At 37.3% G+C, this 57,671-nt stretch carries 48 protein-coding genes and 1 pseudogene (1 of these 49 cut by a window edge); 4 read left to right on the forward strand and 45 right to left on the reverse strand.

What is annotated here, in order from left to right; all coding sequences use genetic code 11:
* Positions 1-280: 280 nt before the first annotated feature.
* Positions 281-757, reverse strand: coding sequence for a DUF721 domain-containing protein (locus C2M33_RS17050; RefSeq protein WP_105174983.1), 477 nt, complete (start codon positions 755-757; stop codon positions 281-283).
* 528 nt (positions 758-1,285) lie between these two features.
* Here C2M33_RS17050 and C2M33_RS17055 point away from each other — a divergent pair.
* The 4 genes from C2M33_RS17055 to C2M33_RS17070 all read left to right on the forward strand — a co-directional run bounded on the left by C2M33_RS17055 (position 1,286) and on the right by C2M33_RS17070 (position 5,438).
* A complete protein-coding gene (locus C2M33_RS17055; protein WP_105174984.1) occupies positions 1,286-2,173 on the forward strand; it encodes an NTP transferase domain-containing protein in 888 nt (295 codons plus the stop codon).
* A 41-nt stretch (positions 2,174-2,214) separates the two neighbouring features.
* Positions 2,215-3,294, forward strand: coding sequence for a phosphotransferase enzyme family protein (locus C2M33_RS17060; protein WP_105174985.1), 1,080 nt, complete (start codon positions 2,215-2,217; stop codon positions 3,292-3,294).
* 366 nt (positions 3,295-3,660) lie between these two features.
* Entirely contained in the window at positions 3,661-5,064 is a 1,404-nt protein-coding gene (locus C2M33_RS17065; protein ID WP_105174986.1) for an MBL fold metallo-hydrolase RNA specificity domain-containing protein, read from the forward strand.
* A gap of 26 nt (positions 5,065-5,090) precedes the next feature.
* Entirely contained in the window at positions 5,091-5,438 is a 348-nt protein-coding gene (locus C2M33_RS17070) for a four helix bundle protein (RefSeq protein WP_105174987.1), read from the forward strand.
* Positions 5,439-5,523: 85 nt separating this feature from the next.
* Here C2M33_RS17070 and C2M33_RS17075 read toward each other — a convergent pair whose 3' ends face one another.
* The 44 genes and pseudogenes from C2M33_RS17075 to C2M33_RS17295 form a co-directional block, all read right to left on the reverse strand.
* Positions 5,524-7,662, reverse strand: a complete 2,139-nt coding sequence (locus C2M33_RS17075; RefSeq protein WP_105174988.1) for a YjbH domain-containing protein — start codon at positions 7,660-7,662, stop codon at positions 5,524-5,526.
* 313 nt (positions 7,663-7,975) lie between these two features.
* A complete protein-coding gene (gene galU, locus C2M33_RS17080; RefSeq protein WP_105174989.1) occupies positions 7,976-8,884 on the reverse strand; it encodes a UTP--glucose-1-phosphate uridylyltransferase GalU in 909 nt (302 codons plus the stop codon).
* A 202-nt stretch (positions 8,885-9,086) separates the two neighbouring features.
* On the reverse strand, positions 9,087-10,043 hold the full coding sequence (locus C2M33_RS17085) for a DHHA1 domain-containing protein (protein WP_105174990.1): 957 nt from the start codon (positions 10,041-10,043) through the stop codon (positions 9,087-9,089).
* Between the two features lie 106 nt (positions 10,044-10,149).
* Positions 10,150-10,749: an adenylyl-sulfate kinase gene (gene cysC / locus C2M33_RS17090; RefSeq protein WP_063701671.1), complete on the reverse strand. Its 600-nt coding sequence runs from the start codon at positions 10,747-10,749 to the stop codon at positions 10,150-10,152.
* Positions 10,750-10,836: 87 nt separating this feature from the next.
* Positions 10,837-11,226, reverse strand: a complete 390-nt coding sequence (locus C2M33_RS17095) for a four helix bundle protein (protein WP_062566029.1) — start codon at positions 11,224-11,226, stop codon at positions 10,837-10,839.
* Positions 11,227-11,604: 378 nt separating this feature from the next.
* A complete protein-coding gene (locus C2M33_RS17100) occupies positions 11,605-13,332 on the reverse strand; it encodes an SLC13 family permease (RefSeq protein WP_105174992.1) in 1,728 nt (575 codons plus the stop codon).
* Between the two features lie 91 nt (positions 13,333-13,423).
* Entirely contained in the window at positions 13,424-14,815 is a 1,392-nt protein-coding gene (locus C2M33_RS17105; RefSeq protein ID WP_105174993.1) for an undecaprenyl-phosphate glucose phosphotransferase, read from the reverse strand.
* Between the two features lie 178 nt (positions 14,816-14,993).
* Positions 14,994-16,412, reverse strand: a complete 1,419-nt coding sequence (locus tag C2M33_RS17110) for a phosphomannomutase (protein ID WP_105174994.1) — start codon at positions 16,410-16,412, stop codon at positions 14,994-14,996.
* Positions 16,413-16,514: 102 nt separating this feature from the next.
* Entirely contained in the window at positions 16,515-17,921 is a 1,407-nt protein-coding gene (locus C2M33_RS17115; RefSeq protein ID WP_105174995.1) for a mannose-1-phosphate guanylyltransferase/mannose-6-phosphate isomerase, read from the reverse strand.
* 15 nt (positions 17,922-17,936) lie between these two features.
* Positions 17,937-18,403 (reverse strand): annotated as a pseudogene (locus C2M33_RS17120) (GDP-mannose mannosyl hydrolase).
* Position 18,404: 1 nt separating this feature from the next.
* Positions 18,405-19,370 carry a GDP-L-fucose synthase gene (gene fcl / locus C2M33_RS17125; RefSeq protein ID WP_105174996.1) on the reverse strand — a complete coding sequence of 322 codons (966 nt, stop codon included), beginning with the start codon at positions 19,368-19,370 and terminating at the stop codon, positions 18,405-18,407.
* Between the two features lie 64 nt (positions 19,371-19,434).
* Complete coding sequence (gene gmd / locus C2M33_RS17130) at positions 19,435-20,553, reverse strand: GDP-mannose 4,6-dehydratase (RefSeq protein ID WP_105174997.1); 1,119 nt, start codon at positions 20,551-20,553, stop codon at positions 19,435-19,437.
* Positions 20,546-21,793 carry a WcaI family glycosyltransferase gene (locus C2M33_RS17135; RefSeq protein ID WP_105174998.1) on the reverse strand — a complete coding sequence of 416 codons (1,248 nt, stop codon included), beginning with the start codon at positions 21,791-21,793 and terminating at the stop codon, positions 20,546-20,548. The genes gmd and C2M33_RS17135 overlap by 8 nt, the downstream gene beginning before the upstream one ends.
* A gap of 1 nt (position 21,794) precedes the next feature.
* Positions 21,795-22,679 (reverse strand): sulfotransferase family protein, encoded by an 885-nt coding sequence (locus C2M33_RS17140; RefSeq protein ID WP_105174999.1) that lies wholly within the window; start codon positions 22,677-22,679, stop codon positions 21,795-21,797.
* Positions 22,676-23,761 carry a glycosyltransferase family 4 protein gene (locus C2M33_RS17145; RefSeq protein WP_105175000.1) on the reverse strand — a complete coding sequence of 362 codons (1,086 nt, stop codon included), beginning with the start codon at positions 23,759-23,761 and terminating at the stop codon, positions 22,676-22,678. The genes C2M33_RS17140 and C2M33_RS17145 overlap by 4 nt, the downstream gene beginning before the upstream one ends.
* Positions 23,745-24,968, reverse strand: a complete 1,224-nt coding sequence (locus tag C2M33_RS17150; protein WP_105175001.1) for a hypothetical protein — start codon at positions 24,966-24,968, stop codon at positions 23,745-23,747. The genes C2M33_RS17145 and C2M33_RS17150 overlap by 17 nt, the downstream gene beginning before the upstream one ends.
* Positions 24,961-26,028, reverse strand: a complete 1,068-nt coding sequence (locus C2M33_RS17155) for a polysaccharide pyruvyl transferase family protein (RefSeq protein ID WP_105175002.1) — start codon at positions 26,026-26,028, stop codon at positions 24,961-24,963. The genes C2M33_RS17150 and C2M33_RS17155 overlap by 8 nt, the downstream gene beginning before the upstream one ends.
* A complete protein-coding gene (locus C2M33_RS17160; protein ID WP_158685602.1) occupies positions 26,028-27,308 on the reverse strand; it encodes an oligosaccharide repeat unit polymerase in 1,281 nt (426 codons plus the stop codon). Before C2M33_RS17160 ends, C2M33_RS17155 begins: the two co-directional genes overlap by 1 nt.
* A 1-nt stretch (position 27,309) precedes the next feature.
* Positions 27,310-28,740 (reverse strand): sulfate adenylyltransferase subunit CysN, encoded by a 1,431-nt coding sequence (cysN, locus tag C2M33_RS17165; protein WP_105175004.1) that lies wholly within the window; start codon positions 28,738-28,740, stop codon positions 27,310-27,312.
* A 61-nt stretch (positions 28,741-28,801) separates the two neighbouring features.
* The gene (gene cysD, locus C2M33_RS17170; protein WP_105175005.1) at positions 28,802-29,716 is read right to left on the reverse strand and encodes a sulfate adenylyltransferase subunit CysD; all 915 of its coding nucleotides are present in this window, start codon (positions 29,714-29,716) and stop codon (positions 28,802-28,804) included.
* A 325-nt stretch (positions 29,717-30,041) separates the two neighbouring features.
* Complete coding sequence (locus C2M33_RS17175; RefSeq protein ID WP_105175006.1) at positions 30,042-32,282, reverse strand: polysaccharide biosynthesis tyrosine autokinase; 2,241 nt, start codon at positions 32,280-32,282, stop codon at positions 30,042-30,044.
* A 14-nt stretch (positions 32,283-32,296) separates the two neighbouring features.
* Positions 32,297-32,731 (reverse strand): low molecular weight protein-tyrosine-phosphatase, encoded by a 435-nt coding sequence (locus tag C2M33_RS17180; protein WP_105175007.1) that lies wholly within the window; start codon positions 32,729-32,731, stop codon positions 32,297-32,299.
* 12 nt (positions 32,732-32,743) lie between these two features.
* Positions 32,744-33,862 carry a polysaccharide export protein gene (locus C2M33_RS17185; RefSeq protein ID WP_105175008.1) on the reverse strand — a complete coding sequence of 373 codons (1,119 nt, stop codon included), beginning with the start codon at positions 33,860-33,862 and terminating at the stop codon, positions 32,744-32,746.
* A 925-nt stretch (positions 33,863-34,787) separates the two neighbouring features.
* Positions 34,788-35,273 carry a transcription/translation regulatory transformer protein RfaH gene (rfaH, locus tag C2M33_RS17195; RefSeq protein WP_105175010.1) on the reverse strand — a complete coding sequence of 162 codons (486 nt, stop codon included), beginning with the start codon at positions 35,271-35,273 and terminating at the stop codon, positions 34,788-34,790.
* Positions 35,274-35,398: 125 nt separating this feature from the next.
* Positions 35,399-36,565 (reverse strand): nucleotide sugar dehydrogenase, encoded by a 1,167-nt coding sequence (locus tag C2M33_RS17200; RefSeq protein ID WP_105175011.1) that lies wholly within the window; start codon positions 36,563-36,565, stop codon positions 35,399-35,401.
* 27 nt (positions 36,566-36,592) lie between these two features.
* The gene (locus tag C2M33_RS17205) at positions 36,593-38,521 is read right to left on the reverse strand and encodes a polysaccharide biosynthesis protein (RefSeq protein WP_105175012.1); all 1,929 of its coding nucleotides are present in this window, start codon (positions 38,519-38,521) and stop codon (positions 36,593-36,595) included.
* A gap of 149 nt (positions 38,522-38,670) precedes the next feature.
* Positions 38,671-39,219: a sugar transferase gene (locus C2M33_RS17210; protein ID WP_105175013.1), complete on the reverse strand. Its 549-nt coding sequence runs from the start codon at positions 39,217-39,219 to the stop codon at positions 38,671-38,673.
* A 14-nt stretch (positions 39,220-39,233) separates the two neighbouring features.
* Positions 39,234-40,157 (reverse strand): UDP-glucose 4-epimerase family protein, encoded by a 924-nt coding sequence (locus C2M33_RS17215; protein WP_105175014.1) that lies wholly within the window; start codon positions 40,155-40,157, stop codon positions 39,234-39,236.
* Positions 40,150-41,325: a glycosyltransferase family 4 protein gene (locus C2M33_RS17220; protein WP_233999238.1), complete on the reverse strand. Its 1,176-nt coding sequence runs from the start codon at positions 41,323-41,325 to the stop codon at positions 40,150-40,152. Before C2M33_RS17220 ends, C2M33_RS17215 begins: the two co-directional genes overlap by 8 nt.
* A complete protein-coding gene (locus C2M33_RS17225) occupies positions 41,325-42,965 on the reverse strand; it encodes a heparinase II/III family protein (RefSeq protein ID WP_105175015.1) in 1,641 nt (546 codons plus the stop codon). The genes C2M33_RS17220 and C2M33_RS17225 overlap by 1 nt, the downstream gene beginning before the upstream one ends.
* Positions 42,962-45,100 carry a bi-domain-containing oxidoreductase gene (locus tag C2M33_RS17230; RefSeq protein WP_105175016.1) on the reverse strand — a complete coding sequence of 713 codons (2,139 nt, stop codon included), beginning with the start codon at positions 45,098-45,100 and terminating at the stop codon, positions 42,962-42,964. The genes C2M33_RS17225 and C2M33_RS17230 overlap by 4 nt, the downstream gene beginning before the upstream one ends.
* On the reverse strand, positions 45,097-46,068 hold the full coding sequence (locus tag C2M33_RS17235; RefSeq protein ID WP_105175017.1) for a hypothetical protein: 972 nt from the start codon (positions 46,066-46,068) through the stop codon (positions 45,097-45,099). Before C2M33_RS17235 ends, C2M33_RS17230 begins: the two co-directional genes overlap by 4 nt.
* Before the next feature lie 16 nt (positions 46,069-46,084).
* A complete protein-coding gene (locus tag C2M33_RS17240) occupies positions 46,085-47,221 on the reverse strand; it encodes an EpsG family protein (RefSeq protein WP_105175018.1) in 1,137 nt (378 codons plus the stop codon).
* Between the two features lie 43 nt (positions 47,222-47,264).
* A complete protein-coding gene (locus tag C2M33_RS17245; protein WP_105175019.1) occupies positions 47,265-48,335 on the reverse strand; it encodes a glycosyltransferase family 4 protein in 1,071 nt (356 codons plus the stop codon).
* Between the two features lie 136 nt (positions 48,336-48,471).
* A complete protein-coding gene (locus tag C2M33_RS17250; RefSeq protein WP_105175020.1) occupies positions 48,472-49,743 on the reverse strand; it encodes a glycosyltransferase in 1,272 nt (423 codons plus the stop codon).
* Positions 49,727-50,401 carry a hypothetical protein gene (locus tag C2M33_RS17255; protein ID WP_105175021.1) on the reverse strand — a complete coding sequence of 225 codons (675 nt, stop codon included), beginning with the start codon at positions 50,399-50,401 and terminating at the stop codon, positions 49,727-49,729. Before C2M33_RS17255 ends, C2M33_RS17250 begins: the two co-directional genes overlap by 17 nt.
* A 71-nt stretch (positions 50,402-50,472) precedes the next feature.
* A complete protein-coding gene (locus C2M33_RS17260) occupies positions 50,473-50,808 on the reverse strand; it encodes a hypothetical protein (protein WP_105175022.1) in 336 nt (111 codons plus the stop codon).
* 141 nt (positions 50,809-50,949) lie between these two features.
* Positions 50,950-52,083 carry a dTDP-4-amino-4,6-dideoxygalactose transaminase gene (rffA, locus tag C2M33_RS17265; protein ID WP_105175023.1) on the reverse strand — a complete coding sequence of 378 codons (1,134 nt, stop codon included), beginning with the start codon at positions 52,081-52,083 and terminating at the stop codon, positions 50,950-50,952.
* 2 nt (positions 52,084-52,085) lie between these two features.
* Positions 52,086-52,784: a GNAT family N-acetyltransferase gene (locus C2M33_RS17270; protein ID WP_105175024.1), complete on the reverse strand. Its 699-nt coding sequence runs from the start codon at positions 52,782-52,784 to the stop codon at positions 52,086-52,088.
* A gap of 2 nt (positions 52,785-52,786) precedes the next feature.
* A complete protein-coding gene (rfbA, locus tag C2M33_RS17275; protein WP_105175025.1) occupies positions 52,787-53,659 on the reverse strand; it encodes a glucose-1-phosphate thymidylyltransferase RfbA in 873 nt (290 codons plus the stop codon).
* A 1-nt stretch (position 53,660) separates the two neighbouring features.
* Complete coding sequence (gene rfbB / locus C2M33_RS17280) at positions 53,661-54,779, reverse strand: dTDP-glucose 4,6-dehydratase (RefSeq protein WP_105175026.1); 1,119 nt, start codon at positions 54,777-54,779, stop codon at positions 53,661-53,663.
* Positions 54,776-56,041 (reverse strand): UDP-N-acetyl-D-mannosamine dehydrogenase, encoded by a 1,266-nt coding sequence (gene wecC, locus C2M33_RS17285; RefSeq protein WP_105175027.1) that lies wholly within the window; start codon positions 56,039-56,041, stop codon positions 54,776-54,778. The genes rfbB and wecC overlap by 4 nt, the downstream gene beginning before the upstream one ends.
* A 138-nt stretch (positions 56,042-56,179) precedes the next feature.
* Positions 56,180-57,307: a non-hydrolyzing UDP-N-acetylglucosamine 2-epimerase gene (gene wecB / locus C2M33_RS17290; protein WP_442793151.1), complete on the reverse strand. Its 1,128-nt coding sequence runs from the start codon at positions 57,305-57,307 to the stop codon at positions 56,180-56,182.
* Between the two features lie 41 nt (positions 57,308-57,348).
* Positions 57,349-57,671, reverse strand: partial view of a Wzz/FepE/Etk N-terminal domain-containing protein gene (locus C2M33_RS17295; protein WP_105175029.1) — the final stretch only. 622 nt of this gene lie beyond the right edge of the window; 323 of the gene's 945 nt are visible here — the last part of the coding sequence; its start codon lies off the right edge, out of view; its stop codon occupies positions 57,349-57,351.

Consider the following 57,671-nt stretch of genomic DNA (forward strand, 5'->3'; position numbering starts at 1 on the left):
TTTTACATCGCGCAATAAAAAGATAACGCGCGAAATAAATTTCACGCCTACACCAAAACGTAGGAACGGCTTTAGCCGTGAAAAAATAAAGATGTTCGGCGTTAAAACGCCTCCTACAGAGTTTTATTGCTGAGGGAAATTCAACACCATACACCCCCACAGTTCGGCTGACGTCTGAAAGCTGACGGCTCCTTAAATTTCGGCACTAAAGTACCTTCTACGGGGTAGGCTCACAAACTACACCGCTCGGCTAAAAACTGACAGCTGAAAGCTGACGACTTTATTTTTTTTTCCGTCCATGTTGTGCTAAACGCTCTAACTTGGCTTTTAACGATGGGGGGGCATCTGCGGCGATGGCGCTGAGGTAGTCAGCTGTTTGTTCGCTCATTTGGCGCTTCGAAACAGGCTTTTGCTCTGGATTATTTGTTGCCGATAAGCGCTGAGTTGCATGTGGGTTTGCGGTAATTTTAATTTGCCCAAGCTCTACCATGCCAGCGGCACGGAAATGCGAAAGCATATCCATTTTTAAGTAATTTAAACGCAGCGCAATCGGTGCAGAAATAGCTTCAATCATCAAAGTACCATCACGGTAATTACTTACCCGGCATTTTTTTGAAAGCGTCTCACCTAAAAAATCATCAAGAATGGTTTGTTGAGAAGACAAACCTTGGGTTTTACCAGCATAAGATGCCAAGCGACCACTCAAGCCCGCCATAATATCGCCAAGTGCTTTTGGCGCGTATCTATCTTTTGCCATTAATCGTCTACCTAAAAGGGTTAATCACCACACAGAGAATATACCATCTAGGTAAATATGAAGCTAATAGGTTCGAAAACAGTGGTTAGTGGTTAGTGGTTAGTGGTTAGTGGTTAGTGGTTAGTGGTTAGTGGTTAGTGGTTAGTGGTTAGTGGTTAGTGGTTAGTGGTTAGTACAAAGTAAAATACATTTCATGTGTAGCAAGTTCTTTGTTTAATTACACAAAAAATAAAACCACCCTTTCGATCAACTGATATCTAACTTCTGAATTCTAACTACTAAAAATCCGACTTCTAAAATCTAACCCCTATTATAAAACCACCGCGCGAAATAAATTTCACGCCTACGTGGGAACGGCTTTAGCCGTGAATTGCTCTAAACACTTCGGCACTAAAGTACCTCCTACGGGGTAGGCCCACAAACAACACCGCTCTGCTCAAAACTTACAGCTTAAAGCTTTAAGCTTCTCTTCCTCCCCCGTGAGTGTTTCTGGTACAATTTTCCTTTGTTTTTCATTTAATTTGCGCGATGACTCAACACTCTCTTACTTTAATCGTATTGGCTGGCGGGCTGGGTAGCCGCTTTGGCGGAAACAAACAAATTGCCGAAATCCCGGGGCTAGGCTGTACCATCATGGAACTGAGTATTCATGATGCGGTTAAAGCAGGTGTGAGCCAGGCGGTGATCATCATTAATAAAAACATTCGTGCTGAATTTGAAGCGACGATTTTACCGCGCCTGCCTAAGTCGCTCGAAGTAATCTTAGTTGAGCAAGAAGTTAGCGCTGTGCCACATGGTTATGAACACTCAGCTGCTGAACGCCAAAAGCCATGGGGCACAGGTCATGCGTTACTTTGCGCAAAACCTTATGTGAATAACCCTGCTATTGTCATTACAGCCGATGATTATTACGGTGAGTCTTCTTTTGCCATTATTAGCGAACACTTCAAACAGCATAGCAATTGGGCGATGGTAGGCTACCCGATTAAAGATACACTCTCCGAAGAAGGTGGTGTAAATCGAGGTGTATGCTCTGTTGATAGCCACCAGTATTTAACTGATGTGGTCGAGTATCTAGATATCAAACTCGAAAATAATGTTTTAAAAGGCAACAATCCACATGGTGAAAGATTCCAAATTGCCGATAATGCCCTAGGCTCAATGAGCTTTTGGGGAATAACACCCTGTTTATTTAATGACTTAGAAACAGGCTTTATTGAGTTTTTAGAAAATACTGACAACGGTGTCACGAAAGAGTATTATTTACCAAATGAGATACAACTCGCGATTCAAGATAACCGCCAAGCTGTAACCGTTTATACTGCACAAGAGCCATGGTATGGCGTGACCTACAAAGCTGAACTGGATGCAATAGCACACACTTTATGTCAGTTACGTCGTAAGCTAAACGATTAGACCCTCGCCTCTTCTTGCAAAAAATAAGTAATGGAAAATTAATGAAGTCGAACCCTGTTGCAACTTATCTTTCTGAGCACTTTGGCTTAAGCACAGATAACGTAACGCTAAAGCCAATTGGCAATGGCCACATCAACACAACCATGTTACTTAAATCAGAAGAAAACGCTTTGGTTGTGCAAAAGTTAAATACCGATGTGTTTCCTAATCCTGAGCACCTAGTTGAAAATGCACGACTAATTGAGCAGCACCTGAGTGAAAAACACGACAATGGTGAATACAGCCTCGAAATTATTCGTCATGTTCCAACTATCGAAAATGACTTTTTAGTTGAATGCGATCAAGGTGTTTGGCGTGCACTCGAATTTATTGGCGGCAGTTATAGTGAAGATGTTGTAGCAACAATCTCGCAAGCACAAACTGCAGCCAATGCATTTGGCCAATTCGCGCTGGCATTACAAGATTTTCAGGCAGATCAGCTGCATCATGTGATCCCAGATTTTCACAACTTAGCGATGCGCTTTGATGCTTTCAAAAAAGTTCTCGAAAAAGACCCTGTTAACCGTGTGGCGCTTTGCCAAGACGACATCGATTTTTGTTTAGCTCAGCAATCTTTAGTTGATGAATTAAAACAGCTTGAAGGTAAAATTCCTTTAAGACCTTGTCATAACGACACAAAAATCAACAACATGCTTTTTTGTAAACAATCAGATGATGCAAAAGCCGTCATCGACCTTGATACCTGTATGCCTGGTTATTGGTTATTTGATTTTGGCGATATGGTGCGAACCTTCTGCTCTCCTGAGCAAGAAGATTCAACCAACCTAAGTAATGTACGTGTTCGTGAAGAAATCTTCGCCGCCATCGTTAAAGGTTATGTTGAACCACTACAAGATGTGATCACCGATGCCGAAAAAGAAAGCTTCTGGCTAGGCACCAAGGTCATGACTTTTATGATTGGCCTGCGCTTTTTAACAGACTTTATTGATGGCGATAACTACTTTGCCACCAAACATGCAAACCACAACCTAGAACGCGCCCGCAACCAGTTTGCTTTATATCGCGATATTCTTGAAAAAGAACATACGTTAAAAGCGATATTAGAGATAAATAAAGGTTAGAGTTGCGAGTTGCGAGTTGCGAGTTGCGAGTTGCGAGTTGCGAGTTGCGAGTTGCGAGTTGCGAGTTGCGAGTTGCGAGATATTGTAGGCGCGATTTTACATCGCGCAATAAAAACACCGCGCGAAATAAATTTCACGCCTACACCACCGTAGGCGTCACGCTTGCTTGGCGCGTCTGACATTCAGCACCCAGCCCACATTTAAATGCATAACCAAAATTGATCTTCAAACTGACAGCTCCTTAAATTTCACTCCTACATCAAAACGTAGGAACGGCTTTAGCCGTGAATAGTTGAACGCTCACCCATTGCTCTATAAGTCAATAACTTCTATTCTAAAACCTCGCTTAAAAATCAGGAGATTATTATGCATATTAAACACCACGGAGCGGTGAAAGGCGTAACAGGGTCTTGCCACCAGCTATTTATTGATGACACAAATTCTGTACTCATTGATTGTGGTCTATTTCAAGGGGAAGACAGTAAACAAGACCTAGCTATTGAGTTTGATATATCAGCCGTAAAAGCGCTGATTGTCACACATTGTCATATCGACCATGTTGGTCGCATACCCTACTTACTTGCCGGAGGTTTTAAAGGGCCTATTTTTACCTCTATTGCCACCGCCAAGTTGTTACCTATGGTGATTGAAGATGCCTTAAAAGTAGGTGTAACTCGCGATGAAGCAATGATCCGCACCTGCTTAAAGTTACTAAAACAGCAAATTGTCTCTCTCGATTTCAATACATGGTACTCCATTCCCGTAGGAGTGTGCTTTAGCCCCGAAAAAGTAGCCTCAAGCAAGCAAAATTCATTATATAAAATCCGCCTGCAACGTGCCGGGCACATTTTAGGCTCTGCCTATGTTGAAATTGAGCTAGGTAAAAAACCAAACACGCATAGAGTGGTATTTTCTGGTGATTTGGGAGCACCTTACACGCCATTATTACCAACGCCAAAACCGCCTTACCGCGCCGATACATTAGTTATTGAGTCGACCTATGGTGATAAAAACCATCAAGGTCGTAAAGAGCGCGTAGCCGTACTTAAAAAGGTTATAGAACGTGCCGTAAGTGATAATGGCGTGGTACTCATACCGGCTTTTAGTATAGGCCGAACTCAAGAGCTACTCTATGAGTTTGAACAGCTTATTCACTGTGCAAGCAAACGTTCTATGTGGCATAAACTGCAAATAATCGTAGATTCGCCAATGGCAGCCAATTTCACAAATGAATATTTACATTTTAAAGCACTGTGGGATAACGAAGCAAAAAAACGCGTAAAACAAGGCCGCCACCCGCTCGACTTTAAGCAGCTACACACTATTGATAGCCACCAAGAGCACCTTGCCCTAATTAACTTTTTAACCTCAAAACAGCAACCCGCAATAATTATTGCTGCCAGCGGTATGTGTAATGGCGGCAGAATAGTTAATTACCTAGAACGGTTTTTGCCAGTCAAAACAACCGATGTCATTTTTGTTGGCTACCAAGGGCAAGGAACCTTAGGCCGAGAGATTCAAAAATACGGTCCACGCGGCGGCTATGTATTTATCGATAATCAAAAAGTCATGATTAAAGCGCAAGTTCATACCATTAGCGGCTACAGCGCCCATGCAGATCAAAAAGGACTTATCAGATTTGTCACCGGCATGCGCAAAAAGCCAAGTTTAATCAAAATCGTCCACGGTGATGAGCAAGCCAAACAAGCACTAGCAGAAAAGCTTAAAGCAGAGTTAAGCGAAAAAGTAGAAATAGTGGTTAGTGGTTAGTGGTTAGTCAATACAAGGAGTTAGTTATGAACTTTGAAAATCTAGATGTATGGAAACGGTCTGCACGATTAAGTGCTGAAATTTACAAATCAACAAATGAATTAAAAGACGTCGGTTTTAGAGATCAGTTAACCCGCTCAGGCTTATCAGTGCCTAGCAACATTGCTGAGGGAGTAAGCCGTGAAAGTTACAAAGAGAAAAGTCGGTTTATAGATATCGCGAGATCTTCGCTTGCAGAAACAAGAACACAAATCTATATAGGTCTGGAGATAGGCTACTTAGAACGTGAAAAAGCATTGTATTGGATATCAGAAACCAAAGAGTTAGGGGCCATGTTAACGGGTCTAAAACAACAGTTTGATAATAGAAGTTAGTGGCTCTAACCACTAACCTCTAATATCTGACTTCTTATGTTTGACTCGTATCTCGTTTCTCGTCTCTCGCTACTGCGAGTCGCTATTATTTATAACTCTCATACGCTTCTTTCATTCGCGCTAGGTTGCTATAAATATAGCTCGAAGTTAATCGACCACGTTTAAACATTGTATTGTCTAAAGTCACTTGTGATGAAGGTGCATAAGCTTGGTTAAATACTAGTGTATTAAATTCTCCAATTTTAGTACCTAGGCCTATACGCCAATACTCCCGTCCTTTCAACTGGCCAAACGGTGTTACTTTCATGTCTTTACGTGGTGTTAACGGAATATTCAATGCTACCCCAGCTTTTTGCGAGTCAGTATTTTCATAAAACACAGCTATGTAACTATCACCAAACCAAAAACGGCTCTCTAACTGATAACCACTATCGCCATAAAAATAGCTACCAGCAGTAGCATGCAAGGTAATATCTTGCTCAACCCAGTTGTATTGGTATGTGAGTGTTTCGTACTCACGTGAGGCACGGTAATCTGCATAATCAAAATAAGCTATTTTAGCACTTATTTTATGGCGACCCTCAGGGCTTAACCAGGCTGTTTCGTTAATAATGGCTTTGTAATCAAAATAGTCTTTAAAAAAGCCAATTTGCGTTTGGTTATAAAAGCCATACGGCAGTTCAAAGGTTTGGTGCAGCATTGCATTTACAATACCTTCATCAAGGCTGTAATTATTAAACACACCGTTATCTTCAAAATCACTGGTTTCATCTAAAATCGTTTGCCCTGTTACTTTTATACCACCACCTTGCCATAACGGTACGTCAAGTTCAGCACGTAAACCAATAGAGTAGTCAAATACACCAAATTCCGTGGCATAAGTGTTCGATGTAGCTGGGCTAAGTGTTAAGCGCGGTTTAAAGTAAGGGCTTGCCTCTGCTTTACCGGCCCATACAACACCTTCAGGAATATTTGCTTTGCCTTGCTGTACATTTAAATCTGGGCTTACACCTTTTTCGATAAATAAGCGGTAGTTATCAACCTTGCCCTGAATCGCAATTAAAGGGATATCTGTTTTAGAAAGTTGTACGTTAAAGTGAGTGCTTTCATTAGTCACATTTTCGGCAATACGGCCAAGGACTACACCAATTGCATCAATGTCGTTACGGTTAAATACCGAGTTTTCAAAGTTTACGAATACGGTATTCAGGTTATAACCAACCACTACGTTCTCGAAACCATCGTTAATCAGTGCTTGTTTTAATTCAATCACTTGGCTATTTAAACTTGAAGTGGCTAGTTTTTGCGCATTGGCTGTTGGTGCTTGTTTTATGCTTGCTACTGTAACCGCCTTTGCTTGTTCAGCTAATTCTGGCGCCATGGCTGTTTGTATAAAACCAATGCCATGGTCATCGATTTTAGCTGTTGGCTTTGTAGCAACCGGTGCTACATAAGGGGCTGCTTCAACTTTTTTATAATTTTGTTTATCTTCACTCGAAAGCGGCATACTAAAGTTAACACCCCAATAGGTGTCTTGTTCTGAGTAATCTGTATTACTGTAAAAACGGCTGGTAAAGGTTAGCTCGCCGATATCATACAGCCACTTTTTAGGGATAGTCACCTTAGCACCCGCATTAAATGCCTCTGCATCATGCTCGGCTTGCAAACTAAACCAGTCGAATACTTGATACTCTACACCACCAAATACGCCATCCATCTCACCATGAGGGCGTTTACTTTTTGCGATACCTGCAGAAAACCTAAAGTTCCATAATTCTTTTGATGCCACAGCAAAGTATGTTTCGTAAAAATTAACATCGCCGCCAATATCTTTACCGCCAATAGCAAGGCTAAACCAATCTTCAGGAATGTATGGAATTTGGTACTTAGCATTAAATGATAAATCTCTAATCGTACCAGGCTCACGTTTAGCGAAATTATTATTATGCATTGTGCTACTTGCTATTTGCCCACTAACTTCAAACCCATCAAATAAACCTGCACTGACAATAAAATTATGCCCATCTACATAACTTCTAGTTGCATCATACAATTGGTTATTGAAGCCAAAACCAATTACTCCCTTTTGTTGTACTTCAGCATTTGGGATATTGATTAAACCAGTGTAACCTGCAAATGATTGATGAGAGTTTACTGGCTCGGCAAAAACTATTGGTGAACTTAGAGCTATTGCACTACCTAAAAAGACATTAAGCTTAGACATAAACTATTCCGAGTTAAAATTATAAAAATCCTTAAATTAGATTAAATATAACATTAGAAGTGAAAAACGAGAAGTTAATAGCGAGGTGCTAGGTGCTAGGTGCTAGGTGCTAGGTGCTAGGTGCTAGGTGCTAGGTGCTAGGTGCTAGGTGCTAGGTGCTAGGTGCTAGGTGCTAGGTGGACAAGATTATATTTGGGGTGGGATAAAGCAAGTGGTTAAAAGTTAAAAGCTAATAACTAACTTCTAACCACTAAAGCCTGGTATCTGAAATCTAATATCTATCGTCTGATAACTAACTTCTAATATCCTCTTTTTAAACCGCTTTTAAATGTCGCTCTGCTGGCGCTACCATTTCGGTTACGAAATCGGTGAATTCAGCACCAAGGTTTTCATCACGCATGCTGTATTCAACAATTGCTTTTAAGTAACCAAGTTTATCACCGCAGTCGTGGGCGCGGCCACTCATGTGGAAAGCTTCTACAATTTCGTGCTTCATTAGCTCATCGATAGCATCGGTAAGCTGAATTTCACCGCCAGCACCTGCTGGTGTTTTCGCAAGTAATGGCCATATTGCTTTCGAAAGTACATAACGCCCTACGACAGCTAAGTTAGAAGGTGCTTCTTCAGCTTTTGGTTTTTCGACCATAGTCTTGATTGGCGCACTTTCGCCCGCTTTAATTTTTACGCCACCGATATCTGCAATACCATATTTATGTACGCTTTCTTGCGGCACTGGCTCTAGCATAATTTGGCTTGCTTTAACTTCATTAAAACGCTTGATCATAGCTGCAATATTTTCGGTTTTTTGATCAGCGGTGTAGCTATCTAAAATTACGTCTGGCAATACAACTACAAAGTCGTCATCGCCAACAATTGGTTTTGCACACATAACAGCATGACCTAATCCTTTAGCCTCGCCTTGGCGTACGTGCATAATGGTTACATCTGATGGGCAAATAGAGCGCACTTCTTCAAGCAAGGTACGTTTTACACGTTTTTCGAGGGTTGCTTCTAGCTCAAAGCTGGTATCAAAGTGGTTTTCTATAGCATTTTTTGAACTATGAGTAACCAATACAACTTCTTTAATACCCGCAGCAACACATTCATTTACTATGTATTGAATAAGTGGCTTATCAACAAGAGGCAGCATTTCTTTAGGAATTGCCTTAGTCATCGGTAACATACGTGTACCAAGGCCTGCAACAGGAATGACAGCTTTCATAATGTTTAGTCCCTTAATTATTGTGGTAAGAATAAATAATTACAAAGTATGAGTTATCAACCCATTTTGCGCAATAGTAAAAAAAGATTTATAAACACGTTAGCAGCAATAATATTGACGGAGGATGAACAGGAAACGATAGGTTCTAGGATTTAGGATTTAGGATTTAGGAGCTAGTGGCTGGGGTGCCACTAGCAAGGGGTTAGTTATAAAAATTTAAGAGAGTAGCAATAAACTGTTCAACTTGCTGTTGGTCTAGTTCATTAATACCTGCTGCAGCTGCGCGGCCGCCGCCGGTGGCAAATTGGCTGCATACATCAACAGCGCCTTGTTTATTATTAAGTGGCGCTCTTACACTTACGGTATAACTTCCTTTGTTATTATAAGTAAGTACTGCATGGGCTTTGTTTGGCGCTTGGTTTGCAAGGTCATTGCCTAATACACCACTTACACGACGAGCCCATGGGGCGTCATCAAGTAAAATAACCTTTGCTGTATCGCAATTATGTAAAACCTTAGCATCAGCCGCTTTTTGCATATCAGCTTTGTAAGCTTTTTCTAATACGTAATAAACAGACTCTGAGTCGTTAATGGCATCAAGCGGTGACTTATATTTTAGTAGCTCGTTAAATAAGTCTTCTGGTGCAAAGTGTAAATCAGCTACCTCACTGCCATAACCGTTATAGTTAATATAAGTACCAAATGCTTTAAGTTGTGACTTTTCGAGCTCTGTTAAGCCTAGTTTATCGGCTTCGCTATCGGCTTTTGCAAATAAATTATCGCCATAAGCAGCTGTGATTGCCCATAAGTGGTATTGCTTATCGATAAGGTTGCTCACAATTAAGCTAGTACACATATTTGCATCTAAATCGATGTGGGCAAATAAGTTTGCATGGTTTGGAATATCACCCGCTTTATGATGATCCACATACATTACTCGTGCACCCACACATAGAGCGTCGTGCAACTCTGCCATGTTTTTTTCCATTGAAATATCGAGTACACGTATATTATCACCAGCTTGTGGAGTAATTTTTTTCAATAGTTGAATATCACGTTTTACGCCGGTTACTTTCACGCTTTCAATAGGATTAGCGAGCTGTAACTGTAAAAGTGCGATGATGCCATCGGCATCACCGTTAAAAATATCGTAGTTCATAAGATCTCAAAAATAATAGAAGTTAGACGTCAGAGATTAGAAGTTAGATCTCAGAGGTTAGAGGTCAGAAGACAGATATCAGATTTTAGACGTCAGGTTTCTGGCTCTAGATTTCTATAACCCCTGCTTCGCGTAAATAACCAATAATTTGTTCTACGCTTTGCTCAATGCTTTGCTCTGCTGTTTTTACATGAATCTCTGGCTGCTCTGGCACATCGAACGCTGAGCTAATACCTGTAAAATTAGGGATCTCACCGGCACGGGCTTTTTTGTATAAACCTTTAGGGTCACGGCTTTCACAAACCTCTAGCGGCGTATCGATAAATACCTCTACAAACTCACCCTGATTCATAATGCTGCGAGCACGAGCACGGTCTTCTTTAAACGGTGAAATAAACGCCGTAGATACAATTAAACCGGCATCAACAAACAGTTTAGCGACTTCACTAATACGACGAATATTTTCAATACGGTCTTCGTCGCTAAAAGTTAGGCCCTTGTTTAAGCCCATGCGTACGTTGTCGCCATCAAGCAGGTAAGTATGGCAACCTAACTCAAATAACTTAGCCTCAACCGCATTCGCAATAGTCGACTTACCAGAGCCACTTAGCCCCGTATACCAAAGTAATACCGGCTTATGCCCTTTATGTTGTTCTTTTTCAGCACGCGAAACAGTTTGATCGTGCCATACAATGTTCTCGGTCATGGTACCTCTTTGGGTTTCTAGGTTCTAGGTTCTAGGTTCTAGGTTCTAGGTTCTAGGTTCTAGGTTCTAGGTTCTAGGTTCTAGGTTCTAGGTTCTAGGTTCTTCAAAATGATATTCAATGGCTGACTCTTTAACGCAGCCTTTTCTTAATTTTATTAACGCTGCAATCATAGCAGCAACTTCTTTAGCTTCTGATATTAATTGCAAGCCAACATGCTTATCGATAAATTTTATCTCAATACCAATGTATAATTGAGTTACGAGCTCTCCTGCAGAGCCCTTTGCATAATATAAGAAACGAGCTTCATCATTCTCTGTTTCTCTTTCAAGGCCTTCAGCGATATTAGAAGGAATTGATAATGCAGCACGTGTTATTTGATCTTTAAAACCGTAATCTTTGCAAACAAGCATTACTTTATATATTTCACATGCTAATCGTGATGACTTCTTCCATACATCCATTTGTTCAAATTTCATAATTAGTCCCTTCGCCATAGGTGAAATCCATTCGCAACTAAACCTTATCGCAAAATAAACCTAGCGCCTAGTTCCCAACGCCTGAAGGCTTATTATCACCTAGCTCCTTCTGATATCTGACCTCTAATATCTTACCTCTATAAAGTTCGATTTAAAACGTAAAACACAGTGCATTTACTTTAGAATACTGAGAGGTATGTGATAAGGAACGATAGGCAGAGCTTTATATTTGTATATTTCACATGCTAATCGTGATGACTTCTTCCACACATCCATTTGTTCAAATTTCATAATTAGTCCCTTCGCCATTAAGTGAAATCCATTCACCACTAAACCTTATCGCAAAATAAACCTAGCGCCTAGCTCCTAATGGCTTTTCTAAAACGGAAAAAACACGGGTATCAGAGTCAGTACAACTAGGCTGTAGGTTATTGAGATCGGTAGGCCGAACTTTATGAAATCGGTTAATTTGTAATTGCCGGCATTGTAAACCATTAGGTTGGTCTGGTAGCCGTAAGGGCTAATAAAACTGCCACTCGCGGCAAAGGCGACTGCAAGTACAAATGGCATGTAACTTACGCCTAGGCCTTGAGCGATAGTAAATGCAATGGGGAATGTAAGCGCTGCTGCTGCATTATTAGTAATTAACTCTGTAAATAACAGAGTGAGTAAAAATACACCAATAAAGGCTATATAAACGCTTTGCCCTGCAAGTAAACCCTCAACTTGTTCTGCTATTAGTTTAGATACCCCTGAATTATCTAAGGCTGTAGCTAGCGTTAAAGCGCTCATTACAATAAGCCAAAGCTCCAACGGAAAGCGTCGCTTTATTTCGTTTAGCGATAAACAACGGCAACCCACCAGCACGGCTAGGTAAAAAATAAAGCTTTTTAATAAGCTAATATCAAAAATTAACGAGCCAGCAATGGTTGCCACAAAGCCCCAAGTAACAACGCGCTCTTTTAAGCCTTTAAGCATGTTGTCGGCTTTTACACCGCTCAGTATAAAAAAGTTTTTAGTTAAGTTAGTACGTTTAGCAAAGTCAGGGCCAACTGCAAGAATCAAAAAGTCGCCGCTTTGAATGGTGATATCACCTAGCTTACCCGAGAGCTTTTCACCTTCGCGGCGCACTGCAACTACGGCGGCATCGAACCTTGCGCGAAAGCCCGCAGTTTTTAGTGTTTTACCGACCACTGCAGCACCTGGTTTAATAACAACTTCGGTTAAGTTATCACGCAATAAACCATCTTGCTCTGCAAATAAGCTTAAACCTTCAAATTGCTGCAGCACCAGCACTTTAGTGACATCGCCCGAAAAAATAAGTTTATCGCCTTCGCGGATCATCTGCGATGGCGCTACGGGCGAAATTAAGCGGTTATCGCGAACTAGCTCAACCAAAAATAATGACTCTAAGCTACGTAAACCATTTTGCTCTACGGTTTTACCTATCAGTGGTGAGGCAGCATTCACTTTTGCTTCAACAAAGTAATCACTTGAGGTTTCATCTTTGCTCACTTTGCCTTTTAAACGATTAATTGTAAGCGCCATTACTAGTACACAGGCAGCGACTGCAGCTAAACCAATAGGTAAAAAGTCAAAAAATTTAAAGCCCTCGGCACCGCGTTCAATCAGCATAGAGTTAACGATTAAGTTAGTTGAGGTACCAATTAAAGTGAGGGTGCCACCTAAAATAGCGGCATAAGAAAGGGGTAGTAAAAGTTTAGTAGGGGCAATAAGTTTATTGTTTTTTACAGGGCTAATTAAAGTAGCAACCACCGCTGTATTATTTAAAAAACCAGAGGCGATAATCGTTGCGAATAATGTCCTGATGTAAGACTTAGCCACAGAGCCATTAAATAAAACATTAGCTAATTTGCGTAAAAAGCTGGTACGTTCAAAGGCAAAGGCACACACCACCAAGAGCAGTAATGTGACCAACCCTGGGTTAACTGCATTATTCAAAAGCTGTTCGGTAGAAACCAAATTAGTCGCAAAGCACGCTAAACAAGCAGCTGCAAAAACACGCTCAGGAAATTTTTGAAATTTTATTAAGCCTACAATGGTTGTAATAAATATAACCACTATCAACCATTGCTGTAAAATCATTCAAATATCCTTATTCGTAGCTCGCGAAATCATATCTTCTGCCAAAATATTAAAGTCCTGCGATTAATAAATACAGAATACCTACTAAAAGCTAGTAGGCATTTTTATTCACAAAGCCTTTAAAAATAGTTAAAAACACGATTTTTAAATCAAAGAATAAAGACCAATTACGAATGTACTCTAGGTCAAACTCTATGCGCTTTTCCATTTTATCTAATGTATCGGTTTCGCCGCGCCAGCCGTTAATTTGCGCCCAGCCTGTAATGCCTGGTTTAACCTTATGACGTAGCATGTAACCGTCAACAAGCTTACGATATTCTTCGTTATGAGCAACTGCGTGAGGCCTTGGCCCTACAATCGACATTTGCCCTTGTAACACATTAATAAACTGCGGTAGCTCATCTAAGCTCGTTTTACGAATAAATTGGCCAATTGGTGTAAAGCGCGAATCATTTTTAGTGGCTTGGGTTACTTTAGCGCCGTCTTCCATTACATTCATCGAGCGGAACTTCCATACTTTTATCGGCTTACCATCAATACCATAACGGTTTTGCTTAAAGAATACAGGTCCTTTAGAGGTAAACTTAACCGCAAGGGCTAAGCCAAGTAAAACCGGGGATATCATGATTAAAATAAGTGTAGAGAGTACAATATCTTCAATACGCTTGATAATGGCGTTACTACCATCAAGTGGTGAATCGTAAATACTAATAGTGGGTATACCCATAATGGTATCACTGCGAGAGTGTAATAACTGGTAGGTGAAAACATCAGGCACAATGTAAACACTTGCAGTGCTATCTGCCAACTCTTTAACTAGCCACTTACGGCGCTCATAAGCTTGTGGGGGTAATACAATATAAACACGGTCTAATCCCCCCTCTTTACAATCAGCAACTAGCTGCTCTAAATTACCTATAGTTTGCGCAGCCACTAATTTTTGCTTTGGTGTTGTATCATCGTAATAACCACCGAATACCAAACCAAAACTTGAATTAGCTACAATATTATTTGCTAATTGTTGCCCTAAAGTACCTGCCCCTGCAATAACAACCGAACGGGTATTAATACCTTGCGAGCGTAGAGCCCTTAAAATTAAGCGTAATACAACACGATATACACAAAGACTAACAACTACAGATACAAACCAATAAAACTGCAAGCCTTCGGGGTTTAAGTATTGCGGAGCTAAAAAGTTTACGCTCAAAAATAAGATTGCAGCGCTTATAAACCAGTGTGAAATAGTTTTTTTAAGCTCTTTATAAATAGAAAGACCACGCCAAGAAATGTAAAGTTTATCGAGCTCACTAGTGAAATGAAACAAGAATACTGCAAGTAAGGATGCTGTTGTGTGCTGAAGTAGCCAAGGGATATCTTGTAAAGCGACAGCTACCCATAAACAACCAACAATAATAGTAATATCGAGGATCCGCTGCACGAATGCTATTACTGTTGAATTACTTTGCAAAATACCTTTATGCATTTATGTTTACTTCTCATTTTTATTATTACTAGGGGAAGGTTACCATCATCAAAAAATGCTTGTTCATTATGGTAGCCTTCAAAGTATAATCTAACCGTTGGTTATTGCCATTTTTACAACGTTTATTTTTACTAAACAAAAGGGATAGCAGCAAGTGTCTTGCTGCTTATTCGAATAACTATGATGCTTGTACTAAAACCAATGCTTTATTTACAAGCTTTATCGCTCTTTCGCTTGATTTAGCCTCAGCATAGCACCTTAATTCTGGCGCATTGCCAGATGGTCTTAAATGCACTATATCGCCAGATGCAAGCGAAATACGTAAACCATCAGTTAAGTCTAATTCGTAGCTCTCATCATAGCCTAGTTCTAACAAAAAGCTTTGCGCATTTTGCTGTAACGCAGCAATAACTTGTAAACTTCTCTCTCTTGCAAAGTCCTTAATGCGGTCACTGGCAGTAAACCGTTGTGGTAGCTTGGCTAGTAACTCAGATACATGCTTAGGTTGCGCTAACAAAATTAACGCTGGAAGTAGTGCATCTCTTGTAGGTAGAGCTTTTAGTAACTTACCATTGAATGTTATATCTGAACCTAGTAAGTAACCACCATTAGCTTCAAAGCCTGCGACTGAAGTGTATTGTTCAGCTAACTCTGCAAATTCAGCAATAACATATGGCGAGCCAATTTTAGTACGTTTAACTTGCTTAAAGTTTAATGATTTTTCAATTGCTGTATTACAACTTACCGGCGTTGCAAGCGCTTCGATATTTAATAACTGACTACAAAGCAATCCTAAAATATCACCGCGTAACCAATCACCATTTTCATCTGCAATTAATGGTCGGTCACCATCACCGTCAGTTGAAAAAATAGCATCAAAACTGTATTCATTGGACCAATCAAGTGCACGTTTTTTATCTTCTTCCGATACAGCTTCGGTATCGATTGGTACAAATTCATCACTTCTGCCAAGGCTGATAACCTCTGCACCTAATTGCTCAAACAGCACTTTATAGATATCACGCCCAGCACTTGAATGCTCATAAATACCTATTTTCTTACCTTTAAGGGTATCAGCATTAAAAAGCAAGGTGTAACGCTGTGTGTAAGATTCACAGGCAGAAACATCTAATAGCAATTCATTTAGATGTTCTGGTAACGCTGTGAATATGGCTTTGCTAGTTAGGATAGCCTGTTCATCGGCTTTTGTAATCTCACCATCAGGGCGATAAAACTTTAAGCCATTGCGATCGAATGGAATATGGCTGCCAGTAACCATAATGCAAGGCATATTATCTTGCATTGCTTTGTAAGCAAGTGCTGGAGTGGGTACTACACCATAATACACAACATTCAATTTATGTTGCTTTAACGCCTCTGCACATGCCTGCGCAATTGCATAGCTACTTGGGCGGTTATCGATTGCAATTGCTACAGTATCGAAGGAAAATTCATTTTCTATCGCTGATATAAAAGCTAAAGCAAATGCGGCGTTTACATCAGGGGTAAAATCGTTTACAAGACCTCGCGCACCACTTGTGCCGAACTCAATACCACTTTTTGCAATGACTTCAGAGCAAACTAACTGGCTATCCATAAAAAACCTATTTATTTAACTATTCTAAAAGCATACAGCTAGCACAAAATGAATTGCACTAGCTACGCTCTGATATCTAACTTCTGATATCTATCTCTTCGTTTATTTCACTCGACCATAACGGTCTTCAAAACGCACGATATCGTCTTCGCCTAAGTAAGAACCCGATTGCACTTCGATTAACTCTAAGTCAACTTTACCTGGGTTTTCTAACGCATGAACCGCTGTTATTGGAATATAAACAGACTCATTCTCTGTTACATATTGCTCTGTATCATCAATTTGCACTTTTGCTGTACCCGATACCACAATCCAATGCTCTGCGCGGTGATGGTGCATTTGTACCGACAACTTAGCACCTGGTTTTACGGTTATACGTTTTACTTGGAAGCGCTCACCGTTATCAACTGAGTCATATTTACCCCATGGGCGATACACTTCACGATGGAAAGTAACTTCAGAACGTTCTTCTGCTTTTAGCTGGTTTACAATCGCTTTAACTTCTTGTGATTTATCTTTATGGGCAACTAGAACGGCATCTTTCGTGTTTACAATTACTAGGTCTTCAACACCGACTGTTGCAACGAGTTTATCTTCACCAAATACAAGTGTATTTTTTGTATCTACCGCTTTTACATCACCTTTAAAGGCATTGCCATTTTCATCTTGTGACGACACTTCCCAAAGGGCAGCAAAACCACCTACGTCGCTCCAGCCTGCATCCATAGGCACAACAACAGCATCTTTCGTGTGTTCCATTACTGCATAGTCAATCGACTCATCAGGGCAGGCCTCAAAAGCAGCTTTATCTACGCGAATAAAGTCCATATCACTGTTTTGTACTGCAATAGCTTTTTCGCAAGCTTCGTAGATATCAGGGCGAAATACTTTTAATTCATCTAAATAGCGACTTGCTTTAAATAAAAACATACCACTATTCCAGTAGTAATCACCGCTTTCAATATACTGCTTGGCTGTTTCTAGATTTGGCTTTTCAACAAAACTGTCAACAACAAAGCCATGCTCTACAGCGTCACCACGTTTAATATAGCCATAACCTGTTTCAGGGCTGTTACCTACAATACCAAATGTAACTAGTTTATCTTGGTTTGCTAACTCTGCAGCTTTATTTACACTAGCCTGAAAAGCAGTTGAGTCTTCAATTACATGGTCTGCTGCAAGTACTAATAATAACGGGTCTTGCTCATTTTCAATGGCTTTAAAAGCAGCCAAAGCAATAGCTGGTGCCGTGTTACGCCCTACTGGCTCTAAAAAAATACCGCCATGCTCTGCACCTAATTGGCGCACTTGCTCTGCAGCAATAAAACGATGCTCTTCATTACAAATTAACATGGCTGGTGAGTGCGCTAAACCTGTTAAGCGGTTTAGCGTGTCTTGGAGCATGGTCTGCTCGCCATTTAGTTTTAAAAACTGTTTTGGATAGTTGCCACGCGATAATGGCCATAAGCGGGTGCCTGAGCCACCCGCCATGATTACTGGTAAAATCATAATAATTCCCTGTGTTTATTCTATTAATGCCTCAAAATACCATTTTGTATGCTTATGAACTGCAGGCGATTTAAGTAATTCATCAAAACCAAACCATTTATATGCTGCATGCTGTTCGTTTAATGGTAACGCATCAAGCGTTGATTTGTGAGCCTTAATACATAAGCGATTGCGACATAGTGTGTTTTAATTTTTTCGTTAAATACACAGTCATCATAAAAATGATCATAAGGGCCAAGCAGTTCAGCAATTGATAATTCAAGTTCAATTCCTAATTCATTTAGTGTTAGCCTTTTAAAAGCATTAGCCAGTGACTCATTTTTTAAAATACGACCACCAGGAACAAACCAAAACCCTTCAGCGGGACGGTTTAGTCTTTGCCCAAGTAATGCTTCATTATTTTCGTTAAGTACAACTAGGTCTATTGATACTAATGGTGTACTGTCGATGACTGTTTCAAACGTTTTCTGCTCTAAAAACATACTATTTTCTAAAGTTGTCTTGGTTGGCTAAAAACCACTCATACGTCTGCGCTAAACCATCTTCAAGGCTGATTTCATATTGCCAACCTAAAGATTTTAATCTAGAAACATCCATAAGCTTACGTGGCGCACCATCAGGTTTTGAAGTATCAAATTCAATATCACCCTTAAAGCCAACAACTTTAGCTACAGTTTCTACTAACTCACGAATAGTACAATCGACACCTGTACCCACATTTATATGGCTAAGCATCTCTTGGGTATTTGAGTTATAAACATCATCACTAAGGTTCATAACATGTATCGAAGCTGCAGCCATATCGTCAACGTGTAAAAATTCACGCATAGGCTTACCAGACCCCCAAGCAACAACTTTGTCATCACCAGCTAATTTAGCTTCGTGAAAGCGTCTTAATAAGGCAGGTATTACATGAGAGTTTTCTGGATGAAAGTTATCATTTTCACCATATAAATTTGTTGGCATTACTGAGCGATAATTTCGCCCATATTGACGGTTATATGATTCACACATTTTAATGCCGGCAATTTTAGCTATTGCGTATGGTTCGTTAGTTGGCTCTAAAGTACCTGTTAATAACGCACTTTCTTGCATTGGTTGCTCAGCTAATTTAGGGTAAATACATGAAGAACCTAAAAACAGTAAGTCATTTACACCAGCTAAATGTGCATTATGTATAATGTTATTTTGAATCATCAAGTTCTCATATATAAACTCTGCAGGGTAAGTATTATTAGCAATAATCCCCCCAACCTTAGCAGCTGCTAAATACACTTGATCAATATCATTCGATTCAAAAAAATCAGCAACTGCACTTTGATCCAAAAGGTTTAACTCTGAGCGAGAGCGAGTGATAACGGTCACTTTAGATAGCTTTTGTAATTGCCTAACAATAGCACTACCGACCATTCCGTTGTGGCCTGCGACAAAAATAGTTTTAGCTTGCATTGTTCTTTCCATAATAAAACCCAGCTTTACGCTGGGTTAATAAATCTATAACTAAGGCCTATAGTTACTCTACAGAAACACTAATGTCATAACCGTGCGACTTTAAAATTGCATGCTGTTTAGCTTTAGCTAAGTCACTTTGCACCATTTCAGCACACATTTCTTCTACAGTAATTTCTGGTTCCCAACCTAATTTTTGTTTCGCTTTTGTTGGATCGCCAAGTAGAGTTTCTACCTCTGCTGGGCGGAAGTAACGAGGATCTACGCGAACAATTACATCACCTACACTAAGCGCTTCAGCATTATCACCTTCAATAGCAGCAACAGTGGCAATTTCATCAACTCCTTCACCACTAAACTCTAAAGTAATGCCAAGCTCTTTAGCTGAAAGTGATACAAACTCGCGTACAGAAATTTGCTTGCCGGTTGCAATCACAAAATCCTCAGGTGTTTCTTGTTGAAGCATCATCCACTGCATACGCACATAGTCTTTAGCATGACCCCAGTCACGCAGTGCATCCATATTACCTAGGTACAAACATTTTTCTAAACCTTGCGAAATATTTGCTAAACCACGAGTAATTTTACGAGTAACGAATGTTTCACCACGACGTGGTGACTCATGGTTAAATAAAATACCATTACATGCATACATACCATATGACTCACGATAGTTAACTGCTATCCAATAAGCGTACATTTTAGCTACAGCATAAGGTGAGCGAGGGTGGAATGGCGTTGTCTCTTTTTGTGGGATCTCTTTTACTTCACCATAAAGCTCAGAAGTTGATGCTTGATAAAACTTAGTTTTCTTCTCTAAACCTAAAAAGCGAATTGCTTCTAAAAGGCGTAATGTACCAATAGCATCAACGTCAGCAGTATATTCAGGGGCTTCAAACGATACAGCCACATGGCTTTGCGCACCTAAGTTATAAACTTCGTCTGGCTGAACTTCTTTTAAAATACGGGTTAGGTTTGATGTATCAGTTAAATCACCGTAGTGCAAAAAGAACTTAGGGTTATCTTCGTGGATATCTTGATAGATATGATCTACACGCTCAGTATTAAAACTCGATGCACGACGTTTAATACCATGTACTTCGTAGCCTTTATCTAGCAAGAATTCCGCTAAATATGATCCATCTTGTCCTGTTACACCTGTTATTAAGGCTACCTTAGTCATTATATTTTCCTTTTACTAACTTTCTCATATCGCTTACAAAGCGTTCAATTATATTATTAATATCTAAATTTTTGAGCGCATAATTACGCGCAATCACATTTGGTTTGCTTGTGTCTTTTACTAATACAGCTTTTAAACCAACAATAAACTCTTTTGTATTTTCAGGTTCAACTATTGTATATATACCAGGATTTGCTTCTTCTATTTTTCCAAGCTCAGTAGATGCTTCTGCTGTAACTAATGCGTGACCGCCTGCTGATAATATGTTGGTTAATTTTGAAGGTAATACAGCATCGGCAGCCCCCTTCTTTTGTACAACCAAATGAACATCAGCCATAGACAACATTGCTGGTACATCTTCCCATTCTTGCAGTGGCTTAAAATATACATTCTCTAAATTACTAGCTTTAGCAAGTTCATTTAAAGTATTAACATAAGCACCTGCGCCAACAAAAACAAACTTAACAGATTTGTCATTCTCAAAGCTTTTAGCTGCCTCTATCACAATTTCAAGGCCTTGCTTTTGGCCTATATTACCAGCATAAAGTACAACTTTGTCTGTTTCTGCAAACCCCCACTCTTTACGTAAAGCAGAGCCATCAGTCTCTGGTGTTACAAAGCTGGTATTGGCCCAGTTAGGAAAAAAGAGTAATTTTGATTTATCTACTCCTTTTTGCTCTGCATTTTCAAGCATACTGTAAGAAATACTAGATACTACATCAAACTTTTTCATTAGCCAAGATTCTGAACGCCTTACGATACGAGCAATCTTACCCTCACTTACCATACCGAGACCAAACATAGCATCGACTTCAAAATCTTGAATATGCATAACGGTTTTTACACCAAATAATTTTGAAAATAGCAGGGTCGATGGAGCACAAAACAAAGTCGGCTGCACTAAAAAAATTACATCAGGCTTATTCTTAATGAGCTTGATAAAAAGAGCAATACTTGATGATACTGCAAACGTACTTAGGTGTAGTAGCCTCTTAAGAGTAGTAACCTTTGATGGAACATATAACGGGCAGCGAGTTATACCAACCCCATTTACAAACTCATTTTTATATAGATAACTTTTATATTGTTCATTGACTTTCCATTCAGGATAATAGGGAGGAGCAACAATAGCTTGGATTTCTAATCCATGACTAAAAAGCTTGCTTGCCATTTCTCCGTTATACTTACCGATACCTGTCAGTTCTGGGAAGTAATTTAAACTTAAAATATGAATTTTCATGTCATACATCCAGTAAAGGCTTATCATTTAAAATATCTATGAACTTGCAGTTACTTCGATATAGCTTATTTAAGTTAAAATCACCGTAATTTCGAGTAAAGTCTAAATTAGTGTTGTTTTCTTTATTTTTCTTTTTATTTAAATTTTCAACTGAGAAGCTTATATCATTAATATTACAAAACAAGCTCAATTTATTAATCCAGAATAAAGGGTTACTAACCAACTGCTCGTATGTTAATTCAATATAACTAGGCGCTGGTAGACTTGAAGAAAATTTAATCATTTCCGATGTAAGTAGAGTCCATAACTTATAACATATGTAGTCAACATCGCTTTTATCAGCATCAATTTTATAGCCTGAATATTGCGGACCCCAAAAGTTTCTTTTCTTGCCAAAAACCTGGAATAATAATTCACTAAAAATTGTTTTTATGTAGTAAGGTTTATCTGATGTTGGTACAGTTAGAAATCTTCTAGACTGAAGCCTTAGCTGCCTAAATGGAACATCATTACCCAAAGAAGAACCATTTTTATCTTCCTCATAAAGCCATTTCTTTTTCATACTACGCACAACATCTTCAGAATTGCGGTATAAAAATATAAACTTAGCTTCAGGAAAAACCTCTCTAACAAATTCCAACCTTAAGGCATTAGCTGGTGTTTTTTCGACAGAAACCTTTTTATCATTTAAAAACCAATTGCGAATATATGTTTTTACTTCAGCACTTGCATGTTGTTTTTGAAACTCTTCATGACCTAACTTTCTCCAGTTTTTGTACCTCCAGATAACATTAGGCTCTTCAAAATAATGTACACTTGGCGACGAGCTAAGAATTTTACCAAGCAAAGTTGTACCAGATCTTGGTGCTCCGACTATTATTATCATTTTAATTCCTCAAGAGCATTATAAAGTTCATGTGCGCTTTTCTTCCAACTGAATAAGTTAACTCTGTCGAATCCCTTATTTATAATTTTTTCACGTAAACCTTCTTCTTTCTTTAATCTATGAATAGCATCAGAAAGTTCAGCAACACTACCAGGGTTAAAATACAAAGCAGCTTCACCACACACCTCTGGAATTGCTGCAGCATTACTACATATGCATGGGCATCCCATCGCCATAGCTTCGATAGGAGGAATACCAAAACCTTCATATTTAGAAGGAAAGATAAGCGCCTCAGCCTGTTTATATAAAGAAATTAACTCTTCATCAGGTAAATACCCTGTAAAATGCACCTTGGAGTTTAAATTATTTTCACGTACTTTATTTAACAGTCTGTCATGTGCTTTCTTCTTTTGCCCGACAATAACTAAGTTCATATCTGCTCCATCAGAGGCTAGATAATCAATTATAATATCGACATTCTTATGGGGGTGTGTTGAACCAACAAACAAGAAATAATCTTCATATTTGTGACCACTTATATCTTTTTTACTAAGTATTCTCTCATTTATCGAGTTATAAAGGACTAATGTTTTATTGATTTGGTAATGACTTTTTAAACGTTCCTCTGAAAACTTAGAAACTGTTAAAGTTAATTCTGAGCTTCTAATAGCGTTTCCAACTAACAACCCTCGAACAAACGCTTTGAATCGACCTAGTGTTTCCGGTACATCTATATGATTCATATCATGAACCATGATAATACTTCTAACTTTAAAAAAAATACTCAGAAAACAAAAATAATTAAAAGTAAGTATAACGTCATTTTTCTTTAGAAGTTTTTTGGGCAGTAGAAAAAGCTCATTAGCATATCTAATGAATAAATTAGGCCGCTTCCCTAAGTTCAAAAATTTTAAGTTTTCGAACTTATAATTACTTGTTAGGTATTTCAATTCTTCCTCGTACAGGATTACTGAGTAAGTTGCGTTTAACTCATCAAAATAATAAAGGTAATTGAGAAGCACTGTTTGAATACCACCCGCCTTATTACACCTCCAAAACGTAAGATCAATACAAACCTTCATTACTTTTCCTCAACAAAACAATACAAGAGATAAACATTAAAATCTTCATAACTAAAAAAGATAGAAATATACTTTTTGCCAAATCAACTGCGTTAGTGGTTATCAATAGGTTATAAAAGATGAAAATTGAAATCCCTATCATAGAGTTTATAAACACTAAGTTTAGCTTATTACACATAATCAATAGAGAAACATTAGAGCCAAGCCCAAGATTGACACCATAACCCATTAATAGATAGAACAAAATCGATATAAAGCTATCAACTTTCTCATGGGGTAACAAAAAATCAGAGAAAAAGTAACCAATAAAAAACAATAATAAGCTTACAAAAACAGATGAGCACAATGAAATAAACAAATTTTCTTTAAATAATGACTTCAAGCCAATTAAATCATTATCCTTATAGCATGAATTAAACTTTGACATATAATAACTATTAACAATAACAAATATCACCATTAATAACTGCGAAAATCTTGATGCTAGAACATACTCCTCAGATTCTGGAAACATCTTACCTACAACAAGTATATCGATTGTCATTAAAAACAGAGAAGCAGAGCTTACAATAACTAAAAGAACCCGTTCTTTATTGAACAAATAAGAGTAGTCAATTGTTCTAAGCTCTCTTATAGAGTACATTTTCAGTTTCAATGTAGAAAAATTATGTTGATTATATAGAAAAATAAAGGTTAGAAATACGATTCCAAAAAACAAGCTAAGATTAAAATCTATACCGCTAAAAAAACATAAAAAACCTACAACTATTAGCATACTAAAATTGATAGGCAAGGACCTAATCAATTGAAACTTATAAAAATCCCCCATAGCCTTATTTAAAGAAGCTTCATTTATAAAAAATACACTAAACAGTAGAAACACACTTACAATTAATGACATTACAACTTCTGAAAAATAATAAAAAGTAGCAATAATCGACAAAGGTAAAGATAAAAAAGATACTAAAGTCAAATTATTCCTAATACTATTAGCCGAGTCCTCACAACCCTTTTTATAATTACGGACAATTTCTGTTTCATTACCAAAAACTAATATGGACGACACAAAAACTATAAATGATAGTGTCGACTGATATAATGTTACATCTCTAGCTTCTTTAAAATAAAGCAACAAAAACACATTAATAAAACCAATACCTACACCAGCAAGCCTAATTAATAGCATCCCCAAAATTGACTTAATCAAAACTTAGATACTCAAGAGAATTTTCATTAATTGATTTTTTCTTATTATAATGTTCCTCAAGAGAGTATTCATTTTTAATAGTTTTTTCAAAAAATCTATGCATACCATCAAAGTTTGGCTTATCAGAGTCATCCAAATCTAGGTAAGGGATAGAATACTCTTTACATAATGCTAATGTCTTCGTAGTTCTAGATAAGCAGTACATTGGAGCGTGGCTAAAACCAATAATTAATGCATGTAACCTCATTGCTAATATATGATTTGCTTCCTGAATAAGAGGCACAATCAAAAGCAAGTTATCATTTCTTATAATTTCAACTCTCTCAGGAGGCAGGTGATTAACTATTTTATTATAAATTATAAGCTCATCCGTCGCTCTTGTATCCATACAAACAAACTTTATATAAAGATCACTTTCTTCTATTACTCTTTTGCAATAATCTATAATTTCACTTATGAATAAATCTTCATCTAAATTTTCTTTAACTAAAGAGATAACGCAATAAGGTTTTTGGGATGACGTTTCTTTATTGTTACAAATATATTTATCGATAAAGAATGCAGGATCTGGGTAAATTTTAGCTTCTATTCCTGAATATCTAAACGCATTATCATAAGACAATTGGTCTCTTACATTCAATTGGCTAATTCTTTTTATAATTTTATTTGCACTTTTCTCTGATTCTGATGCAAATAATTTATCAACTCCTATGGGCAGTGAAATAACATTTTTACCTAACACTTTACACATTAATGTAATCTGATTTAGAAACCCCATTACACCTTTAAAGCCTTTAAATCCTAATTTATCTTGAATTAAAGACCCACCTCCAACAAAAATCAGATCTGTTTTCAAAATCTCAATACTCAACTTACATAACGATGCAACACTTTTACGGTTAAGGTAAACCTCATTAATTCCATATTTTTCGAGTCTACCAGGGTTAACAGTAGTTACTTTAACTTCAACACCTTCGCTTTTTAATTTATTAAAGACTGTAAAAGCGATAGCATCATCACCTAAATTATGCCCAGCTAAACCTATTACCAAAGCTTTCATTATAATTTAAACCTTTTCATTTTCATAAAGACCATAAAACACAAAAGAGACACACTAAAAATGAACAGCTTATTAATCGTATGGAAATAGTCCCCTCTAAGCTGTTGAAATATCGACCACATCAACCCCATCAAAATAAAAACATAATATTTATTATTCATAAAGTTAACTTCTATAACTCTATAAAAAACAGCTATTAAGAATATAAAAAATAAGGATAGAAAAAAACCAAAATTTAGAATCAACTCATTCATTCCACCTAGCGATATTTGAGACTTTGTATTATCCCACCTTTCAGACCAATATAGTTTTGTGTAGTAAGTATTACCACCTAGTTTTTTTTCAAAACCAAAGTATTCAAATATGAATGAAGGTATTGGACTAACGATATCATTAACTACTGTTTCACCTACAGCTGAGCCTGCCAAGTCATCTGTAATAATATTATGTAAGTTATTTGCTTGAGGTATCTGGCCAGTGTTAAATACGTTATCAAGTATATTTTCATGTACTTGAGAAACAGTCCTAGTACTTAGGGCTATCGATACTAAAACTAACACTAGTGAAGATGAAACCGCAATAAACCTAAAATTTAATGTAATACTTTTAACATAATAATGCCTAACAACAATAAAGCATAAACCGAGTTGAATTAATGGAGCCCTTGCTCCTGTTAAAACACAATTAAGTACAAGTAAAGCTAGTAATAACGCTGAAGCCCTTTTCATGCCTTTAATGGTAAATCCTAAAGCGCAAATAGGAGCAGCAAGAACAAAAATAAAATTTATCAACGCATTTTCCATCGTAAAATCTTGGAATATAAGAGAGCGCTGTGCCATATCTGCAAAGTATGCTGCTATACCCACACTAGTGTTAAGTTTATGAGCCAATAATAAAACTGCAAAACAAGTTAATAAAATATATAAAATTAATACTTGCTTGTATTTCTCATTATCAAAAATAGAGTTACTTCTACTGTAATCAACTTTACTTGTACTAATGCATCTACATCCTAGAATCCAAAACCAAGGTATAATTGCAATATATAAAGCAGAATAAACTACAGCTTCTTGTTCCCAATGAAAGAAAACTCCACTTAGATAAAAGCCTTCACTTTGTGTGCTTTTAACCAGGGCATAGAGAGAATCTAATGAATAAAAAAGCGTAAAAACACATATAAAAAAACTCTCTATAGAGAAAATATTACTTTTCTTTTTAATTAAGTAAAATTGACCTAAAACCGACGTTAAAAGTAGTAAACCAGATACACTTTCTATCAACTTATACCTCTTGACAAAGCCATTCTGGGTAAAATTTCCGAATATAACGGTTTAATGCAATTTCAGACTCTGTGTAGAGTCGTTTCTGGGGTCCAGGGCTTTGAGTTTTGGCTATTGTATTTGTGATCATACCCGCGCCAACTGTTACATTGGTTAAACGGTCAATAATGATGAATGAACCCGTCCCCACTACTTGGTTGTATTGGTCAATTACCACTGGCGCTGATGTTTCAATACTACAATTAGCTATTTCGTTTAATTGTAATTCGCTGGCATCAATTTGCTCTAAGGTATTTACATCAATACGGTGGTTAATACTGCTGATTTTACCAAAAGTGTTTTTAGTGCCAATTTTAAGCTCATACTCTTTACTTGGTTGCATTGCAGCATCGGCCATCCAGACAATTGTTGCTGCAAAATTTGAGCTCGTTGTTGGTAGTTGCTTTTGGTCAGTGCTTGATTTAACAATGACATCACCACGAGAGATATCAATTTCGTCTTTTAAGGTAAGTGTAATTGCTTGACCCGCAAAGGCGCTTGGTAAATCGCCATCGGCCGTAACAATGCGCTCAACTGACGATGTTTTACCCGATGGGAATGCCGTAATTTGGTCGCCAACATTAATAATACCACTGGCAATGGTGCCGCAAAAACCACGGAAATCTAAATTAGGTCGATTCACATACTGTACGGGTAAGCGGAAGGTATCTAGATTTTTATCGTCACTAATGGTTACTGTATCAAGCAATTGCATTAAAGTTGCACCTGGGTACCAGTCTAGGTTATCACCTTTATCAACAACGTTATCGCCTTTAAGCGCTGAAATTGGCACAAAGCGCACATCAGGAATATCTAATTGCTCAGCAAAGGCTTTATAGTCCGCTTTAATTTTGCGATAAACATCTTGGCTGTAATCAACTAAGTCCATTTTGTTAATGGCTACAATTACGTGCTTAAGACCAAGTAGTGATGCAATATAACTGTGACGCTTAGTTTGTGTTTGTACACCTTTACGGGCATCAATCATCACAATTGCTAAGTCGCAGTTTGATGCACCGGTTGCCATATTTCGCGTGTATTGTTCGTGCCCTGGACAGTCAGCAATAATAAACTTGCGCTTTTCGGTTGCAAAATAACGGTAAGCTACGTCAATGGTAATACCTTGCTCACGTTCTGACTGAAGGCCATCAACCAATAGCGCTAAATCGAACTCTTCGTCTGTGGTATTGAATTTTTTTGAATCGTTTTTGATTGCCGCCATGTGATCTTCAAAAATTAATTTTGAATCATGTAATAAACGGCCAATTAATGTTGATTTACCGTCATCAACATTACCACAGGTTAAAAAGCGCAGTAGATCTTTGTTTTCGTGTTGTTTTAAGTAACCTTCGATATCTGTTTCAAGAAGGTTTGGGGTAATTTGTTCAGTCATTATAAATCCTTTGAAAATGGAAGTTGTTAGTTATCAGAAGTCAGATTTCAGTCGCTTTCGCTTAGAAATAGCCTTCCATTTTCTTTTTCTCCATTGAGCCTGATGAATCGTGATCGATTACACGGCCTTGGCGCTCTGATGTTTTTGTTAGTAACATTTCTTGAATGATTTCTGGTAGCGTTGTGGCGTTAGATTCAACCGCACCTGTTAATGGGTAGCATCCTAGGGTTCTAAAGCGTACCATTTTCTTCATTGGTACTTCGCCTTCTTTAAGTGGCATACGTTCGTCATCAACCATAATTAAAGTACCGTCACGCTCAACCACTGGGCGTTCTGCTGCTAGGTAAAGTGGTACAATGTCGATGTTTTCTAGGTAGATGTATTGCCAAATATCTAGCTCGGTCCAGTTACTTAGAGGGAATACGCGAATACTTTCGCCTTTGTTTACCTTACCGTTAAAGGTATTCCATAATTCTGGGCGCTGGTTTTTTGGGTCCCAACGGTGGTTTTTATCACGGAATGAATAAACACGCTCTTTAGCGCGTGATTTTTCTTCGTCGCGGCGTGCACCACCAAATGCAGCGTCAAACTGGTATTTGTCTAATGCTTGTTTTAAACCTTGGGTTTTCATTATGTCGGTATGCTTTGCACTACCGTGAGTAAATGGGCCCACACCTGCATCTACACCTTCTTGGTTAATATGCACCAATAGATCAAAACCTAGCTTTTCGGCCATTTTGTCGCGAAACTCGATCATTTCTTTAAATTTCCATGTTGTATCAACATGCATTAACGGAAACGGTGGTTTAGCAGGGTAAAACGCTTTCATTGTTAAGTGCAGCATTACCGCAGAGTCTTTACCGACAGAGTAAAGCATTACTGGGTTATCAAATTCGGCAGCAACTTCACGAATAATGTGGATAGATTCAGCTTCGAGTTGCTTTAGGTGAGTCATGCGGGCTTGGGAGATTTCCATTTTTACTCCATGAAAGTATGCTAGGTTTCGAAAGAAAGAAGCCGTAGGAGAAGTCAGAGGTTAGATATCAGAGGTTAGACGAGAGATATCAAGTGAGAGATATCAGAGGTTAGATATCAGAGGTTAGATATCAGATGTCTGTTTTCGGATATCGGTGCTTTGATTTCAGAGTTTGGGCTTCAATCACCGAGATTATTTAAATTTTATTTAACACTAGGTTCTAGGTTCTAGGTTCTAGGTTCTAGGTTCTAGGTTCTAGGTTCTAGGTTCTTCAACACGCTTGCGTGGTGACAATTAAGTCAAGTAGAACCTAGAACGGCTTTAATTACTTATCAGATTTATATTCGTAGTTGTAGTAACCGTAGTAACCGTATGCATTGCTTGCTTTACGTACGACACCATTAAATACAACACCTTTTACGTCTATACCGTTTTGTTCAAAACGGTTACGAGTAAGCTCAATTTCACGTAAATGGTTTTGGCCAAAGCGCGTAACCAATAATGTGCTACCTGCATGTGCACTCACAATTGCAGGATCTGTTACCGCTAAAATAGGTGGTGTATCAACAATAACAATATCGTACTTGCCACTTACCTCATCAACCATCTTACTAAAGTTGCTATGCATTAATAGTTCAGATGGGTTTGGCGGTATTTGACCACGAGTGATTACATCTAACCCTTCAACTTGTGATTTTTTAGTTACTTGTTCAAGGTTTAAACGGCCCGAGAGTAAATCACTTAAACCGTCATCCCATTTCATACCGAACTGAGTTTGCAAGTAACCTTTACGCATATCAGCATCGATAATCAGTACCTTTTTACCGCTTTGTGCAAGTACGGTTGCCAGGTTTACTGAAATAAACGATTTACCCACACCTGGGCTTGGGCCAGATATTGCAATAATGTTATTTTTGGCCTCCATCATTGCAAAATGTAAGCTTGTACGCAGGCTGCGTAACGCTTCAATCGATAAGTCTGCAGGGTTATCTACCGCTAGTATCGACTTAGGTTTATCTTTTACCTTACGTGCACGGTTAAAACCAGTTAGCTTATCTTGAAAATCTGAATATGGTACTGATGCATAAACAGGTAAGCCAATGCTCTCTATCTCGGTTGGGTCTTCAACACCGCGGTGCATTGCTTTTTGAATTAGCACCACTGCAACTGCTAAAAAGCCACCAAACAAAGTTGCTACCACAGCAATCAGTGCTTTTTTGGGTTTAACTGGTTCTGTGGTATCTACCGCTGCTGCATCGACCACACGCACATTACCCACAGTACCGGCACGTACAATATCTAGCTCTTGCGTTTTACCAAGTAATAAGGTGTAAATTTGGTTACTTACTTCTACATCGCGTTTTAACCGCAATAGCTCTTGCTGTGTTTCTGGTAAGTTACCAACTTCGCCTACAAGCTTTTGCTTTTGTTTTTCTACCGCTTCAATTTGCTCAAGCACACCTTGGTAAGTTGGGTGGCTTTCTTTAAATTTTCGGCTTAACTCTAAGCGCTTTAGCTCTAGCTCTTGTAGTTTAGTTTCAAGCTCAACTACTTGTTCAAGTACACCTTGTGTTTCTAAACTTATGTTGATTGATTGACGTTTAATTTGATAATCGTTAAAACGCTCTTCTGCGTATTCAAGTTGCTTCTTAACTTCTGGTAACTGTACTTCTAAAAACTCAAGTGACTTTTGCGCTTCGGCACTATTGCGCTCAACATTACGGCGTACATAGATATCGGCTACTTTATCAAGCACTTTTTCTGCGTGCGCTGCGTTTTTGTGCTCGTACGACATTGCAATAATGCCAGAATCTTTACCTTTTTCGCTAGCACCTATCTCTTGCTGTAGTTCAACAATAGTTCTGTAGCGATTTTTCTTAGCTAATATAAAAACAGTTCCAGGCCGTGCATTCAAATCGCGTATTGTTAACTCATAAAAACCAGCGCCTTCATCTTTACCTACCCTACCTTTTAAAACAGAGTCACCGTCCGGATTAAAAAGCTCAAAGGTTTCCCCTTCACCTACAACTAATTCAAATGATTCACCCAAAAACCCTTTAGGTACATTAAATCTGAAAATGTTAATACTCTCGCCGCCCCACGCATAACTGCTTAAGCCTAAAAATGGCTCGGCGATATCGCCTTCAGACTCTGCAGCAAAACTACGATAAACTTTACCGCCAATAACAGGGAATAATTTAGGCTCTGCAATTATATCAAGCTTTAGGGTATCAACTGCTTCACCTATCACTGAGCGCGATTTTAACAGCTCGATTTCGGTTACAGCAGCACTACTACTTTCGAACATACCCGCCATATCATCAAGGCCAGGTACAGACGGGCTGCTTTCTTCAACCTGAACTAACGCCGTTGCTTTATAAATAGGCGTACTTAATACAGCAACCGCCACACCAATAATGGCAAATACAGTTGTTACTAAAACAATGAACCATTTACGGTCGAGTAAAGTACCAAGTAATGCGAGTAAGTCTATTTCTTGCGATTGCGATTCTTGACTTCTATTTTGATTTTTACTTGCTGCTAATGCAGTGGGCTGAGCATTCATCTACTACCCTTTCCTTATAAATACTTTTGCCAAGCGCTACATGCGCTATCGATTAATGCGTAAACGTGCTCAAAAGCCTCTTGGCTTTGACGGTATGGGTCAGGTATTTCTTTATCGCCGACCCATTTACCTAGCAAAAATGTTTTACCACGCGCTTGTGGGTAGCGAGCGCACAAGTCATTTATATGACGTTGTTCCATCACTAAAATAACGCTGTGCTGTGCAACAAGGGCTGAGGTTATTTGCCTGCCCTGATGTTCACTCATATCAATACCATGTTGCGTTGCAATTTGCTGTGCTTGTGCATCTGCATGCTTGCCTTCAAGGGCCGTTAAACCTGCTGAAGACACGCTAACATTTTTACCTTGTAGTTTACTTTTTAATACATATTCGGCGGTTGGGCTTCGGCAAATATTGCCAGCACACACAACCAATACAGAATCAAACATACAACTTAACCCCTAGTTTGACCCTGTTACATCATCAATTGCATTAACTGAACTAACTGATGGTAATAATAAGCTAATTACACGATTCCAACGTGCTAATGGTGCTGACGTAACGTATACAATATCATGCGGTTGCAACTCAAACTGCTCTGCAAGCACTAAGGCTGCAACATTCTTTGCATGTAGTTGATATACATCAGCAATAATGCCATCGGTTTCTAAGCTGCGTTTACGTAATACAAATACACCATTCGCATCTGCTGTATTTTCGTTTAAGCCACCCGCGTCACTTAAAGCTTGCGCTAAATTTAAACCATAACGATTAACGCCCACTGTACCAGCGCGTTTTACATCGCCTAACACAAACACTTTTTGCATGTCGTCGCGGCTCACATGCACAATATCACCATGCTTTAATAAGCGGTTTTGTGAAATATCTCCATGCGCATAAAAGTCGTCTAGTTTAATGACTTCAGTATTATCACCACGCGTAAATGTAACTGTTCGCCAATCAGCAGCTTCAGTCAAACCACCAGCTTGGTTTAATGCGTCTATTAGAGTAAGTGGCACTTCAGTTACAGGAAGCACTCCTGGTTTGTTCACCTCACCTGTCACATACGCTTTTTGGCTTCTAAAGCCAACAATTTTCACATCAACTTGAGGCTCTTCGATTACGCGACTTAAACGCTTAACAAGTTCTTTATGAACTTCCTGTACAGTTTTACCTGCTGCTTGTATCTTTGGAGCGTATGCGTAGGTAATTGTGCCGTCGGCTTGCACACGGAAACCGTCAAACTCAGCGGTACGCTGTACTGCAGCAGGAATGGTTAATTCAGGGTGATCCCAAACACCGATTGATAGAACATCTCCAACGCCTAATTTGTATTGGTAATCAGAGGTGTCGATGCCATCAAGGCTTGATGGTAACGCTGGTTTCGTTTTACTTTGCTTTTGTTGGTTGATTAGAGAAGAGTCGATGATTTGAATATTTACTTTATCGAGCTCCTTCTCAAGGTTATCTATTTGTTCGCCCGATTCGATTCCTTCAAAATGGCTACCGGGGATGATTGTACAGCCAGTCATTGCTAGTAACGCAAATGACGTTACAATTGTTTTACAGCTTAGCGCCATTGTTATTTCCCAAATAATTATTCTTAAAACGTCCAGTTAAAATAAAACCACAACTGTTTATTTTTACGCTGCCTAATTAAAGCATGGCATTACAAGGTTCGCAAGACTGAGTGTTTAGTAAACGCTCACTTGTGACAGGTTTTTGCAAAATAGTTAATGAATACTTCTAGGTTCTAGGTTCTAGGTTCTAGGTTCTAGGTTCTAGGTTCTAGGTTCTAGGTTCTAGGTTCTAGGTTCTAGGTTCTAGGTTCTAGGTTCTTCAAGATTGTAAATCGTTGCTTGTGTGTGTTTGCAAGCGGTATAGCGTTATAAATACAAAAGCCTACTTCGTAGGAGGCGTTTTAACGCCGAACATTTTCAACCATTCACGGCTAAAGCCGTTCGTATGGGGTTGGGCGTCTAGGCCATCACTGTGCATTCCATTTTGTAGGCGTGAAATTTATTTCGCGCGAATTGTTAGCAGCGGTGCCGTGTTAGAGACGCGCCAAGCAAGCGTGACGCCTACGCCGTAAAATGTAATGTAAGAGGCATTTTAACGCCGAACATTATTTCCCATTCACGGCTAAAGCCGTTCCTACGGGCTTCTCGCTTCTCGCTTCTCGCTTCTCGCTTCTCGCTTCTCGCTTCTCGTAACATCTTGAAAGCAAAATTCTTTGCTTGTCTAGCCTTCCGGGCACGCTTCCGTTCCAGTTCGGCGCAGAGCTCCTCTCGCTCCATCTTGAAAGCAAAATTCTTTGCTTGTCTAGCCCTTCGGGCACGCTTCCGCCCCTAGGTTGCAGTTCCTACGGACTGATTTTATTATTATTTTTTGTTTTTTACGTGTTAAAGCTTAATACTTACACCGTAGGAGGCGTTTTAGCGCCGAGCATTTTAACCCTATTCACGGCTAAAGCCGTTCCTACGTTTTTGCCGTGTGAATCACGACTCATAAACTGATTTCTTTATTCTCTACACTTACGGCGATTTGTTTATTCAACAAGTTAACTAATAAAATACTGCGCATATCGCCGTCTGGCTCTTGATAAATTGCTTGAACATTTTTAAATGACTCTGTGTTTAGATAAACAACGTCACCTGCTTTCGGTAACGTTGATGTTACCTCACATATATCACTCATAGATTTAAGCTGTGCAATTAACTGCCCAGGAACAATTTGAAATCTATGACCATAAGCAACAAAGCCACTTACACCACGGGTATTTTTTACCGCAGAAAAGTTACAGTTTTGAGAGTCTAGCTTTATGAATAAATAACTAGGAAAAAGAGGAGATGTACGAATTGATCGGCGACCCTTTACGATTCGCTCAATTTTATGTTCGGGAAAGAACACTTCAAAACCCTGGTTTTGAAGGTTAGCTTGAGCTCTTAGCTCTTGTTTTGATTTACAAAAAAGTAAGTACCAACTTTCCATAGTCACACCTAAAATACTCATTTTCCTTAAAACCAATCCAAAAGGATTGGTTTTTATGAGCCAGCGATTATACGCAGAGAATATAGGCGTGTCTATTACAAAATTGTTATTACCCCAAGTGAGAACTAGTCACTACCAAACAGGTCTCTGGTGTATACTTTTTCTGCAACATCATCAAGCTCAGTTACCATTCTGTTGGCAATAATTACATCGGCAGATGACTTTAACTCAGCTAAGTCATGAGTCACTTTGGAATTAAAAAAAGTTTCTTCATGTAATTCCGGTTCATAAACAATCACTTCAACACCCTTAGCTTTGATTCGCTTCATGATGCCTTGAATAGCGGATGCTCTAAAGTTATCCGAACCAGCCTTCATGATTAAACGATGAATACCCACTACCTTTGGCTTTCTGGCGAGGATCGACTCTGCGATAAAGTCTTTACGAGTAGAATTTGCATCTACAATTGCGCGGATCATGTTATTTGGCACGTTTTGATAGTTAGCCAATAGTTGCTTTGTGTCTTTAGGTAAACAATAGCCACCATAACCAAAAGAAGGATTATTATAGTGATCACCTATACGTGGGTCTAAGCTAACCCCTTTAATAATTTGCTTCGAATTAAGCCCCCGACTTTCTGCGTAGCTGTCAAGTTCGTTAAAATAAGCCACTCGCATAGCCAGATATGTATTTGAGAACAGCTTAATTGCCTCAGCTTCTGTGGAACCGGTGTATAGAACATCTATCTCTTTTTTATTGGCACCTTGAAGTAACAATTCAGCAAATATTTTTGCCCTATCTGAATACTCACCCACAATAATGCGAGATGGATTCAAGTTGTCGTACAATGCTTTGCCTTCTCGTAGGAACTCAGGTGAGAAAATAATATTATTTGTTTTAAATGTTCTTTTTATGGTTTCAGTAAAACCTACCGGAACTGTCGATTTAATCACTATTACTGCATTAGGGTTTATTACTAAAACATCAGCAATAACAGCTTCTACAGATTTGGTATTAAAATAGTTTGTAGTGGGGTCATAATCAGTGGGTGTTGCAACAATTATAAAATCTGCATTTTCATATGCTAATTTTTTATCTGTAGTCGCTTTAAAATTAAGCTGCTTGTTTTCTAAAAAATCTTCTATTTCAGGATCACTAATAGGCGATTTTTTATCATTTAGCAGCTTTATTTTATCTTCTAAAATATCTAAAGCTATTACACGGTTATTTTGCGCTAACAACATTGCATTTGAAAGGCCAACGTAACCCGTACCCGCGATCGTTATATTCATAACCATCCAAATAGATTGATTTTAATGTTAATTTACGTTTTTAAGTAAAGTTACATTAGCACTATTTTTCAAGTTTTCCTGCCAATTTAAATCGCAAATACCATCTGTCGGATTGAAGGCTGTTGGCGCTTCTAGCAATAACTTGCGAATAGAGTGATGATCGTTAGTATCACATGACGATTTAAGTTCAAGAAGTATTTGTTCAAGCTCATCCCACGACATTTTAACTTCATGGGCACTCATGATTCTTTGGTGATCCGTACCAACAACGTTATCACCAATTAATAGCTCTTCGTAAAGCTTCTCACCTGGTCTTAAGCCTGTGCATTGAATTTCGATATCGCCTTCTGGCTGTTTACTTGACTTTACTTCTAAACCAGAAAGGTGAACCATTTTAGTCGCTAAATCTATAATTTTAACCGGTTCGCCCATGTCTAAAACGAATACATCGCCACCTTTACCCATAGCGCCTGCTTGAATGACAAGCTGAGCTGCCTCTGGGATGGTCATAAAATAACGAGTAATATCTTTATGAGTTAAGGTAATGGGTCCACCTTGCTTAATTTGTTGCCTGAATAACGGTACAACAGAGCCCGAAGAACCAAGTACATTACCAAAACGCACCATAGTAAAGCGCGTAGCTTTTTGCGTATCAGATAACGCCTGTAGCACTAACTCAGCCATGCGCTTAGTAGTACCCATGACATTAGTAGGTCGAACAGCTTTATCGGTTGAAATAAGTACAAAGGTTTCAACCTTATTTTCTATCGCAGCACGGGCAATGTTACTGGTGCCAAATATATTATTTTTAACACCTTCAATAACATTATGCTCAACTAAAGGCACATGCTTGTAAGCCGCAGCATGATAAATAGTTTGCACTTTAAATGACGAAAGTGTCATTGAGATGAGTTTAAAGTTTTGAATAGAGCCAAGAATTGGCACTATTTCGATATTTAAGGAGTTTTGAAAAACGTAGTCTTTCAGCTCTTTTTCAATTGCATATAAGCCATATTCAGAAAGTTCAAACAAGACTAGCTTCGTTGGTGAGTTTTTAACAATTTGACGACAAAGCTCAGAGCCAATAGACCCACCTGCACCTGAAACCAAAACAACCTTATTTCGAATATTAGCAGACATTAATTCGGTGTTTGGCTCTACTGGGTCACGCCCTAAAAGATCTTCAACACCTACTTCTTTTATTTGTTCTAATGAAGTGTTCCCTGCTACCAAATCGGCCATTCCAGGAATCGTCATCACTTGTAACTTATATTTTTCAATATTATTTAGTATCTCTTTGCGGCGGTTGCGACTCGCACTAGGCAATGCTAATAAAATTTTAGAAACATGTTTAGAGCGGACTACATCAGCAATATTCTGTGACGAAAAAACATTCAACCCCTGAACAAAAGTGTGTTGTTTTTTTATATCATCATCGATAAATGCAACTGGCGCATACTCAGGCCCATTAGCAAGGGCGGTTGCCAATTGACGACCTGCAGAGCCTGCGCCATAGATAACAACATTTTCTTTTCGACGCATAATCAACTTACCTACGATTGCCCTTACTATTAAGCGACTACCGCCAACCAGCAATAGTGAAATACAAAAATAAATCACGGGTACAGTTCGAGGAACTTGAAAATTAAAGAAAAATGAAAAACCTATAAAATAGATTGTTGATAAGATCACTCCAGCTAAAATTGCCCATAATGCTTGTGAGTTAATATATCTAAGCACTGCACGGTACAACCCTAGCTTCACAAACGACAATAAACTCAGCGGTAAAATAGCTGATAATATCAACCAGTTATTCACATCACGTAGTTCTTCTAAACTATCAAGCCTTAATATAAAGGCAATCCAGAACGATGAAAAAATAAAAACTGTATCGACTAAAAGAGAAATGACTCGCTTTTGGGTACGGGGTAATTTTACAAGAGTATCTAAAAACAAAAGAGAATCCCTATCAGAAAGAGCAATAAAATAATCCTGTCTCTATTTTACTACAACAAGTAACACTAAAACAATTAAGTAAAATAAACACTTTTGGTAGTTTTTATCTTTATGTTTTTTGTTTCAATTATGTAACCAATTGTAATCTGCTATTTAACTCTATCTCCGCTGCCTTTTCCTGCAACTGTCATCAAAATCAATTTAAAGTAAATTTTAATGGTCAATGAATCAATCATCTTTTTGTCTAATTTAGCCAATTTCAATGGCGTAGACATATCAACGTCATTAACTTGAGCAAGCCCTGTAATACCAGGCCTAACAGCAAACACGTTATATTTATCCCTTTGTTGTGTGAGCTCATGCTGGTTAAATAATCCAGGCCTTGGTCCCACTAAGCTCATTTCACCCTTTAAAACATTCCAAAGTTGAGGTAATTCATCTAATTTAGTACGTCGTAAAAAACCGCCAAATGGTGTAATCGAAGAGGCACTTGCTAAATGACTAGCTACAGAAGCAGTATCAACTTTCATTGTTCTGAATTTAACTAATGTAAACGGCTTCTTGTTTCGCCCTACCCTCTCTTGTTTGAAAAGAGGTGAGCCTGTATCAAATAAGCCAACAAAATATAGGGCGATTAAAAAAGGTAATGTAATTATCAAGCCAATTAGTGAAAAGAAGATATCGAGTAAACGGATCATTTAAAATTCCAAAATTATTTAATAGCAAGCTTAAAGCCATGTTCAACAGTATATGGCGGAGCCCAATTCAATGTGCTTTTAGTATGAGTAATATCTAGCTGCAATGACCCGACTAGCCTATCAACCATAGCTTGCTTGCCAGTTATCTGACCTGCAATTCTAAAGCACCAAACAGGTATTGGAAGGGTAAAATTATTCTTATTTTGTGCTTTAGCCATAAACGCAATCATATCCGCAGTTGATAAGTCATTATCATCACTGACAAGAAAAACCTGATTTGCAGCACTTGGGTGACCTATACAAACTTGGATTAAATCCACTAAGTTATATACAGAAACTAAACTTCGCTTATTTTTATTTATTAACTTAAATGGTAATGGAATACCTTTACCTACTAACTTCATTAAAGAAGCAAAGTTAGCCTTTACCCCCTCACCATATACAAGAGGAGGACGAATGATAACAATCTCCATGCCTGTTTGATGGCCAAGCTCTAACAGTTGCTGCTCAGCCTCTGCTTTAGATATACCATACGGGTCCTCAGGTAAAGGCTCATCCTCATAAGTGAATGCCGCACTGTTCGTTGTACTCTCACCATTGACTTTAATAGTACTAATAAATATAAAGCGATTAACACCAGCTTTTGCTGCTTGTTTTGCTAAATTTATAGTCCCTAGCGTGTTAACAGCTCTGAACTCTTCTAAAGGCTCACCTGCTTTTTCATTCATAACATGCACTCTAGCGGCAATATGAATAACACAGCTTACCCCTTGCAGCGCATCGGCATATTGACTATCAGCATCTATGTTTTGCTTAAAAACTCTACCGATACTAGAGTCTTTTCTACCTACTAAATTTAAATTGTAATGCCCTTCAAGCTTCTTAGTTAAATAACTCCCAACAAAGCCTGAATAACCTGTAATAAGTAAGTTATCCATGTTCGCTCCGATAAGATAGGATAGAACTAGCCATTTCATTCATAATATTTTTTCGAGTATATTTTTTAATAAAGCAATCGCGATTAATTGGCTTTTCATCTAAAGCAAGCAATTCATTTAAAGCAGCTTTTTCATCGCTTGGATAAAACACTTTCGCATTAACAACTTCTTCATTAAGGAATTCCGCTGCGAAGCCACTCACCCCAGCAAGAATCGGTTTACCTGTTGCAGCATATTCAAAAATTTTAGACGGGAGTACCTTTTCAAAGGCTGAATAATCATTTAAGTGCAAAAACAATATATCGGCCTGCAAATATTCTTCAATTAGTTCCTCTCTTGATACTGGAGGATGAAAAGAAATATTTTCTACGCCTTGACTGCTTTGCATTAAAATATGCTTTCGACCGCCATCACCAACGACTTTGAAGTGATACTGACTGCCAGCCAACCGGGCAAGCTTAGGAATAATTGTATTTAAGCCTTGGCCTTCACCTATGTTACCTGCATACAAAACTGTTTTAATTTTTTTTGAATTTACACTATTGGCTGTTTCTTTCGGAAAGTTCAAGAATTCACTATCAATGCCATTTGTAAAAAAAGAATAATTAGGCTTTGGGTAACGTGAAGAGAAATAATCATTAAAGCCTTTAGATACTAAATTAATATGTTTAGCATTACTGAAAGTATACTTCTCAATTACGGTAAGTAATGGCTTAATAATGAATGCTAACTTGGGGTTTAATACATCTTTAATAGTATCTACAAATATATCGCGTATATCTAAGTAAAGCGGCAACCTTTTACTTTTGGCAATTTGAGCTCCTAAAAACGCTGTAAATAAGCGTGAACTAGTCGCAAATACCAAATCGTATTCCTTGCTGTTAGTAAGTTGCTTTGCTCGCTTGTAATAAGTCAAAAATGATTTTATCTGATCAAGCATGCCACTTTTGTGAGAGGGAAGATGCACTCTGCGAATTGTGACATTACTATTTTTTTCATGCTCTAGCGCCCCAGCTTCAAAACTAGCATAACGATTGGGCATGGTAGTAATTACATCAATTTCTATATCATTATGCTTTTTAAGCTGTTCTATTAAAGCTGTTGTTCTAAATGAGCCTGCACATAAGTCAGGAGCGTAATAAAACGACAGAACTAATACTTTCAACATTATTGCCTTATAAATTCTATTTTTGTAACCAGCTCATCACCAGTAAAAGGAATGATAACTTTTTTGTTATCAACAGTTTTTCCAAATTCAGGGTGCCAAGTGCTAGTTTTCAACTCTAAATTTTCTGAACTTATTAAACGCAACTTGATGCCTGTTTTGATATGAAGGTCTAACACTTTATCATTTATAATATGGACATCTACATTTGGGTGAATATGTAAATTGAATTCTGCACATGACTTATTGGATAACTTATCTGTAATTATACAAGTTTTGCTAGAAGCTTGAATAGTGCGCGTGTGGGTCACCTTTGGATTCAATCTCTCATACCCATTATGCCGTGCAGATAACACAACACCTGCATGATCACTGTTAGCCTTAATTAGAGTTGAATAAGCTCGACGAGCTACACGAAACCCCGACCAAACTTCAGATGAGCTAGAATCACAAACAACAAGGGTGTTGTGGGCAGCTGTCTCCCTTTGCCTCAAGCGCTCATTACTAACACCGTATAGAGAAGTTCCAGAGTTTACAAAGACCCTTTGCAATCCTACTGAAAGTTCAAAACTTAAATTATCTGCATGTGCATGACCTGGAAGGTAATCAGGTCCGACATTAGCATGGTCGAAAATTAGCGTGTAATCATCATATTGGATACGGCTATAACCACTTTGCTGATTAGTTACGAGCACTTCTCCATTGCTCGAGTTTTGAATACCTAGCTTTTTAGCATAGCTAAAAATATCTTTAGGCGCAGCAGCTATACCGATTGCTGCATCATTAAAAAAGCTAATTTCTCCATCAGGGTGAATCATTGATGCTAACCATTCAAGGGCTTTTGAAGCTAGACTCATCCAATTTTCTAAACGTAACAGTAGGTAACTATTTTGACTCACCTTTGCCAAGTCAATAAGCTCGAGTAGATCCCAGAGTAAAATTTCATGGTACATCGGTGATAACTCGAAATGAGCACCATCTGATAAAAACTGCTCCTTAAGTTCCCTATCTAAAAGCTTCAAACCTAATAATAAAAACTCCTCTCCTTCTTTACCTTTAAGATAAGCCCCAACAAATGTTAATGCCTTAGCATTCGCAAACAAATGATTGCCTAGAATATGATATTCAAGTTGTTGGGTTAGAGCGGTAGCCTGTTGCGCAATACTACTTAAGTATTTTTTATCAACAATATCTTTTTTACTGAACCACTTAACCCAGTTAACGAGCCTCAATGACAAAGGGTAAGGTTCCCACCCATTACCAACACACGGAGGATTGTCATCAATCCATTTGTTTATAAATGCGTAATGTATTTTTTCCCGCTCTTGAAAAGTAATAGAGCTGAGGTCATCAAAATAATGCAGGTTATATAACCACAGTTTCTCATAGCTAGGGTGATTCCAATCAGCCTTCTCATTAATAGCACCACTTTTATTAAGAAAAAACACCTCATTTTTTGGGAAAATAGACTGTTTAAAAAGGCTAGGACCTTCCCAAATCCACTGATTACAATTTGTGATTACAAGCTCTGCTGCTACTTTAGGTCTCTTAAATTTATAAAGAGCCCTAAAGTAAAACTGCTCAAACTTAAGATACTTAAGCGTGTGAAATATCTTAATATACTGTTCTAATATTGTTTTCATTGTGCACGAAGTTGCTTAGCTATATCTATTGAAATAGAAGCTACTTCAAAAATTTCACTAGCATCAATAGGCGCAGCAGTGCCATTTTTAATAGACTCTAAAAATAATTTACAACAATTTTTTTGACCTTTATCTTGTTTCCACAAGTTAAGCTTTTTAAAGCCTTTCCAACCAAAACCCTTTAACTTTACAAAGTTGTCTAACTGCAATACTTTACCATCAGCGAAGGCTTCTATTCGTTCTTTAGGAAAACTTGCAGCTCCATTGGCGTAATAGTTTATAGTTCCTAATGAACCATCTGCAAACCCTAGTATAATCGCAGCTTTGTCTTCTGTAATTTCTACTGAGTCATTATCACCCATCCTGCGGGCTTGTACTGATACAATTTCACTACCTGCAAGGAAACGCATTAAATCAACAAAGTGACATGCTTCACCAATGATACGTCCACCACCTACATTATTATCTTGTGTCCAATGATCTGCAGGTATACTTCCAGCATTCATTGTCATAATAAATGATTTAGGGCTTTTAATAGGCTCTAAAAGTTGCTTCATTTTTTGAACTTGTGGCGAAAAACGACGATTAAAACCTACCATTAACTTAGGTGCATTTTCAGCTTTTATAGCTTCCACGTATGCAGCCTGGACTTGACTTAGCTCTTCATGTGTTATTGCTAATGGTTTCTCAACAAAAACATTTTTACCTGCTTTAAGTGCTTCTTGAACAAAGTAAGCATGGCTATTATGACGAGTCACGATAGCAACTGTATTTATGCTTGGATTACTAAGCATGTTCATAGTGTCAGTTGTTGCTTCAGAAAAACCAACCTTTTGGCCATGGATTACTCCATTTATACCACCAGATGTAGCGATACTATGAAATTGCGCTCCAGATTCTTTGAAAGCAGGAATCAATACGCGAGATGCATAATTACCAGCCCCAACAAAACCAATTACAGGCTCGCTTGGTTCATAACTTTTTGAAGAGTTCAGAATTACTGTTTTTGCATGACGAGATTGTTGCTCTGATTCAAATTGTAATAATATACCAAACGCACTTTTGTCTGTGGTTAACAATTCATATGCTTCACTCGCGTCCTCAAACTTAAAGCGATGAGTTATCAATGGATTAACATTTATTTGTCCACTAGCCATCATATCTAAAATAGCTTCAAAGTTACGCTGCTCTGTCCAGCGAACAAATGCTAGTGGATAATCATTTCCCTGCTCTTCGTAATTAGAATCGTAACGACCTGGCCCATAGGAGCAAGACACTTGAAAAGTTAATTCTTTTTCATAAAAATCAGCACGACTTAGTTCTAATCCAGTCACACCAACCAATACTATACGCCCACGTTTTCGGCTCATTCTAGCAGCGTGTATAACAGGATCATTTGACTTAGTAGAGGCCGTTATTATGACACCATCAACACCCACACCTCGGCTAAAAGCCATACCTGCAGCAATGGGATCTTCACCTTTACCAGGATTGCATATTTCAGCCCCAAATTGTTTAGCAAGATCTAGTTTATCTTGGTCATAATCTATTGCTAAAACTCGGCAGCCATGAGCTTTTAACATTTGCACAGTTAATAAACCAATTAAACCGACACCTGTTACAACAAAACACTCCCCAATTGTTGGATTTGCTAAACGAATTCCTTGCAGTCCAATACTTGCAACGACCGTAAATGAAGCTTCATCATCACTAACTTCTGCAGGTATTTTCGCAACCAAGTTCTTAGAAACTCGCACCACATCAGCATGAGGACCGTTTGATACTACACGATCACCCTCTTGAAAATTATCGGCCCCCACTCCAACACTTTCAACTACACCTACATTACAATAACCTAGGGGTAAGGGTTGAGCCAACTTGGACTTTACAGCATCAACGGTTGTCATTAAGCCGTCTGTCTGGACTTTCTCAAGCACCATCTTAACTTTATCTGGCTGAGAACGTGCTTTATCAATTAAGTTGGCTTTCCCAAAGTCAACTAACATTCTTTCCGTACCAGCAGAAATAAGAGTTCTAGTCGTATTAATTACAACATGATTTTTTGTTACCTGAGGCGCTGGCGCTTCAACAATGGCCGAGCCTCCTTTTGCCATGTCTTGAAGAATTTGTTTCAATCTAGTTCCTTAAGCTTTTCTAAATTTATTATCAACTTTTTACATGTAGCTTCGATATCATTAACAGCTACAGTTTCAACTTTGTCCGGCCTTACAGTTACATCGGTTGCTATAACATTACCGCCAAAATGTAAAACCTCTCTAACACTTAAAGAATCACCATCTGTTTTAGTTAATCTTAAGAGTGTTGACGTCTTTGGTAGCAACGGTAGTTGTGATAACCCACCTTCGATAAATTCGAAGTTTGAATATTCTTTTAACTCATTGATCAGCTCTTTTATTTCCATAGAAAATATAGAATCATCAAATTTTCCGATCATCAAAACAAATGTAATTTGTGGGAATAACGCTAAACATGATTCGAAGACCTTAAGTGTATCTTTAATACCATAAAGATCATTTTCAGTTTCGTTTGAAACTGGCATCCATGCTGATGCTAAAACAATATCTCTTATATCGCCCTTTAATAAGTGCTCTAAATGTTTTGGAAAGCATTTCTTTGCCTCCGCAATCTCACATTCAGAAGGGGCAAGGAAGGGGGACTGAACTTTGATCTTTGATTGTTTCACCTTAGGTAAAAAATCATAATTATTTATAAGGTTAGGGTTTACAACCGCAATTGATTGAGCAGAGCGACAAAAATGTTTAAAGCAGAAACTATAGATCTTTCCGTTTTTTAATCTTCGGCTACTGTTATGATCTAAAAATAAGGATGAACGAGCCACACCCGATACCGTCAAAAAAAACAGAGCAATTGGGTTTGATATATTAACTTCAACTACAAACTTCCTATTTGTGATTCGAAAACACAAAACATGTAATATAAGAAGTATTAAAGACATTTTTTTTGTCGAATTATAAACCGTAACATTCCGGCCTGCATTTTTAAGGCTTTCAACGCGGCGCATACAATAAATCGAAACCCCACCTAAAGGCGGAGGCATCGCACCAAGTACAAAATACTTCATATAAATATCATAAACCCTAATACAACATTTTTAACCAGCCACTATATTCCCTAACATTACTTTTACTTAGCATTGAATTTAAAATTAGATAGTGGTAGGCATAACAAACTAACAGAGCAACCATTAAAGAAGTTAACCTTAAAGGTAAGTCTCTAATCATAGCAATGAAGTTGATGATGATAACAGAAAATACAAAGTCGTTAAAAACATAAATTCTATTTGCTAGTATTGGAAAGCTCATAAACAAAAAGCATATAGAAGAAGAAACGAGATAAATATCTAATAATCTATCTTGAACTCTAACAACCCAACTTTCACACTTTTTATCATCCATGATATTTGATTCATGTATTTTAAAGAAAATGTAGCACAGTATAAAACTCAAAAAATATCGAAGTTGCACATGAAGCGCAATTCCCTCTTCAGCATTTTCCAGATAACCTTTCACTTTGACTAAAAAATACCCCCCATTACCTAAAGGAACAAAGTTCAATAGCAACTCAGGAACATTTATAAAATTAGAAGAGAAAAACAACAGCAACCCACTAAGAAATGTGAAACTTTTAAGTTTATATTTCGATACAAAGAATGAAATTAGAAATAAAAAGACAAACATTAACGAAGCTATATGAAATAAAGCAGCAAAGACAATAAAAATAAATGTCGCTTTTTTATTTTCCAATACAAAAAAATATGCAGAAAAGTATAAAAAACAAAGTGCAAAAGCCCAGCGCACTTGAATAAACTCAGAGTTATAATAAACAAAACTAAAGTAGACAAATGCACTAACAAGTGGGTATAGGGCAATTCTATTTAATACAACAAACTTAAGCATCAGACTAAAAAAAGCTAATACAAATAGAAAAAAGTAACCCTCTGCCTCAAAAGTTTTGAAAACTGAATTTAAAAATATATAGCCGACCTCTGCTGGCACCTCAGAAAAGCTAGAATTAGACTGAAATAACGAAGGTGTTATATCATAAAGCCACATATACGAAAGGTAATCATTAGCACTGTAATACCTTAAGCCTGTGAAATAAAATAAGATAAAAAAAGCACTAAAAAGTGAAACAGCACTTAGTGCTCTATTATTAAAAATTGATAATGAGGCAAAAAGAAAGAAAAGAGACCAAAACAAAAGATAAACTAACATAGACTCAGCCTCAGAACACTTGAGTAAATAGAATGCAATGAGTTCACTCTAAAAACAACTTCCAACTTTCAGCCACTTCTTCAATTGACTGTTTTTTAGCATGGAAATGAGCATTTTCACTCATTGTCTTGTAAAGTTCAGGGGTTTTAAAAAGGCATTCTATTGAACGAGAAAAACCTTCTGAATCACCATCATCTATAAGATATCCATTAAAATTGTGTTCAATTAACTCTCGGGGACCTGTAGGGCAATCAAAAGCAATAACAGGTAACCCATATGCATTTGCCTCACCAATCACCATAGGTAACCCCTCATAAATAGAAGTCATTAATAGAACATCATGATTTCTGTAAACTTTATCCATATCTTTTTGATTACCTAAAAAAGTCACTTTATTATTTAGGTCTAGCTCATCACAAAGAGATACTAATTCTTCTTTTTCTTCACCGTCACCAACAATTGTTAAATTAAATGAATCATCTAGGGTAGAGACTATTCTTAAAAGCCTAGAAAAGCTTTTCTGCTTAGTTAAACGCCCTACTGCCAGAAGTTTTTTTGTTGGTTCTTTTTCCATATAAGTTGGTAATGGTAGACCAAGTGGATTTTTCATGACATGTAGCTTGTCTGCATTAAACCCTTTATTGAGATAAGTTTCTTTATCTCTTTCTGTTAACAAAAATAAAAAGTCAGCTCTTTTGAATAAAATATTTCTAGCGAACTTTTTAAATTTAGACTTAACAGCGTAGTAATTGTTATGCTCACAAATAATTACTTTTTTGCTACTAATTAGCAAATTAAGCATAAAGCGAATGGAAATATCTGTAGCTGATAAAATTACCACATCATAATTGCCAGACTTAAGCATTGATTCAATTTTAAAAAAACGTGTGAACTGCTCGCTAAGCTTATTGATTAAGCCAGAAACATTATAATTAAACCCTAATGATTTTCGCTCTACCTTCCTATCTAAATCATAAAAATCACTATCTTTTGACACACCAGTAGCTAATGTGATTTCGTAGCCTGAATTTGACCAATATGAACATAGCCGAGCTGCAACTCTCTCAGCGCCACCAGACTGTAAACTACCAATTACAAATAAAACACTCTTCATAATGTTACTTCATATATAATTTTAATAAATCAATTTAGAATTTACGCTTAAAAATTCCAAAAAACATTTTTAAACATCATCAAGCGCATGAAATAAAATTCAAATTAAATCAATAGAACTTGTCAAAAAACCAAAACTAATAACTCTTTGATATATTTCGTTTCTTAATTAACTTATCGAATAATATTGTGCGCATTAATTCCAGCTGTAACTTTAAAAACCGTTTAAAGCTATATCCATGGTAGATATCTGCATCCGAATTTATATCATCAAAAACATTCATAAATCTTTCAATAGAAAAGTCATAACTTCTTTCGTACTCTTTTTTTCTGAGAGCATTAAATTTATCTTGAGGCATATCTATTAAATCCAATATGTAAGATTTAAAAGTCTGTTTAGGGTATTCCAACCCTAGCTCATGGTAATTTTGCTGACACGTATTACTTAAATAACCATAAGTATCAGAATTAACATTAGACTCTATACCAATTAAACACACACATGAATGACCTGCAGCAAGCACTAATGAAGTTCCACTTCCTACAAATACATCAGCTCTATCTATATGGGCATCTAAATCAGAGTAATTAACATGTTTAATGAATTGAACATACCCCTCTAGTTTGTTTTCTTTTACATAAGCTGTGAGACTATTGTAATCGGGACCATCACCAACTATTTTATAATTAACAAAAACACCATCTTTAACTAAATCGTTTACCAATTCTAAAACATGCAAATTATAAGTTTTAAATGAAACTAAACGACCGACAGAGAGAATATTCAGCGGTTCATTTTTTACCTTATATTTAACCTCCCCCCCCCTTGGAACGCCGAGTGAAACCTCCATTATATCCGGATCACTTTCCTGAAGAACAAATCTAATATTTTCTGCAGTTCTTTTACTAGTAGCAATTAATGACCTTTCATTTAAACAATTAATAGTATTTAACACTTCTTTATAAAAAGGCGGATCATTAGGCAAGCTCTTGCATTCATTTGCATGGTAAAAGCCTAAAGTAAGCTTGACTGGTTCAATAACACCGCGTAAAAGCAAAGAGGATATAATATAAAATGTATATAAGTTTGTAGTGTGACATGCATCAATCTCGGACATAAGAAGTGCAACTTTATCTTTATCATATACACAAAATGGAATAAACAGGCTACTAACTCTAACTAGAGATCGATTTAATTTTGTAGGGTAAAATAACTCATCAATAAAGAATACATCTGCATTATTTTTTAGTTCAGAAAGTAACTCTTTGTCATATTCACGTGAAAGCAATAACACTTTCCCTCTAGAACCTATGTTATTTTTGTATTTGCACATTTCTAAAATTTGAGTTTGAATACCCCCAACCTTAAAGTCAGAGTAAACAAACAAGACGCTAACTTTTTCTTGCATAAAAAACTCTATAAAAAAGCATAAAATTACAAATCAACTTTATTAACATAATTAACGGGAAGACCCAAACAACTATTTCACTGCCCAAATAAGCAGTAAAAAAAACAAAACAAACAAGATATAGAAGCTCAAGAATAATAATAGTTGACTTTTTTGCCTTAGCAACAAGAGAGAAACCTATCGAATATACCAGAGAACCTAAAATCATATTAACAATCAATGGATTAAAAAAGACTACTGCTGGCAATTGTTCTTTACTGAAAAGGACCAATATTATTTCTTCAGAAAAGACAAACAACAACAATGAAATAAGCAAAAAAGACACCAAGCTTAATATACAAGTTTTCAAAACGATAGAAGCCACTAATTTCAAATCACTTATGCTGGATATCTTCCTATAGTAGTAACTTGAATAATATGTAAGTGATAAACCTAACAACAACTCAAAAAGCCTTTGAGCCGTATAAAAATAGCCTACAGTTTCTAAATCGTATGCCTCAGAAATAACAAACCTAGCAATTGCAGAGTAAATGTAAAATGCTGATGTGGATACAACACCATACAACAAATAACCAAAAACCTTGTTTAAATAAAACAAATCTTTGAAATGTATTAATAGGCTTTTAAAGTCTATTTTTTTGATATATTCAGAAAACATAAAAAGACCTAAAAAACCAGGCCTAAATAAGATAAAAGCAAATGTAAGATAAAACTTTTCAAAATATATAGTTAAATCAAGAAAGCACTACACAAAACAGAGTTACCTACATTAAGTAAAACAAAGTCTTTCCGAACACCTCCATTAATGACTACCGCCTGCTTAAAGATAAATATTTGATAAAAAAATGGCAATGAAAACAACAAATAAGGAGTCATATACTTTTCAACATCAAGTAAAAAATACTCTGCAACAAAGCCAATTTCATTTAGAATAAAAAGCAATATTGATATTAAAAGAGCAAAAAAGAAAAAAACTTGTAACGTTACCCTTTCTCTAATATCAGCTGAGAGAATACAGTTTTGCAGGCCAGATGTACTAAATGCACTGATTAAAGAAGATAACAAAACTGCTTGACATAAACTGCATATTCACTAACAGATAATGACGAAGCAGCCACTTTGTTGGTAGCCAACGTTAATAATAATATAAGAAGTTGTGCGGTTATTGTTGTTACTGCATAGGACATTAAGTATTCCTAACTTAACTTAGCTATCAAAAAAGGAATTGATATTTTGGCAAATTTTTCTCACCTGTTTTATTTCTAAAGAAAAGTAAATAGGCAATCTTAATAATCGTTCACTTTCAGAGGTAGTGTAAGTATCATCCCCTCGCATAAGCCCGAATTCTATACCCGCTTTTGAAGAATGCAGTGGTATATAATGAAAAACAGTTTGAATACCTTTCTCTTTGAGGTACGACATTAGATCTTGCCTTTCTGCTAAGTTTTTGCATTTAATATAAAACATATGAGCATTATGGCTGCAGTCACCAGGGATATATGGCAACGCAATGAACTTTTTATCAAATAATGGTTTTAAACCTTGAAAGTACTCTTTCCAAAGAGCTAAACGGTGGTCATTAATTGCTTTTGAAGACTCAAGCTGCCCCCATAAGTATGCTGACTGCAACTCACTAGGTAAAAAGCTGGAACCAATATCTTGCCAAGTATATTTATCAACTATTCCATGTAAGAACTGGCTGCGATTTGTGCCTTTTTCACGGATAATTTCTGCTCTTTCAACTAATTTGGGGTCATTAATTAAGATTGCCCCGCCCTCGCCGCCTGAAGAATAATTTTTCGTCTCATGAAAGCTATAGCAACCAATATGTCCAACAGCACCTAAGGCTTTTCCTTTATATGTAGACATTACCCCTTGCGCTGCATCTTCGATTACCCAAAGAGCATATTTTTCTGCGACAGCTAATATCTTATCCATCTCGCAGGCAACTCCTGCATAATGAACGGGTACTATCGCACGAGTTTTAGGAGTTATTGCAGCTTCAATTAATGATTCATTTATATTCATGGTATCAGGGCGTACATCAATAAATATTATTTTTGCTCCACGTAGAACAAATGCATTAGCTGTTGAGACAAAGGTATATGATGGCATAATAACCTCATCACCTTCTTTTATATCTATTAATATTGCAGCTAATTCCAATGCAGCTGTACATGATGGAGTAAGTAATGCTTTCGTTGTTTTAAAATGCTCTTCAAGCCATGATTCACATTTTTTAGAAAAGTAACCGTCACCACAAAGCTTATCTGAATGGATTGCTTGCTCGATATAACCTAACTCATTACCTGTTTTTGGGGGAATATTAAAAGGGATCATTTTTAAACCTGTCTATAAAACCAATAGGAGATATCAGCAATATCAAATCCAGCTTTACTATATAAATTTGAAGCTAAAATGTTGCTTGTTTGTGTAGCTACTGTGATTTTTTTCGCTTTTCTTGTAATACTATAACTTTGTACAAGTTCAAGTAATTTTTTACCGATACCTTGGCCTTGAAAAGCTGCTGCAACACCAATAAGACCTATAATTGCCTCACTATCGCAGATACGAACAGTTACAAAACCTGAAATAGTATCTTCAGCTTTTAAAACCAAACAGCAGTCATCAAATTTAGCGAATACGGCATTTTCTATCCATGTTTGATAGAAATTATCTCTTTCTAATGAAGTGAACCAAGGTTCTCGAAAACGACTGTTAGTATATAAATTACTAACTATCAGTTTAAGTTCACTTATAGAGCTTTTTGTCGCTAAATAACCATCAAAGTCTTTTAATGAATCCGAACAACTACTTTCATGTAATTTTTTCTGAAAAACGAGTTCACCTTCTACAAAACTAAAGCCAAAATTATTTAAACGGTTTATAACTTGATAGTTATTAGAGTCGACTTTAACAGTTACGAGTGAGCTTACTGGCCAACTTTCAACCTTAGGCCACGGTTGAACTTGATCTATTGTTAAAATTGTTCGATTAAAAAAGCTACTATCCCACAATTTTTTTTTGAATATTTTATACATTATTATGGTACTAAACCCATTAAATACTTCCCATAGCTATTTTTTAACATAGGTGTTGCAAGCTTTTTAAGTTGCTCTTCTGTTAACCAGCCATTATTGAAACCAATCTCTTCTAAGCAAGCTATTTTATAGCCTTGTCGCTTTTCAATTGTTTCAACAAATTGAGCTGCTTCTAGTAAACTTTCATGAGTCCCCGTATCTAACCAAGCAAAACCACGCCCAAGTATTTCTACATTAAGTTTGTCTTGTTTTAAATACATTTCATTAAGGCATGTAATTTCTAATTCACCGCGTTGCGAGGGTTCAACTTGCTTAGCCATTTTCACTACGGAATTATCGTAAAAATAAAGTCCTGTTACAGCGAGGTTTGACTTTGGCTTATTAGGCTTTTCCTCTATTGAAATTGCTTTTTTATTTTCATTAAATTCAACTACCCCAAATCGCTCAGGGTCTTTAACCTGGTAGCCGAATACAGTTGCACCTTGACCTTCTTTAGCATTTTGTACCGCATGCTTTAATTTAGGGGTAAAACCTTGACCGTAAAAAATATTATCACCAAGTACTAGGCATACATCATCGTTTCCAATGAATTTTTCACCTAATATAAAAGCTTGTGCTAGCCCATCTGGACTCGGCTGTACAGTGTAACTAAGTTCAATACCAAATTGTGAACCATTACCAAGCAAACGCTTAAAGGAATCGCAGTCTTCAGGAGTTGTAATAATAAGTATTTCGCGAACTCCAGCGAGCATTAAAACAGATAGAGGGTAATAAATCATTGGTTTATCGTAAATTGGAAGTAACTGCTTTGATACTCCCATCGTTATTGGATAAAGACGAGTGCCAGAGCCTCCAGCTAAAATTATTCCTTTCATATTAGTTACTCCCTTCTAACTCACCTAGACGTTCACGCTGATAAGAACCACTCTGGACATTTTCACACCATTCCTGGTTATCTAAATACCATTGAACTGTTTTACGTAGCCCTGTCTCAAAGGTTTCAACGGGATGCCAATTTAGTTCTTTAGACATTTTTGAAGCATCGATAGCATATCGTCTATCATGACCTGGTCGATCAGTTACATATGTAATCAAAGAAGAGTAACTTGCTAATAGTTTTCCGTCGTTAGACTTGATATTTCTCGCTTCACTTGGCGCCATCTCATCTAAAATACTACAAATTGTTTTCACAACTTCGATATTTTGCTTTTCATTATGACCACCTATATTGTAGGTTTCTCCAGTTTCTCCTTCTGTGACCACTTTATATAAAGCACGAGCATGATCTTCTACAAATAACCAATCTCTAATTTGATCGCCTTTACCATATACAGGTAACTCTTTGCCCTCTAACGCATTTAAAATAACGAGCGGTATTAACTTCTCAGGAAAATGATATGGGCCATAATTATTTGAACAATTAGTAATTAGAGTGGGTAAACCATATGTACGCATCCAAGCCCTTACTAAGTGATCACTTGATGCCTTACTGGCAGAATATGGGCTGCTTGGTGCATATGGCGTATCTTCAGTGAATAGTGGCAACTTTTCATCATTAACTTCACTTGGGTGAGGTAAGTCACCATAAACTTCATCCGTTGAAATATGATGGAATCTAAACGATGATTTCTTATTTGCATCTAACTGACTCCAATATTGTCTGGACACTTCAAGTAAATTATATGTACCGACTATATTTGTTTGAATGAATTCAGCTGGTCCTGTAATTGATCGGTCAACATGACTTTCTGCAGCTAAGTGCATCACAACATCTGGTTTGTGACTAAAAAAAATGCGTTCTAGCTCTTTATAATTACAAATATCGACGTGTTCAAATGCGTATCTTTTATCAGAAGCTATGCAATCCAATGACTCTAAGTTACCGGCATATGTAAGCTTATCCACATTGACTACTGAGTGAGGAGTGCTTCTAATAATATAACGCACTAAAGCAGAACCGATAAAACCAGCTCCTCCAGTGACTAGAATCTTCATTTCCAAATACCTTTCGTATCTATAAGATATGGACTATCAATTTTACTTTCTTTAAAGATTTTATGATCCACAAGTAGTAAATGAACATCAGCCTCATTACTTGCAACTTCAAACGACTTTAAATGTAAATTATCGATATTTTTTGGTAATGCATCAATATTTGGCTCCACAGCAACTACTTTTCCCGCATGAAAATCCGCAACACTAAGAGATATATTTAAAGCAGGGCTTTCTCTTAAATCGTCGATATCAGGTTTAAATGCTAAGCCATAACAGGCTACAACAACATCTTTCGCTGTTTTGGTAGGATTCGCTTGTAAGAAGTCAGAAATCGATAGTTTTACTTTATCGATGACCCAATGAGGTTTTGCATCGTTTACTTTACGTGCTGTATGAATAATTTTTGCTTCTTCAGGTGTATTACTTACTATAAACCATGGATCTACAGCAATGCAGTGCCCTCCGACTCCGGGACCTGGCTGAAGAATATTAATCCTTGGGTGCCTATTCGCTAAAGAAATTAGTTCCCAAACATCTATATCTAATTTGTCACAAATTATCGAAAGCTCATTTGCAAAAGCAATTTGTACATCACGACATGAATTTTCAGTTAATTTAGCCATTTCAGCCGTACGAGCATTTGTAATTACGCACTCACCTTGTACAAATGTTCTATATAACTCAACTGCTCGCGCAGAACATTTAGCTGTCATTCCGCCTATTACACGGTCATTCTCTACTAACTCTCTAACAACATGTCCTGGTAATACCCTTTCAGGACAATGTGCTACGTTAATGTCTGAATCTTCACCTGAATTTTGAGGAAAAGTTAAATCGGTTCTTAACTCAGCTAACCATTCAGACATTTTTTCTGTAGCACCAACTGGTGACGTCGATTCGAGTATCACTAAATCACCTTTTTTAAGTACTGGTGCAATCGACTCACTCGCTTTTTTGATATATGTTAAATCTGGTTCTGGAATTTCTGACTCGCTGTTTTTAAATGGAGTTGGAACCGCAATTAAGAAGGCATCAGCGGGTTCAGCTTCTAAAGTTGCTCGTAAATACCCTTCAGTTACAGCGGCATGAACTATCATATCTAAATCTGGTTCAACTATATGAATTTGTCCTTGATTAATAATATCTACTGCATGTTGATTTACATCAACTCCAATTACTTTCTTTTTACGTGATGCAAACATTGCAGCAGTTGGAAGGCCTATATAACCTAAACCTATAACTGAGATTGTATTAAATGACATGGTTATCCTTGTGTGTAGTGCTAGTTGCTAGATCTACAAATTCTATTTTTAAACTTTTTGAATCAAGCCATAGATTAGGCTTTTAAGCTATAAAGCTGGTTTTATGATGCTCAAATACGATCAAACCGTAATTAACAGTTAATTCTTCGCAAGAAAGTCGCAAATTCTTTGGCAAGCTTTACCATCACCATACGGGTTATGGGCACGACTCATAATCCTGTAAGCGCTCTCACTTGTTAATAGATCATTAAGTGACGTTGTAATTTTATCGACACTAGTACCAACTAGCTTTACTGTCCCGGCCTCAACAGCTTCTGGGCGCTCTGTTGTATCTCGCATTACCAATACAGGCTTCCCAAGGCTTGGAGCTTCTTCCTGTATACCTCCTGAATCAGTTAAAATAACGTGTGCACGATTCATCAAATATACAAAAGGTAAATATTGCTGCGGCTCTATAAGATATACATTATCAAGATCGCTTAAAAAGCGTTTCACTGGCTCTTGCACATTTGGGTTTAAATGAACTGGATATAAAATCTGACAATCTGGATATGACTTAGCCGTTTTAGCTAACGCTTCACAAATTCGCTCAAATCCTCCACCAAAGCTTTCGCGGCGATGTCCGGTGACTAAAATAAGTTTTTTATTGTCATCAAGCATTGGGAACTGAGCTGCAAGAGTATTATTTAGGTCTCTTTGGTTTTCGATTTGTTCTTTTACCATTAGCAACGCATCAATAACTGTATTACCTGTTACGCTTATATTCTCTTTTGCATAGTTTTCTTTTAACAGGTTTTGTTTTGAGGTTTCTGTAGGTGCAAAGTGATATTTAGTTAATGCCCCTGTTAATTTACGGTTTGCTTCTTCTGGCCACGGTGAATAAATGTTCCCCGTACGTAAACCAGCTTCAACATGCCCGACTGAAATTTGCTCGTAATATGCAGCAAGGCTTGCTGCAAAAGTAGTCGCAGTATCTCCATGTACAAGAACTACATCTGGCTTAAACTCTTTTAGGACTGGAGTTAATTCTAATAAAATTCGACTTGTAACTTCAGGAAGTGTTTGTCCTGATTTCATTATATTTAAATCATAGTCCGGTTTAATACTAAAAATATCAAGTACTTGATCTAACATTTCACGATGTTGTGCAGTAACACATACCTTTGCATCAAAACGTTCATCACAAGCTAATAAACGAACTAAAGGAGCCATTTTTATAGCTTCTGGACGAGTACCAAACACTGTCAATACTTTCTTTTTCGGCAAAATCATTTCCTAAATTCAAAAATCATAAAGATAAAAATAAATCAGTTAGAACTACGCCTAATGAAAAACTCCGCTAAAATATAAATAAGCCCAATAGTTAACCCTATAAATGCACCTAAGATACATATAAGAGCTCTTTTTGGCTTTGCTTTTATTTCCGGAATAACAGGAGCATCAATAACCTTAAATACATACTCATCTCTAACATTAGCGAACATGATTGTTTTTGCCTGCTCCTCAATAAGCTTGTATAAAATTGACTTCATATCAGCAACATTAGTCTTTTCGATCTGTTCAATTAAGAAATGAGTGCTTTTATTTGCTTCTAATACATCCCTTTTTTTCATTTCCATATTTATATCTT

It is taken from the genome of Pseudoalteromonas sp. T1lg122 (assembly GCF_002964825.1).
Lineage (GTDB): Bacteria > Pseudomonadota > Gammaproteobacteria > Enterobacterales > Alteromonadaceae > Pseudoalteromonas > Pseudoalteromonas gelatinilytica.

Bases quoted from the DNA above. Each gene is read 5' to 3' on its own strand.
- C2M33_RS17050 (WP_105174983.1), bottom strand. From the start codon at position 757: ATGGCAAAAGATAGATACGCGCCAAAAGCACTTGGCGATATTATGGCG.
- C2M33_RS17055 (WP_105174984.1), top strand. From the start codon at position 1,286: ATGACTCAACACTCTCTTACTTTAATCGTATTGGCTGGCGGGCTGGGT.
- C2M33_RS17060 (WP_105174985.1), top strand. From the start codon at position 2,215: ATGAAGTCGAACCCTGTTGCAACTTATCTTTCTGAGCACTTTGGCTTA.
- C2M33_RS17065 (WP_105174986.1), top strand. From the start codon at position 3,661: ATGCATATTAAACACCACGGAGCGGTGAAAGGCGTAACAGGGTCTTGC.
- C2M33_RS17070 (WP_105174987.1), top strand. From the start codon at position 5,091: ATGAACTTTGAAAATCTAGATGTATGGAAACGGTCTGCACGATTAAGT.
- C2M33_RS17075 (WP_105174988.1), bottom strand. From the start codon at position 7,662: ATGTCTAAGCTTAATGTCTTTTTAGGTAGTGCAATAGCTCTAAGTTCA.
- galU (WP_105174989.1), bottom strand. From the start codon at position 8,884: ATGAAAGCTGTCATTCCTGTTGCAGGCCTTGGTACACGTATGTTACCG.
- C2M33_RS17085 (WP_105174990.1), bottom strand. From the start codon at position 10,043: ATGAACTACGATATTTTTAACGGTGATGCCGATGGCATCATCGCACTT.
- cysC (WP_063701671.1), bottom strand. From the start codon at position 10,749: ATGACCGAGAACATTGTATGGCACGATCAAACTGTTTCGCGTGCTGAA.
- C2M33_RS17095 (WP_062566029.1), bottom strand. From the start codon at position 11,226: ATGAAATTTGAACAAATGGATGTATGGAAGAAGTCATCACGATTAGCA.
- C2M33_RS17100 (WP_105174992.1), bottom strand. From the start codon at position 13,332: ATGATTTTACAGCAATGGTTGATAGTGGTTATATTTATTACAACCATT.
- C2M33_RS17105 (WP_105174993.1), bottom strand. From the start codon at position 14,815: ATGCATAAAGGTATTTTGCAAAGTAATTCAACAGTAATAGCATTCGTG.
- C2M33_RS17110 (WP_105174994.1), bottom strand. From the start codon at position 16,412: ATGGATAGCCAGTTAGTTTGCTCTGAAGTCATTGCAAAAAGTGGTATT.
- C2M33_RS17115 (WP_105174995.1), bottom strand. From the start codon at position 17,921: ATGATTTTACCAGTAATCATGGCGGGTGGCTCAGGCACCCGCTTATGG.
- fcl (WP_105174996.1), bottom strand. From the start codon at position 19,370: ATGCAAGCTAAAACTATTTTTGTCGCAGGCCACAACGGAATGGTCGGT.
- gmd (WP_105174997.1), bottom strand. From the start codon at position 20,553: ATGACTAAGGTAGCCTTAATAACAGGTGTAACAGGACAAGATGGATCA.
- C2M33_RS17135 (WP_105174998.1), bottom strand. From the start codon at position 21,793: ATGAAAATTCATATTTTAAGTTTAAATTACTTCCCAGAACTGACAGGT.
- C2M33_RS17140 (WP_105174999.1), bottom strand. From the start codon at position 22,679: ATGATAATAATAGTCGGAGCACCAAGATCTGGTACAACTTTGCTTGGT.
- C2M33_RS17145 (WP_105175000.1), bottom strand. From the start codon at position 23,761: ATGAAGGTTTGTATTGATCTTACGTTTTGGAGGTGTAATAAGGCGGGT.
- C2M33_RS17155 (WP_105175002.1), bottom strand. From the start codon at position 26,028: ATGAAAGCTTTGGTAATAGGTTTAGCTGGGCATAATTTAGGTGATGAT.
- cysN (WP_105175004.1), bottom strand. From the start codon at position 28,740: ATGACTGAACAAATTACCCCAAACCTTCTTGAAACAGATATCGAAGGT.
- cysD (WP_105175005.1), bottom strand. From the start codon at position 29,716: ATGGAAATCTCCCAAGCCCGCATGACTCACCTAAAGCAACTCGAAGCT.
- C2M33_RS17175 (WP_105175006.1), bottom strand. From the start codon at position 32,282: ATGAATGCTCAGCCCACTGCATTAGCAGCAAGTAAAAATCAAAATAGA.
- C2M33_RS17180 (WP_105175007.1), bottom strand. From the start codon at position 32,731: ATGTTTGATTCTGTATTGGTTGTGTGTGCTGGCAATATTTGCCGAAGC.
- C2M33_RS17185 (WP_105175008.1), bottom strand. From the start codon at position 33,862: ATGGCGCTAAGCTGTAAAACAATTGTAACGTCATTTGCGTTACTAGCA.
- rfaH (WP_105175010.1), bottom strand. From the start codon at position 35,273: ATGGAAAGTTGGTACTTACTTTTTTGTAAATCAAAACAAGAGCTAAGA.
- C2M33_RS17200 (WP_105175011.1), bottom strand. From the start codon at position 36,565: ATGAATATAACGATCGCGGGTACGGGTTACGTTGGCCTTTCAAATGCA.
- C2M33_RS17210 (WP_105175013.1), bottom strand. From the start codon at position 39,219: ATGATCCGTTTACTCGATATCTTCTTTTCACTAATTGGCTTGATAATT.
- C2M33_RS17215 (WP_105175014.1), bottom strand. From the start codon at position 40,157: ATGGATAACTTACTTATTACAGGTTATTCAGGCTTTGTTGGGAGTTAT.
- C2M33_RS17220 (WP_233999238.1), bottom strand. From the start codon at position 41,325: ATGTTGAAAGTATTAGTTCTGTCGTTTTATTACGCTCCTGACTTATGT.
- C2M33_RS17225 (WP_105175015.1), bottom strand. From the start codon at position 42,965: ATGAAAACAATATTAGAACAGTATATTAAGATATTTCACACGCTTAAG.
- C2M33_RS17235 (WP_105175017.1), bottom strand. From the start codon at position 46,068: ATGAAGTATTTTGTACTTGGTGCGATGCCTCCGCCTTTAGGTGGGGTT.
- C2M33_RS17240 (WP_105175018.1), bottom strand. From the start codon at position 47,221: ATGTTAGTTTATCTTTTGTTTTGGTCTCTTTTCTTTCTTTTTGCCTCA.
- C2M33_RS17245 (WP_105175019.1), bottom strand. From the start codon at position 48,335: ATGAAGAGTGTTTTATTTGTAATTGGTAGTTTACAGTCTGGTGGCGCT.
- C2M33_RS17250 (WP_105175020.1), bottom strand. From the start codon at position 49,743: ATGCAAGAAAAAGTTAGCGTCTTGTTTGTTTACTCTGACTTTAAGGTT.
- C2M33_RS17255 (WP_105175021.1), bottom strand. From the start codon at position 50,401: ATGTTTTCTGAATATATCAAAAAAATAGACTTTAAAAGCCTATTAATA.
- rffA (WP_105175023.1), bottom strand. From the start codon at position 52,083: ATGATCCCTTTTAATATTCCCCCAAAAACAGGTAATGAGTTAGGTTAT.
- C2M33_RS17270 (WP_105175024.1), bottom strand. From the start codon at position 52,784: ATGTATAAAATATTCAAAAAAAAATTGTGGGATAGTAGCTTTTTTAAT.
- rfbA (WP_105175025.1), bottom strand. From the start codon at position 53,659: ATGAAAGGAATAATTTTAGCTGGAGGCTCTGGCACTCGTCTTTATCCA.
- rfbB (WP_105175026.1), bottom strand. From the start codon at position 54,779: ATGAAGATTCTAGTCACTGGAGGAGCTGGTTTTATCGGTTCTGCTTTA.
- wecC (WP_105175027.1), bottom strand. From the start codon at position 56,041: ATGTCATTTAATACAATCTCAGTTATAGGTTTAGGTTATATAGGCCTT.